The following is a 56,328-nucleotide window of genomic DNA, read 5'->3' on the forward strand; positions in this document are numbered from 1 at the left end:
CTGCACAGCGACCTCCTTGGTCCGGGCCGGCGGCCCACAGGACGACCATGACCTGCCGCCGGGCTGCGCAGATGAGGACTTGATGAGAATCGGGCTTCCGTCGTCAGGTCTCGTCGTCCTGGACAACAGCAACGGTTCCCGGTCGGCGAACGCGTGTCAATCAACCTGTCGAGCAACCTGTCGAGCGATGCGCGCTGGTCGGTCACCGTCGACGATCTGCCGGGTGATCGCGAGGCCCAGGCCGTGCCCGCCGCCGAGGTCGCCCGCGGAGCCGTTGTCCGGCTCGTGGCCAGCTCGTCGTCGGTGCCGCTGGGGCGGTGGGCGAGTCCAGTCGCTCTCTGCTTCCGGCGAGGGATGACTCCCTCCGGTGAAACTCGGTCAGACCCACTCTTGCCTGCGACTCGGCCGCAACGGCGGTCTTCCACTTCTCAGGGTCCGCGTCGCGACCGGCGGCGCCAATGCGCTGGTTGGGCCATTGACGCAGCCCACCGTCGGGGGGATCGCCGATGCCGTCGCGAACGCGATGACGCACCATGGGGTAGCTCCCCTCCCACGAAGGGGACCGAACCCGAGAGGCAGTGCGTATGTCGAGGGTGCAGCTGTACGACACCATCGGGGCCACCTACACCGTCACCCGGCGGACCGAGCCGCGCATCGCGTCGCGGATCTGGGCTGCGCTCGACGACGCCCGGACCGTCCTGAACGTCGGGGCGGGCACCGGCTCCTACGAGCCTCCCGACCGCGACGTACTCGCGCTGGAACCGTCGGCACTCATGCGTTCCCGGCGCCCGGCGCACGCCGCGCCGTGCGTGGCCGGATCTGCCGAGAACCTGCCGTTCGACGACCAGTCCTTCGACGCGGCGATGGCCGTGTGCACGGTCCACCACTGGCAGGACCCGATCGCCGGCCTGCGCGAGATGCGGCGCGTCGCTCGCCGCGTGGTGGTGTTCCTGTTCGACACCAGAGACCCCGGCCAGTTCTGGCTGACCCGCGACTACCTCCCCGAGTTCGCCGGCCTGAGGAGCTGCAGGATCCTGGCGTCGCTGACCGAGCTGGCCGGTGCCATCGACGCCCGGACCGAGCCGGTGCCCGTCCCGTGGGACTGCGCGGACGGCTTCTTCGAGGCCTACTGGCGCCGGCCCGAGGCGCACCTGGACGAGCACGTCCGTCGCGGAGTGTCGGTCTGGACGGAAGTCGGGCCGGACGTCGAGCGGAGAGTCGTGCACAGCCTCCGCGACGACCTCGCCTCAGGACGGTGGGCCGACCGCAACCGCGACCTCGTGGGGCTCGACGCAGCCGAGCTCGGCGCTCGCCTCCTGATCGCCTGACCCCGCCACGGCCCCGGACCACTCCGCGGCCTCGAAGATCGCCATGCGCGGGCGTGCGGTCGCCATGGCGGCCCCCCGAAACGGTCGTCGTCTGGCCGTGAACCGGACCGGCCGCTCAGGCGTACGCCGGCTGCGACGGTGGAGGTGTGCGCTCCAACGTCGTCGCCGTCGTCGCGGAGCAGTCGTAGGGTTGCTGCATGCCCGAACCGCAGGACCACCCCATCGCCTACACCGCGCTCCAGCCGGGCACGCCGGTGCAGACGAGTGGGGGGCACCAGTTCGCCACGGTGCAGGCCGTGCTGGTCGACGAGAAGGTCTCGGTGTTCGACGGCATCGTCGTCCTGACGGCGGAAGGTACGCGGTTCGTCGACGCCGATCAGATCGGCACGATCTACCGCACCTACGTCCGCACGACCCTCTCCGTGGAGCAGGTGGCCGACCTTCCCCAGCCCGACGGGTCGAACCTGATCGACGTCAAGCCGCCGAGGTCGATGGGCCACCGGTTGGGTCGCATGTTCGGTCGAGGCAAGCGTTAGCACCTGCGCGCCCGCAACCGGCGGCGGTGCCAGGGCCTGGCAGTCCTCGCCGGCGTTCATCCGATCTCGCCGGACCGACTCGGGAGGCAGGGCTGAGACTGGATGAGCAGGAGTGCCAGGTCATCAGTGAGCTCGTCGCCGTGGAAGGCGCGGACCGCAGCGACCAGGTGGCCGGCCTGGTCGTCGAGGGGTTCCCCGGAATGTTCGAGCAGCACCGAGGAGACGCGATCGACGCCGAACATCTCGCCGGCGTGCCGTGCCTCGACCAGGCCGTCGGTGAACATGCACAGGGTCTGGCCCGGTGCGAGCAGGATGGCGCTGTCGTAGAGGTCCACCGAGTCGAGGAGCCCCAGCGCGGAGCCGAGGCGACCCACCGGCTCGACGGTGCCCCCGCGGTCGAGGACCAGCGGCTGGTGGTGCCCGGCCAGGGACAGGGTCACGGCCAGACCTTCCGTCGTCGGTCGGCCGTATCCGTAGACCAGGGTGCAGTGGCGCTCGTCCTCGGTTGCCACCAGCAGGCGGCTGTTGACCTCGCGCAGGGTGTCGCTCGGGGAGCGAGCGGGATCGGCCAGAGCACGCAGGGTGTACCGCGCGGCTGCGCTGACGGCCGCCGCCTCGGCTCCCTTGCCGCTCACGTCTCCGAGCACGAATCCCCACGTTCTGCTGTTCAGTGCGAAGACGTCGAAGAAGTCGCCCCCGACCTCGGTGCCGTCTCCGGCGGGTTCGTATCGACTGGCCAGCCGGCAGCCGGGCAGGTCGGGCAGGTTGCTGGGGACCATGCTGGCCTGCAGGGCCGCGGCCACCCGGGACTGCTCGTCGAGAAGTCGCTGCAGCTCCTGCCGGTCCTTGACTCGCTGGGTGATCTCGCGCAGGACCACCAGGTCGCCGGCCGGTCTGCCGGACGGGTCGGTGAGCGGCTGGTGGAGCACGTCGAACGTGCGGGAGTCTCCGTCTGCGGAGAGGGTGAGCTCGGCACGTGCCCCGAGGATCATCGCCTGGTCCGGCAGGTCGGGCAGCAGGTCGACGAGCGGCCGTCCGATCACCGCGCCGCGCGCAGAGCGCATGACTGCGGTACCGGCCGGATTCACGTCGACGACCCGTCCGAACGCGTCGAGCACGAACACCGGGTCTGCCATGTGGTCGACGACCGCGCTGCGGGCCATGGGACTCAGGTTGACCAGGCGCTCGCGAAACAGGCCCCACACGAGCACCGCGCCGGTGACGATGAAGGCGAAAGGGGTCAGGTCGAGATGCGCGAACCAGCCGACCCCGAAGTTGTGGAGGAGGTTGGCTGCCCAGGGCAGCAGGGCCGCCACCACCAGGACGGCGGCCATCCTCCGGTAGTTGCGTGCCAGCCTGGCCATACGTGTGAGGAACAACGCCGTGGCACCGAGCAGCACGAGATTGTTGTAGACGAGGTTGACCCAGAAGACCGGTCCCACGGCGATGATGGGCAGGTCCTCTCCAGCGCTCGAGGACGGGTAGTGGCGCACCAGATCGTGGGTGGCCGGGACCGCGAGCACGGTGAGAACGAGGGCGGGTTCCACGGCCAGGAGGCCCAGGAGGCGGTTGGTCACGAGGTCACCGCGACCGATGTACTGCAGCACGAAGGTCAACCACACCGGCGCAACCAGGCACACACCGACGTACTTGAGGTCACCCCAGTGGCTCTTGGTCGCGATCTCCTCGGTGGACAGCTCCGCGGCGTACGCGAGCCCCCACCAGGCGACTGCGATCAGGAGCATGGCGAGGCTCCACCCCGTGGACGTCCGCCGCCGCCGCGCGACGTACCCGGCCAGCACGGCCAGGATCAGTCCTGCCGCGGCCATCAGCAGCGCGAACAGCGTCAACACGCCCGAGCGTCCCTCCTGCGACGTCGTCGATCCTCCAACGAGCGTCGACACCCATCACGCTAGCCGCGCGAGCACACCCGGTCCGGTGTTTTCGCCGGATTGTGACGGGGGCGACGCCGCCTGCTCGGTGGCTCGTGATGCTCCGTGCGGCTTCTCGGCGATCACCTAGTGACGGCGCTCCTTGCCCCTCAGGTCGCGTCCGCCAGGTATCGCCGTGGTCGGCCGAGATGACCAGCCGGAGGTCTCGGGCCACGTCGCTGTCGTCGAACTGCTCTTCGGCGCAGGAAGCCTGTCGGCGCGATCTTCAGGGCGCGGTACCGCCCGACGGGTAGCCGCCAGCTCTTGGTCCTCCCAGAGGAGTCGATCCAGACGGCGGCGCCCTCGCCGAACCCCGCGTCGACGTACCACGTCGCGAGGACGTCGCCCGAGGGAAGGACCGCGTAGGACTCGAGGGCGGCCGCGGGGGAGTGCAGAACCGCCTCGGCGCCGCTCTCCTCCAACCCTCGGATCGACGTCGGCGTGGACGACGCGGCCGACGGGTCGGGGTCCGCGCCGTCGTTTCCGGTGCAGGCGGCCAGGACGAGCACGACGCTGGTTGCCACGGTCCTCCATGCGGACTTCCAGGCTGCGGGTTCGACCCGTCCTGGGCCTGCTCCGCTCGCCTGCCGACGTGGCGGAGTCAGCTGACAGTGGTGTATCCCGACCGAGCACCGCGCCCACCTCAGTTGATCCGCGGGACGGGGAGGGAGCATCCGGGCGCGCCGCCCTCCCGTAGCGGCGAGACGAAGACCGTCGGCCGGATGTCGAAGAGCTCCCCGCCGCGCAGGAGGTGCACCTTGTAGCCCGCCCCGATGCCCACGAAGGTGCGGATCCGCCGGCCGGGCGGGGCGTAGACCTCGTCGGCGCTCGACCCACCCCAGGTGTACTGGTCCGCCACCCGTCCCCAGTGGCGGTCGGGTCCGTAGGGGTCGCGGTACCGGGTGGGGACACCGTCGGCCCACAGCGACCCGCCGAGGCTGACGTCCAGCAGGTCGTCGGTGTTGTTGTCCACGGTGATCTGGACCCACCAGTCCCGGCCTGCCGCGGTGGGCTCCCACCACACGGCGTACCCCGCGCTGACCTTGCCGCGGTAGCGACGGCACGCTTCGAGCGAACGGCGCAGCCACCCGTCGCGTCTCGAGCTCGTGGGGCCGCTGGCCCACGCCTCGTAGCGGTCCACGAGCTGTGCGTACTCCGCCTGGCTCAGTGGGGTGCGAGTCATCCGTAGCCCGGCCCGGAGGAACTGTCGCGCGGGCTGGGGGATCGTTCCGCAGCCGCCGCGGAGGTTCTCGCGCACCGTCCGGAGGTGGTACGCCAGCGATCGCGTGGCTCCGGGTGCCTCGCCGGACAGGGAGGCAGTGACCCGGTCTGCGGTCTGCCTCATCCGCCACTCCAGGTTCTCGAGCGCCCGATCCTGACGTTCCCGGCACCGCCGGTCCTGGGGCGTGGGTTCCGACGGGCTCGTGTCGGGGACGGTGCTGGTCGCACGCGGGGATGTGATCGAGGCGGTTGGCGTGACGGTCTTCTCAGCGGCCTTGTCAGCCGTCCGGTCCGCGTCGCTGCAGGCCGCGGTGAGAAGCAGGGCCGCGACGATGGCCCCTCCTGCCCTGTGGCGTACTCCGTGATTCACAGTCGCCCCCTCGAGATCGGGCGTTCAACGTCAGCGTGGCAGCCGCACGCGCGCCCTGCCATGCCCCGTTCGGGCCTGTGGCCTCACCGGGCGTCCGGCGGTCGATACCGAACGGGTGACCGGGCCCGCCATGGAGGGGCGCCAGCGCGGCGGGCGGCGGCGCGGAGGGTGCGGCGTGGGCGCGCGCCACGACGGTGTTGAGCAGGTGGGATCGAGCGCCGATGGGAATGCCGCCGGCAGTCGTGTGGGTACGGTCCGGTGAAGACGCTCTGCGCGCATCAAGGGAGAGCAACGAGATGAGATCACTTCGATACTCGATCAACGTCACACTCGACGGCTGCTGCCATCACGAGGCAGGGCTCCCCCCGGACGAGCAGTCGATGCGCTACTGGACCGCTGAGCTGGAACGAGCCGATGCCCTGCTGTTCGGTCGGGTCACCGACGAGATGATGGAGTCGGCGTGGCGGCAGCCGGCCACGGGCACGTGGCCCGACTGGATGGGTGAGTGGGATATCCCGTTCGCCGAGACCATCGACCGGGCGAAGAAGTACGTCGTGTCGAGCACGCTGAGCGGGGTCGATTGGAATGCCGAGCTGGTGCGGGGCGACGTGGGACAAGCGGTTCAGCGGCTCAAGCAGGAGCCTGGCGAGGGCCTGTTCGTGGGTGGCGTGACGCTCCCCCTGGCGTTGGCAGATCTGGGACTGATCGACGAGTACGTGTTCCTCGTGCAGCCGGTCCTTGCCGGACACGGGCCGACGTTGCTCGCCGGTCTGCGCGAGCGCATCCAGCTCGAGCTCGTGGATCGCCGTGAGTTCCGGTCGGGGGCGATCGCGCTGCGATACCGGCCCGCGCGAGCAACGGCTTGACGTGGTACGTCCTGGCACGTGGGCCGTCGACGCCTCTCACGCGTCGTCGAACCAACCGTCCGCGTTCAACCGGCTCCCCAGCTCGATCCGAGGGCACGTAGTGCCGGAAGAACAGGTCAGCCGCCAGCTCCCGTCGCGACCGCACGCCGGTCTTGTCGAACACCGACTTCAGGTGGTCCTGCACGGTGTACGGCGAGAGGTAGAGCTGTCTGGCTATCTGCGCGGTGGAGAACCCGAGCAGCACGAGCTCCACCACCTGCCGCTCGCGTTCGGACAGCGAGTACGCATCCAGCGCCAGCGCAGTCAGGTCATGCGGGGCGGCGGGCTCGATGGACACCGCGACCCGATCCCCAAGCGCCCACCCGGTGAGGTTCACCCAGGTTCCGGAGTCTCCTGACCCGTGGTTGGCACCGCCATCGGGGTGACCTCGTCGAGTCGGAGCAGTCGAGCCAGGTGCACCGCGTCCCGCGCGTCGGTCTTGACCCGTTGGGCCGCGCTGGGGTCGCACGTGGAGCCAGATCAAACGAAGAACGACCCCTGACCGTGGCAGACGTTGAACGGTGTCTTCGCTGGTCAGGCCTGGCCTTCTCCGCGCATGGGCGGCACAGCGAGTCGCGGGTCGACCCGCACGGAATCGCCACCTGCTGCGTCTCACCGGTCTCCCGGTCCCGACCACGCGCAGCACAGGCCGAACGCAGACGCCATTCTTCTCCGCGTACTCGGCTGCAAAGCCCGGCGACAGCACTGGGTGTGAAGGCCGGTCGAAAGAGGCTTCCCGAGGTGCCATGAAGCAACCGTGCCACGTATCGCAGACGGCCGAGATCAGAGGAAGGGAAGGCCCTTTCAGTGCACCTGGACGCAGGTGAGTGCAAGGCGGTGCAGGGGCGTTGCCGTCAGTGACGGATGCGCGTTCGAAGTCGTTGCCGAAACGTTATCGATGCTCGGCTGGGCTCCCGGGCGCTCAGCGCTGCGGGCAACCTATTCCTTCTCAGCCCGATCAGCGCTCCTGCCAGGCACACCTGACCGCTCGAACTCCCCGGCACCCAGCAGTCGTACTCCGAGCAGTGGCCGGTTTCGGGAATCACGGTGCCCAGGGCTTGGGGATGGAGCCACCGTCCCCCGACCGTGGTCACAGGCGACGCAGGTTGCTCCCGCAAAGAGCTCGCAGCAGCTGGATCTCAAGTCTCATCTTGGGTGGCAGCGGCCACCCGTGCCGATCAAGGGCGCTCGCGTATGCCTCCAGTGCGTTCAGCGATGCCTTGCGGGCCTTGAGCAAGTAGTCGGCCCTGCCCGGCACGAGGCGTTGCGCCTCGTGTTGTGCCGCGCGCGTGCGCCGAACCTCCGCGAGGAGGGCCGGGAACTCGTCCTGACCGCGCAACTCGATGTTCTCCGGCACCGGATCGCCCACAGCGACCGCCTCTCCCCACCGGTGAGGTCAGCCCAGGCTGGGAGCGGCGTCGGCACGTGGTGAATAGCTGCACCCTACTCCGCCCAGCTTGATTCCGGGCTGGATCCGGATCGGGGTGGGGCAGGGATCGAAGGCGTTGGGCGGTCCCCGTTTCCCTGCAGGACCTGGGCCTGAGCGCCCCTCACGTAACGGCAGCACCGTCAGAACCCGACGCCACCAGCACCCAGCACTTCCGTGGAGCGATCGGCTACGTCCGGCCCTCTGTGCGGCCCTCGTGTTGCTGGATTCGCCTCTAAGAGATCAAGGCGCCGGCTCCGCCGGCTCACGGCCTGCGGGCGGCGCTGGCGCGCCGTCCTCGGCATGACAGCACCTCCGGCGCGATCTCGTAGACCCGGGCACGAGGGCCGCGGGAAGTGCGACCAGCGGTCATGGCAGGCGTAGTCTCTTCCCAGGCCGAGAGTTCCTCGTGACCCGCCGCCCAAGGCGAATCCGTTCCCGGTTGAAGTCACAACGAGCGTAGGACCGGCCATGGCCTGCTCATCACCGTGCTCGTCGGGGGCGACGGAAGGTTCCATCGCGCGATGGCGCTGCGCGAGACCGCGAGGACGAAATAGGTCCTGATGGATAAGGGCTGGTCACATAGGGGCGAGTTCGTCGCCGCGCTGAGCAGTGTCGCCGGGGCCCGCGCCTTCGTCGGCACGCACCTGATCACCCACGAGCTCGCGAACCTGCTCGACGACGTACAGCTCGTCGTCAGCGAGCTCACCACCAACGCGCTGCTCCACGCAGACTCACGTTTCACCGTGACCCTCGAGGGCAGCACCGGGCTGGTCCGTCTCCGGGTGTTCGATCGGACAACTGCCAGGCCGGTCCCCGGAATCGCCCGGGCCACCGACACCGGCGGCCGTGGGCTGGCCATCGTCGCGGCCGTCTCGAGGTCGTGGGGCGTGCTGTACGACGACGAGGGCGGGAAATCGATCTGGGCTGAGTTCTCGACACGAGGGCAGGGCCGGGCGCACGTCGGCCCGGGCTGAGGTAGCTGGGACTGATGCGGCTCTGCGGGCAGGGACCCGGCGAGTCGGCGGCGCGGGGGGACACCGCCGCCTCGGGTCCGGGCTGCGGCGACGGTCAGGTGGGTGGGCCGGTCGATCCGTTGGTCGTTTGGTAGATGAGTGCCCTGGCCACGTCACGCAGCGGGACGTTGGTGTCCTGGGAGAACCTGCGCAACACCTGGAATGCTTCGTCGGCATCGCACTGTCGCTCGGCCATGATCATGCCCTTGGCCTGTTCGATGACCGCCCGTGAGGACAGGGCCGTCCGCAGTTGTGAGACTTCGAGCCGCAGCGCATGGGTGTCCGGCTCGGTCCCGTTGACCGGGGTGCCGTTCGACGGCGATCCAGGCGTCGGTGTCATGCTGCCCACCTCCTGAGATTCAAGAATCCTTGGACGCTCAAACCACAGCCGCCAACCCTCGTGCCGTGACGGTGAGCGGGCCGGCAGAGGCAAGGTACAACCGGATCCGGCTACCCGACAAGGAGTTGTCCAGTCCGTTCCAGGCGTGGGGCGACCAGGCGCTCGGGTACACACTGGGTACACACGCCAACGAGTAACGGCGGCTGACGCTGCACAACCTCGAAAGGCAAAGGTGCAGGTCAGCCGCCGTTTTGGGGACCAACGAGCGGGCCGGATGGCCCCGCTCACTAGATGTCGTAGTTCTGACCGTGGACCATGTGTGACCTGCGAAGACGTCGAGTCTTCAAGGCTGTGGGCCGCACGAGGGCCGCACGTAGGTTGCTCCGTTCCGGCCCGCTCGACGCACAGGGAGGACGAGGTCGACCACCTTCGATCCCTTGGCCTCTGAGGATCTTGACGGCGCGCCACGTTGTGGCGAGGGGACTGTTCCTCGACAGGCCGATCAGGTGGACTTCGCTCGCCACTCGGTGGGTCAAGGGGGGTGACCGTCATCTCGTCCTGGGCATTCGCGCAGCCAACCCGGCGCATGGATGCGACCCGTGCCAAATGCGCGTAGTGTGGAATCCCTCCCTCGGATCCGGTGAACGGCGGCCTCCATGAACGGTCTGAGCCTCGGGATCCCCGGGGTCGGGGTTGTCACGCCAGGAACCCACTTCTGCGCGCTCTACTCGGGTCCGGCCGAGCGTGACCGGTTGTTGTACCCCTTCCTCGAGGAGGGGTTGCGCCAGGGCGACAAGTGCCTGTGCCTGATCGACGATGTCGAGCCGGCGGTGGTCCGGGACCGGGCCGTGGGACAGCCCGGCCCGGAGTACTCGCGACGGTCGGCGCAGCTCGACGTCGAACGAGCATCGGACGCCTACCTTCCCTCGGGGGAGTTCTGCGTCGACGACATGATGAGGTTCCTGGCAGAGAGCGTGGACGCGGCGACCGACGACGACTTCGACCTACTGCGGGCCGCCGGTGAGATGTCGTGGGTGCTGCCCGGGCCACCCGGCTGGGACGACCTGTTCCGCTATGAGTCGGCCCTCAACCAGGTCGTCGAGCAGATGCCTGCGATCCTCGTCTGTCTCTACGACCTGCAGAAGTTCGGCGCCGACATGCTTGTCGAGGTCCTGTACACCCACCCCAAGGTCCTGCTGGACCGCACGGTGATCGACAACCCCCACTACCTGCCCCCGAAGGAGTACCCCGCCGCCAGCATCGAGGCAGCGAACCGATATCCCATGGTCAGGGTAGGTTCGGCCGGCGAGGTGGGCACGGACCAAGCGTGGGCGTCACTCACCGACGGCGAGCTCCGCGTCGTTGCGGGTGTGGCTGAGGGGATGTCCAACCGCAGCATCGGCGAGGAGCTCTACCTCTCCCGCCATACCGTGGACGCCCATCTCAAGCACGTCTACCTCAAGCTTGACATCCACTCGCGGGTCCAGCTGACCGTGCTGGCCCTGCAGCACGGCTTCCCCACCAACTAGCCCGAGGCCGGTCCGGCCCGATGGTGAAGAAGCACCCGTTCACGGGATGCAGGTGGCCCGGGCCCGGGCGAAGCATGGCCATGACACACGCTTCCGGCGAATGGAGTGGTCATGGGCAGGGCAGTCGGCATCGACCTGGGAACGACGAACTCGGTGATCGCGGCGAACGAAGGTGGGCAGCCGCAAGTCATCCCCAACGTGGAGGGCAACCGGACGACCCCGTCCGTGGTCGCCTTCCTGGAGAACGGCGAGCGACTCGTCGGCCAGATGGCCCGGCGACAGGCGATCCTGAACCCGAAGGGGACGATCTACTCCGCGAAGCGTTTCATCGGCCACAAGTACGACGAGGTCAGCAGCGAGATGAACACCGTCTCCTTCGACGTGGTCGCCGGTCCCGAGGGCGCGGCGCGCTTCCAGGTCAACGGCAAGCTCTACGCACCCGAGGAGATCTCGGCGCAGGTACTCCGCAAGCTGGTCGACGACGCCGGGAAGTTCCTCGGCGAGCGGGTCACCGAGGCGGTCATCACCGTCCCGGCGCACTTCAACGACGCGCAGCGTCAGGCCACGAAGGACGCCGGCAAGATCGCCGGGCTCGAGGTCCTCCGGATCATCAACGAGCCGACGGCTGCCGCCCTCGCGTACGGGATGGACAAGCTCGAGAACGAGACCGTGCTGGTCTTCGACCTCGGTGGCGGCACGTTCGACGTCAGCATCCTCACGGTCGGGGACGGCGTGGTCGAGGTTCGATCCACGGCCGGGGACACGCATCTCGGCGGCGACGACTTCGATCGACGCATCGTCGACTACCTGGCCGACGAGTTCAAGAAGTCCAACGGCATCGATCTTCGCGAGGACTCCCAGGCTCTCCAGCGCCTGTTCGAGGCTGCCGAGAAGGCCAAGGTGGAGCTGTCGGCGGTCACCCAGACCGCCGTCAACCTCCCCTTCGTCACCGCTGACGCCTCCGGGCCCAAGCACCTCAACGTCAACCTGATGAGGTCCACCTTCGAGCAGCTCACGGCCGACCTCGTCGACCGCTGTCTCGGCCCGGTCAAGCAGGCCATGGAGGACGCCAAGGTCACCGCCGACGACATCGACGAGGTCATCCTCGTGGGTGGCTCCACGCGGATCCCGGCCGTGCAGGCACTGGTACGCCGCCTGACCGGTGGCAAGGAACCCAACATGACCGTCAACCCGGACGAGGTCGTGGCCATCGGCGCGGCCGTCCAGGCGGCGATCATCAAGGGCGATGTCAAGGACGTGCTGCTGCTCGACGTCACGCCCCTGTCGCTGGGTCTGGAGACGATGGGTGGGGTGATGACCAAGGTCATCGAGCGCAACACCACCATCCCGGCCCGACGGACCGAGATCTTCAGCACCGCGGAGGACAACCAGTCCGCCGTCGACGTCGTCGTGCTCCAGGGCGAGCGGGAGAGAGCGGCCGACAACCGCGTGCTGGCCAGGTTCCGGCTGGAGAACATCCGCCCCGCGCCGCGCGGGGTGCCGCAGATCGAGGTGACCTTCGACATCGACGCCAACGGCATCCTGCACGTGTCGGCGCGCGACAAGGACACGGGCGCCGAGCAGCAGGTGACCATCAGCGAGACCTCCACGCTCAGCCAGGAGGAGGTGGAGCGGATGATCAAGGACGCCGAGACCCACCGTGGTGAGGACGCCGCCCTGCGCGAGCGGGTCGATGCCCGCAACGAGCTCGACTCCGTGGCCTACCAGGTGCGCAAGGCCCTCGACGAGGCCGGCGAGTCGGTGGCCCAGCACGACCGGGCTCGTGCCGAGATGTTGGTCGAGGAAGCCAGGCAGGCCGTCGAGGGTGACGAACCCGTGGACCGCCTCCGCGCCCTGACCGGCGAGCTCCACCAGATGAGCCAGGTGCTCAGTGCCGCAGCCCGGGGTGGCGGTGGGCCGTCGACCGGGTCGGCGAGCGCCCCCGACGAGATGTCGGACAGGGATGACGACGACGTCATCGACGCCGAGTTCACCTCCCACTGATGGCCATGTCCGACCACGAGGCACCGACGTCCGAGGCTCCCACGAACAGGACCGGAGGCGACGAGGTGCCGGCGAATGATGCCCCGAAGCAGGGCGACGAGGCACCCGAGCGCGTCGACCAGTCGCGCCAGGTCGCCGAGCTGGAGGACGCGTGGCGGCGTACGGCTGCCGAGCTGGACAACTTCCGCAAGCGTTGCGCGCGCGACGTGGTCCGCGGCCGCGAGCAGGAACGGGCGGCCGTGGCCACCAGCTGGCTGCCCGTCCTAGACAACCTGGAGCGAGCCCTCGAGCACGCGTCGTCCGATCCCGACTCCGTGGTCGAGGGCGTCCGAGCCGTGCTCGCGCAGGCGGTCGGCGTCCTGGCCGACCTCGGCTACCCGCGTCGCGACGACGACGGAAGGGCCTTCGACCCCGCCGTGCACGAGGCGGTCAGCACCGTGTCCGGTGAGGGGCTGACGCCCGGCACCGTGGCGCAGGTCGTGCGCCCCGGCTACGGGCCTGATGACAAGCTCCTGCGTCCGGCCGCGGTCGTGGTGGCCACCAGGGCATCCTGATGGCCAAAGACTTCTACGAGGTCCTCGGGGTCTCCCGCGATGCCGACCCGGCCGACATCCAACGCGCCTATCGCAGGCTGGCGCGCCAGAACCACCCGGACGTCAACAAGCACTCCGAGGCGGAGGAGCGGTTCAAGGACATCGCCGAGGCCTACGACGTGCTCTCGGATCCCGAGCTGCGTCGCCGCTACGATGCCTTCGGCGAGGACTTCCGGCGCGTCCCTCCCGACACGGATCCGGCCGCCTGGCGCCAAGCCCGAACCTACGCCGACGCCGGGGCAGGCGCGCGTGGCCGCTGGTCGTCGGGGGCCGGCCCGTCGGGCGGTTTCGGAGCCGGCGACTTCGGTGACGAGATCGACATCGAGGACCTGCTCGGCGGGATCTTCGGCGGCCGGGGGCGCGGCGGTCGGGGCCGGGACGGTTGGGGACCGGGACCGGTCCCGGGCTCCGACCACGAAGCCGAGGTGGAGGTCTCGGTCGAGGAGGCGTACCACGGCACCGAGCGCAGCTTCACGATCAGCGGTCCCGACGGCCCCCGCACGCTCGACGTCACCATCCCGGCGGGAGTGGTCGACGGGCAGCGGATCCGGCTGCGCGGTCAGGGCGGCCCTGGCAGTGGCTCGGCGGCGGCCGGAGACCTGTACCTGGTGGTCCGGATCGCCGACCACCCGCGCTACCGGGTCGAGGGTCGCGACCTGCACGCACTCCTGCCGATCACTCCCTGGGAGGCCGCCCTGGGCGCTTCGGTGTCCGTCGACACTCCCGGAGGGACCGCCACGGTGAAGGTTCCGGCAGGCTCGTCCAGCCACCGCCGCTTGCGGCTCAAGGGCCGCGGTCTTCCCCACAGACGAGGCGAGCCGGGGAACTTCTACGCCGAGCTGCAGGTCCGCGTGCCCGGGACCCTCACCGACGAGGAGCAGCGGCTCTTCGAGGAGCTCGCGAAGGTGTCCGGCTTCGACGCGAGGAGCAGACGATGACAGCGGGCACACACTTCGCCCTCGCTCGGCCCTACAGGCTCAGCCTGGACAGCTATGCACAGGTCACCGGCGTACATCCCGAGCTCGTGCGCCGCCTGGTTGCCCTCGGACTGCTGGACGTCACCCGCGACGCGCAGGGCCGCTTGTGGTTCAACCCTTCCCAGGTGAAGGAGATGGCCAGGATCCAGCGGCTGCGGATGAGCCTGAACCTCAATTACTGCGCCATCGGGCTGGTCGTCGAGCTGCTCGACAGGATCGCAGAGCTGGAGAAGGCACAACGGCGTACGTCACGACGAGGAGGCGCTCCATGGACATGAACAGACTGACCCAGAAGTCGCAGGAGGCCCTGCACGACGCCCAGACCAAGGCGCTGCGCTTCGGTCACGTGGAGGTGGACGGGGAGCACCTGCTGCTCGCACTGCTCGACCAGGCGGAGGGCCTGGTCGCGCCACTGCTCGCCCGGGCGGGGGCAGACCCGGGCCGGCTGCGCGAGGAGCTCGAAGCCGAGCTCGGCCGGCGCCCGCGGGTCACCGGGCCGGGCGTGACGCCCGGACAGGTGCACATCACCCAGCGGCTCTCGCGGCTGCTCGACACGGCCGACCGCGAGGCCCGGAGGCTCAAGGACGAGTACGTCTCGGTCGAGCACCTCGTGATCGCCCTGGTGGAGGAGGGCTCGGGATCAGCCGCCGGGCGGCTCCTCCACGCTCAGGGACTGACCCGGGACACGTTCCTGGCCGCACTGACAGAAGTGCGCGGTCACCAGAGGGTGACCTCGGCGACCCCCGAGGGAACCTACGAGGCACTGGAGAAGTACGGCCGCGACCTCGTCGCGGCGGCGGAGGCAGGCAAGCTCGAGCCGGTGATCGGCCGGGATTCCGAGATCCGCCGGACCGTCCAGATCTTGTCTCGCAAGAGCAAGAACAACCCAGTCCTCATCGGCGAACCCGGGGTTGGCAAGACGGCAATCGTCGAAGGTCTGGCCCAGCGGATCGCCGACGGCGACGTGCCCGAGGGCCTGCGGGACAAGACCGTGTTCGCCCTGGACCTGGGGGCGCTCATCGCCGGGGCGAAGTACCGCGGCGAGTTCGAGGAGAGGCTCAAGGCCGTGCTCAACGAGGTGCAGAGCGCCGAGGGACACATCCTGCTGTTCGTCGACGAGCTGCACACCGTTGTGGGTGCCGGTGCCGCCGAAGGTGCGATGGATGCCGGCAACATGCTCAAGCCCCTGCTCGCCCGCGGCGAGCTGCACATGATCGGCGCGACCACCCTGGACGAGTACCGCACGCACATCGAGAAGGACGCAGCCCTCGAGCGCAGGTTCCAGCCGGTCCTGGTCGACGAGCCCGACGAAGAGGACGCGCTCTCGATCCTGCGTGGGCTGCGCGAGCGGCTCGAGGTCTTCCACGGCGTGAAGATCCACGACGGCGCCCTGGTGGCAGCGGTGACCTTGAGCCACCGCTACATCTCCGACCGCTTCCTGCCCGACAAGGCCATCGACCTCGTCGACGAGGCCTGCGCGATGCTGCGCACCGAGATCGACTCGATGCCGGCCGAGCTCGACGAGCTCACCAGGCGGGTGACCCGGATGGAGATCGAGGAGGCGGCACTCTCCGAAGAGGAGGACGCCGCGAGCAGGGCCCGCCTCGAGGAGCTGCGCAAGGAGCTGGCGGACGCGCGGGCCGAAACCGATGCCTTGCGCGCGCAGTGGGAGGCCGAGCGGTCGGCGCTTCGCGAGGTGCAGTCCCTACGCCAGGAGCTGGAACAGGTCCGGCTGGAGAGCGAGCGGGCTGAGCGCGAGTACGACCTCAATCGAGCGGCGTCCCTGCGACACGGCCAGCTGCCGGAGATCCAGCGGCGGCTGGAGGCGGCCGAGTCCCGACTCGCCGGCAAGCAGGGCGGCCGCCGGCTGCTGCGCGAGGTCGTGACCGCCGACGAGATCGCCGACATCGTGTCGCGCTGGACCGGCATCCCGGTCACGCGCCTGCAGGAAGGGGAGCGCGACAAGCTGCTCCGCCTCGACGAGGTGCTCCACGAGCGTGTCATCGGCCAGGACGAGGCGGTCCAGCTGGTGGCCGACGCCGTCGTCCGCGCACGCTCAGGCATCAAGAACCCCCAGCGGCCCATCGGGTCGTTCATCTTCCTGGGCCCCACGGGCGTCGGCAAGACGGAGCTGGCCAAGACGCTGGCCGCCGCACTGTTCGACACCGAGGAGAACATGGTCCGGATCGACATGAGCGAGTACCAGGAGCGGCACACCGTCAGCCGGCTGGTCGGAGCGCCCCCCGGCTACGTCGGCTTCGAGGAGGGCGGCCAGCTCACCGAGGCCGTGCGTCGCAAGCCCTACTCGGTGGTCCTGCTCGACGAGATCGAGAAGGCCCACGTCGACGTCTTCAACACGCTGCTCCAGGTGCTCGACGACGGCCGCCTGACCGACTCCCACGGCCGGACCGTCGACTTCCGCAACACCGTGCTGATCATGACCTCCAACATCGGCTCGGAGTACCTGCTGGAGGGTGTCACCGCGGGCGGCGAGGTCAAGGACGACGCGCGCTCGATGGTGATGCGCACCTTGCAGTCGCACTTCCGCCCGGAGTTCCTCAACCGTGTCGACGAGATCGTGATGTTCAAGCCGCTGACGCTCGCCGAGATCGAGCGCATCGTCGACCTCCAGCTCGAGGAGCTGCACGAGCGGCTTGCCGACATGCGGATCACCCTCGAGGTCACGGCCGCGGCGCGTCGCTTCATCGCCGACCAGGGCTTCGACCCGGCGTACGGCGCCCGCCCGCTGCGACGGCTCATCTCCCGCGAGGTGGAGACCCAGGTCGGCCGGGCGCTGCTGCGCGGCGACGCGGCCGACGGAGGCGCGATCTCGGTCGACGTCGCCGACGGGAAGATCATGGTGACTGCGGCCGGCAACCCGTCAGAAGGGCGGGCTGTGGCATGACCGCGACCACCCAGAGGTCGACGAAGGTCGAGTGCATCAACTGCGGGGCCAGGAACCGCGTTCCGGCGGTTGCCGAGGGCACGCCACGCTGCGGGAAGTGCAGTACTCCGCTGCGTTGGGTGGTGGACGCGAACGACGACGAGTTCCACGCCGTCGTGGACGAGTCGAGCTTGCCCGTGCTGGTCGACGTGTGGGCTCCGTGGTGCGGCCCCTGCCGGATGGTCAGCCCAGCCCTGGAGAGGCTGGCCGGGGAGCTGGCCGGCAACCTCAAGCTGGTCAAGGTCAACGCCGACGACAACCCAGAGGTGAGCCGGAGGTTCGAGGTCCGGTCGATCCCGACGCTGGTCCTCCTCGACCACGGCACGGTCGTCGACAAACAGATCGGCGCCCTTCCGGAGCACCAGCTGCGCTCGTGGCTCGAGTCCAAGCTGCCGACGGGGGCGTCATGACTGCCAACCCGACGCGCGTCGGGGCCGACCCGCACCTCGGAATCATCCGGTCCGTGCCGCCACCCGCCCGGCGCGCGTGCGCGGAGTGCATGCGGCTCGGTACCCCGTGGGTGCACCTGCGCCAGTGCCTGACCTGTGGCCAGGTCGGCTGCTGCGACTCGTCACCGATGCGACACGCGCGCGCTCACGCTGCCACGACGGGTCACGTGGTCGTGCGTTCGATCGAGCCGGGGGAGAACTGGAGATGGTGCTATGTCGACGAGCAGTTCGTCTGAGCTCGAGCTCGAGAGCCTTCGCGAGACCCCCGACACGACCGGCGCCTATCCCCGCCTCACGGACGAGCAGATCATGCTGCTCTCGCAGTACGGCGAGCGGAAGACGCTGACCAAGGGCACCATGCTGTTCTGTGCGGGGGACCGCGACTGCGCCCTGTTCGTCGTCCTGGACGGCAGGGTCCGGGTCGTCCAGGAGGAGGGCCCCGGGGGAGCGGCGCGAGTGCTCGCCGTCCACGGGCGGGGTCGCTTCGTGGGTGATCTGTCGATCCTGACCGGCCAGGCCGTCTACGTCACCGCCGTCGCCCAGACCGACGTGGAGGTCCTCGAGGTTCTCTACGACCGGCTCAAGGAGGCGGTGACCCAGGATCAGGCGCTGGGAGACTTGATCCTGCGCGCCTTCATCCTCCGACGCAACATCCACGCCGACCTCGGCGCCGGCCTCCGGATCATCGGCTCCCGCTACTCGGCCGACAGCCGACGGCTGAGGGACTTCGCGAGCCGCAATCGCATCCCGTGCCGCTGGGAGGACGTGGAGGAGGATCCCGAGGCAGAGGTCACCCTGCGGGCGTTCGACATCCCACCCGACCAGACCCCCGTCGTGATATGGAAGGGGCAGACGGTCCTGCGAAACCCCAGCACCACCGAGCTCGCCGACCTCATCGGGCTACGAGCGGCGCCGAGCCGGGCGGCGTACGACCTCGTCGTGGTCGGCGCAGGCCCGGGCGGACTGGCCGCGGCGGTCTACGCCGCATCCGAGGGACTCTCGACGGTCGTCCTGGACGCGCTCGCCACCGGCGGGCAGGCGGCCACCTCGTCCCAGATAGAGAACTACCTGGGCTTCCCGGCCGGTATCACCGGGGCCGAGCTGGCCGACCGCGCCGTGGTGCAGGCCCGAAAGTTCGGCGCCGTCTTCAGCATCCCCGGCGAGGCGACCTCTCTCACACAGGCCGACGGCTATCACGTGGTGGGGCTGGCGGAGGGGGACTCCCTCGTCGCACACGCCGTGCTCGTGGCCACGGGTGTGCGCTACCGACGGCTCGACATCCCGGGGATGGACCGCCTCGAGGGCAGCAGCGTCTACTACGCCGCCACGGAGTTCGAGGCCCGGTTGTGCCGACAGGACCCCGTCACCGTCGTGGGCGGCGGCAACTCTGCGGGCCAGGCGGCCTGCTTCCTGGCCCGTCGTTCGCCGATGGTCAACCTGGTCATCCGACACGACGACCTGGCGAGGGACATGTCACGCTACCTGGCCGACCGCGTCGAGCAGTCGCCACGCATCAAGATCTGGCGCCACAGCGAGGTGTGCGAGCTCATCGGGGAGGAAGCACTCCAAGAGGTGCTGGTGCACCACCTCCAGTCGGACGAGGAGCACCGCGTCGCGACGACAGCCCTGTTCGTGATGATCGGTGCGGCCCCCCACACCAGCTGGCTCCAGGGAGAGATCCCGCTGGACGCGAAGGGGTTCATCCTCACCGGGCCCGCGGCCGACGGCTCCGACGGCGTGTTCGAGACCCGCCGCCAGGGCGTGTTCGCCGTGGGCGACGTACGCAGTGGCTCGGTCAAGCGCGTCGCCTCCGCCGTCGGCGAGGGCTCGGTCGCGATTCGCCACGTCCACCAGTTCCTGGAAGCCGAGGGACGTCGGTGAGGGGTCGGCGCCCGCCACGAAGCCACGAAACCAGGAGGACTACATGACCACCTACAAGGTCGGCTACTTCGTCGGAAGCCTGTCGTCGACGTCGATCAACCGCATCCTGTCCAAGGCCCTCATCCGGGTGGCCCCGGACGACCTGGAGTTCAGCGAGATTCCCATTGGCAACCTGCCGCTGTACAGCCCGGACTTCGACGACGACTACCCGCCTGAAGCCCGAGCGCTCAAGGAGTCGATCGCTGCCGTCGACGCCATACTCTTCGTCACCCCCGAGTACAACCGTTCCATCCCCGGAGCGTTGAAGAACGCGATCGACTGGGCGTCCCGACCCTGGGGACGAAACTCCTTCGACCACATCCCCGCCGCAGTGATCGGAGCCTCCATCGGCCAGATCGGCACCGCCATGGGTCAACAAAGCCTGCGCGGTGTGCTCAGCTTCTGCAACGCTCGCCAGATGACCTCACCCGAGGCCTACATCCAGTACTCCCCAGATGTCTTCCAGGACGACGGCGAGGTCACCAACGACTCCACCAGAGAGTTCCTCCGCGCCTTCATGGCCGAGTTCCGCATCTACATCGGCATGGTCCTGACCGTCCTGCCGCGCCGACAAGAGACGGGCGACGACGCGCAAGGCGAGCCCAATGGCAAGGATGACGGCAGCTAGGAACGATGACCGACGGATCGAGCTCACTCCCGGGAACCAGGTGCGGTCCCCGGTCGCCCCTTCCGCACGTCCTGACGCGATTCCTGTCGGTACGTGTAGGCGGCGGCCCGGACCACGTCGTCGCTCTCCAGACCCGCCCCGAGAGCGCCGCCCAGTGTTGCGAGAGAGCTGGTGAGCCACGCCAGCTTCAGGTAGTCGCCAATTCGCACGGCATGCCCGATCCCCTCCTCGAGCAGCTGTCCAGGCACCAGGACCGGTGAGGTCACGAGTGCGAGCAGGAGCAGTGCGACGTAGAGGAAGAGCACACCCAGGACGACCGTTGCCGCGGTAGCCAGGTTGAAGAGGGTTACCTGCTTGCGACCGACCGGATGCGACGTGTGCTCCCACAGACCGGCGCCCGCGATCAACGCGACCGTGATCCCGGCGAGAGACCCCATCGCGATCGCCGAGAGTCGGATCCAGCCGAGCGAGGCGCTCAGCTGCCAGATGTCGGGGGTGACGAGGGCCAACACCGCCGTTGCCAGAGCGGCCGTCAGCGCTCTCGAGAGTCCGATCGCAAGTCGCCACGGCTGGTTGGCCCGGATCATCCCGATCAGTAGTCGCAGGTTCCCACTGAGGACTCTCGCGGTGAACATCACGCTGCCGTCCCTGCCCGGCTGCTGGCTCCTTCCGAGCTCGCTGGCGCGGCGCCCGAGACCAGCGGCACGGCCCGAGAGGGCGTGGTCCGCCGTGTCCCCCAGCAAGGTGCGCACGAGCCCGACGACCGTGTCACGGGTGCGTCTACGCAGTCCGATGGCGCCGAGCGCCGGTAGACACACGACAGCCACGCCGTGCAGAGGACTCGCGTGAGCCACCACCGGTCGCCGGTGAGCCTTCAGCGGCAAATCGGTGAGACAGACGACCAGATCCCATTCTTCCGTCAAGAGCCGGTCCCGTGCCGCGGCGACGATGGCTGCGTCGTCGGAAGGTGGATACACGAGGGCGTCAACCACGGTGGATACTCGCCACTGGACGGTGGGTAAGTGGTAACTCAGCTCGGCGTGCAGGTCGTCGGCGAGCATCGATGCAATCTCGGTGGCCGACCCCGGAGCCGAGACGATTCCGATCGTCACCTCATTCGTGCTCATGGGGAAGCGGCCGGGCTGCGCCGATGGTGTCGACCTTCGTGCGTCATGGTGCGAGTGTCGGATCAACGCGCTGCGTGAAGCAAGAGACGGCTCCCTTCTCGCGATCGCTACGCTCACCGACGGTCTGACCGACCCCGGTCCGAGTTTCGTTGCCGCGCGAGACGGTGGCGACGCTCCTCCTCGCTCTTTGAGTACGCGGCCGCGCGGATCGCCTCGTCCGATTCCAGGCCGCTGCCGAGGCCCCCGCCGACGGTCGCCGCCGACGCCACGAACCAGGCGAGCACGAAAAGATCGCCATAGCCGAGGGAGGTCTGGAGGTAGCCGCCCATCACGGCGGGGTCGAGGACGAACAACGCCCAGACCAGGTTCACGACGTAGAGCGCCAGGTAGCAGATGAGCACACCAGCGGTGAGAGTCACCAAGGTCGAGATGTTGTAGAGGCGCGATCTCTCCCGAGCCTCGGGGGAGCTGTCGTAGGGGTGGTCCCACAGGTCGCCGTCGATGACGAGCCAGGCGACGACGACACGACGGAGGCGATCGTCGCGACCAGAAGGCGCCACGAGGACAAGGACCCTGCCAGTAGCCAGACCGTGGAGTTGATGGTGGCGATGGCTCCGGTTGCCAGTGCCGCGACGAGTGCGGACTTGAGTCCGGGCACGAGGAGCCATGGTCGGTTGGCGAGGACCATCCCCGCAAGCAGTCGCCAGCGGCCTCCGAGGCGGGGGAGTGGGACTCGGTGCTCGTCCTCGGAGGCAGGGTCGGCCATGCCGCCGACGAGCGTGCGCACTGCGCGGCGAGTGCGTGCGTGCATCCGCAGTCCGCCGAGCGCAGGCAGTGACAGCACGGCTGTCCGCTGTTGGGGGTCAGCTTCGATGAGGAGATACCGACCGTCGTCGTCGCGAATGGGAAGCTCGGTAAGCCCGACCACGAGGTCCCACTCATGGTGGTGAGCCTGGTCGCCCAGACGCGCCAACGCGGCGTCGACATCCTCGGAACCGGTGGTGAACGGCTCGCTGACTACCTGGATGTCCCAGGCGCCGTGATGCTCGCCCTTCGGTGGGTCGAGGTCCTTGATCCGGTGCGCCATCTGGGTGGGCGAGGCCGGGTCAGCCACGAGACCGACATGTAGGGGCTTCATGGTGCACATGTACCCACGGCGCTCGCGCAGACGCGTGAGCCCACGACCTGAGGTCTGCTCGTCTGGCGGTAGCTGCTCAAGCCAAGTGTTTCGCGGGCAGTGCCGACGGACCAGGTACGACTCAGATGTGCCACATCTGATTTTCCAAGCCGCCGTCTGGGCCGCGCTGGGGCCGCACGTGGAGTCAGACCAAACGAAGAACGACCCCTGACCGTGGAAGACGTTGAACGGTGTCTTCGCTGGTCAGGGGCCGTTTCTTCACCCTCTGCGCGGCTTGGGCCGCAGGTACATCTATGCGAACTCAGATGTCGTAGTTCTGGCCGCACATGGGCCTGAACTGGACAAACACATGACGTGAGGCGCCTCGGGCCGCATCGGGGCCGCGGACCGCCGCTGGCGCGCCACCCCTGTCGAGGGGGTAACCGGGGAGCCGTGAACTCATCGCGTCTGCGGATGTCGCCGTACTCGATGACGCGGTGGACGTAGGTCGGGATCACCCACGGTGCACCTCGTGCACCGCCTGCCGGGCCAAGAAGCGGCGCCAAGGAGCGAGCTCGGCAGGGGGCAGGATCAGCCTCGTGAATGCTCCGTTGTGGCTTTGCCGACTACGTGGAAACGCAGGTCAGCCCCGGGTTTCCACTCGGCTGGCCTGCGTTTCCAGGGCGTCTCGTCCCCGTGTGCGACGTGGAGCTCAGACGCCGGTCGCGCTACCTGTCGTAGGCCGACGGCGACGATCCAGCGTTGACGCCAGCCGTTGCCACTTCCTTCCACCAGGCCGCGCCCGCGATCATCTCCCTGATCTGGCTGTCAGTGAGTTGTGGGTGGGCCTGGGTGGTGTGCGCCTTGATGTCGCGGAACAGCTCGTCGTCATCAGCGCCGGTGAACTCGATCCTGTCGTGAGACGGATCTACGCAGTGGAATCCTCGCATGGCTCCTCCTTCAGATCTACGCCCGATCGATGCGGCTACCGCATCCATGGCTATCAAGATAGGAAGCCGTCGGGGCGTCATCATGAGGGAACTCCCTCGGATCGGACCTGCCTGTAAAATCAGGGGAGTGACCGGGTTCTTCGGGCGCACACATGAGCTCGAGCTGGTCCGCGCTGCGGTTGCCTGGGCTCCCGGCGTACGGCGTCTGACCGCAGTCCTCGTGGACGGTGAACCTGGCGTCGGCAAGACCAGGCTGGTCGACGAGGCCTTGAGAAACATCCGGGTCGATCGGGTTGCGGTGTCTGCGTATGAGCCGGAGATGCGCCTGCCCTTCTCCCTCGGCCACGACCTGACTCGCGCACTGGCGCGCTCCTCGCCCGCGGCCGGGCAGATCCTGGACCCGATCCTCGCGCCGGAGCCCGGCGGCCCGCCCCCCGACTGGACCTCCGTCTTCGAAGCGGCCCACCGCGCGGCCGGTGTCCACGACTCGCTCGTCATCGCGATCGATGACTTCCAGTGGTCGGACGAGCGATCCACGGCGCTGATGCACTACCTGGTGCGCGGGGCCGAGGCCGACGGCGATCCACTGGCGCTCGTCGTCGCTGGTCGACGTTCCCTCGCCCTCGGCGCGCTGGCCTCGTCCCTGGACCGTCTGCTCGGCGACAGGCTGACGCGGGTGAAGCTCGGACCACTCGACCAGCGCTCGACGATCGCACTGGCGCGCGCCGTGAACCCAGCCCTGGATCCTCGCGACGCCGCGGCGGTGGCCGACCGGTCCGGCGGTTCCCCCTTCTGGACCGGGCTGCTGGCCGCAGCCCGGAACGACGAAGCCGAGGTCGCGCCCATCGTCGCCGACCGTCTCTCGGCGGCGGGCACCGACGCAGCGGTGCTCCTGGAGACGATCACCGTGCTGGGACGGCAGGCGGCCCGCGAGGATCTCATCGCGATCCGAGGATGGCCGGAGGATCGGCTCACGGCTGCCGCGGCCGAGCTGATGGCAGCCGGACTGCTGCTCGAGGAGGGGGGCGCGTTCCGCATCGTCCACGACCTCGTCAGAGCAGCCGTCGACACCCAGCTCCCGGACGAACGACGACGCGAGATCCAGTCACGGGTTGCGACACGGCTGGAGAACATCGCCGGCGACAACGTCACGCTGTTGCTGAGGGCTTCGGAAGCCAGGAACCGAGCAGGGCTCGACCACCTGGCGCTGACCCTCCGGATCCTGCGGTCGCCGATGCGTCGACTGGTCGGCATCGTGGGGCTGCGGTCGATCGTGTCCCTCATCGACTCGGTGCCGGCTGGCGCGTCACAGGAGCTCGAGCTGCAAGCCGAGCTCGCGTCGCTAGCCGCTGAACTGGGTCAGCACGGGCTTGCGATGGAACGATGGGCGCGCATCGCGGACCGACAGGTTACGCCGAGTGATCGAGCGCGCGCCTGGCTGGGTGCCTCGGAGTCGGCGCAGCAGCTCGAGCGGACCGAGGACGCGCGCACTCACCTCGAGCGCGCGCGCCGCGCGGGCAGCGACGATCCGATACTTCACCTCGAGCTCCAGGCCACGGACGCGGCGATCACACGCTGGCGCGAGAACCGCCCGCAGGAAGCAGGGCAGCTCACGATCGCCGCTCTCGAGAGCGCGCGTGCCCTGGCCGCTGCGATCCGTTCGGAGGAGACGCTCGAGCCACGCCTCCAAAGCGCCTACGAACGCACCCTCGTGCTCGCCTGCGTGGACGCCATGCAGGCGAACGATCCGGAGGCCATCCTTCCCCTGACAGATGAGATGGCACGGATTTCCGCCGGAGCCGGCATCGAGGCATGGCTGCAGGCGAGCCTTCGGCGGGGCTCGGCCCTCACACTTCTGGCCCGCTTCGCCGAAGCCGAGGATCAGCTCGGACCGGCGTGGCTGGAGGCGCGCCGAGCGTCCCTTCCGGGGATCGCTCTGGACATCGGGGCATGGCTCGCACACACGAGGTACGACGCCGGCCGCCTCATCGAGGCTCAGGAGGTGGCCGACGAATGTGAGGCCCTCGCGGAGCGCATCGGCGAATTCTCTCGTCCGGCCCTGGGCGCGCGGATGTGGCGACTTGTCAGCACGATCTCCGCCGGCGACCACCAAGCCGGCCTCGCCGGCCTTCGGGCAATGTGCGAGGACGAACGGGATCCGCATCACCGCATCCCCCTTCACCTTGCCATCGCTCGTTGGCGGTCACGGCTCGACGGGGCCGCGAGCGCCGACGAGGTGCACGAGCGGATCGCCCGCGGCCGGCACGACATGGAGGACGCTCGGTGCGCCCGCTGCAGCCTCGACTTCATCAGAGCTGCCACTGAGTCGCTGGCCCGCGTCGGATACGTCGACGAGGCTGTGCGATGGTTCGAGGAGGCGGATCTGTCGCCGCCGCGCGGGGACCTTCAGGAGTGGGACCATCTGCGGGCCCGATCGGCCCTTGCCGCAGCGGGGCGAGGGGATCGCGCCTTGCTTCAGGACGCCATCGACGAAGCGGACAAGCTGGGGATGGGCATCGAATCGATCTGGGCGCGCACGTCTCTCGCGCTCGTGAAAGCGGGCGAGGGTGACACGTCAGGAGCGGAGATGATCCTGCGGGACGCGGCTGCGATCGCCGAGGCGAGCGGGGCCACAACGGAGCGCGGGCATGTCGACCAGCTCCTGCGCCAGCTCGGCATCCGCACTTGGCGACGCGGAGCGCGGGCGAAGACCACCGGTGATCTCTCCGTCCTGAGCGATCGTGAGCGCGAGGTCGCGAACCTCATCGCGGGCGGTGCCAGCAACCCGGATGTCGCCAGCGCCCTGTTCCTGTCACGCAAGACGGTGGAGCGCCATGTCTCGAGCATCCTGTCGAAGCTCGAGGTCAAGAATCGTGCGCAGCTTGCGGCCAAGGTGGCAGCCGGCGACGGAGCCAGCTAGGTGCCTTCGTTGACCCACACGATGAGAGGAGCCGCTTCGTCTCCTGGACGCCCAGGAGCATTTGGCGCGATGGCCTCCCGAGCTCGATCGTTTCCTTGACGTCAGTGCCGGAGGCACGACGCGGGAACGAGCCCGAGCTCCAGGGCCTGACGCACATCGGCGAGCGGTCGCCCATCGCAATAGGCGTGAGTTGATCTCTAGTGCTGCATCTGATTTTCGGCTGGCTGGCCGGGGCCGCGCTCGAGCCGCACGTGGAGTCAGATCACACGAAGAACGACCCCTGACCGTGGACGACGTTGAACGGTGTCTTCGCTGGTCAGGGGCCGTTTCTTCACTCTCTGCGCGGCTTGGGCCGCAGGTACATCTATGCGAACTCAGATGTCGTAGTTGTGACTGACTGACCCATGCTGACCTGCGCAAACGTCGTTGATTTTCAACCATTTGTACCACGCTTGTAACGAACGCATCCCCGGCCGCTGCGGGACGAGCCGTGGGAGGTCAAGCTCAGCGGTTGTCGTGCTTGTTCGAGTGCGGGGGGTGAAGTAGCTGCTCGACTCGATCCGACCGCTGATGGCAGCAGATGTTGGTTGGTCGACCGGGCGCGTCCAGGCGGAGTCGCACCCCTGCCGCTGTTCGCGCCGAGATCAGCGGATGTCTCGGGAGCGCCCTTCCCCTGAAAGCGTATGAGAGCGGGGGATCAATCGCCGCGAGACTTGTTCGGAAGCCGGGCACGGTCCTAGATCCACCTAGATTGTGCCTGTTTTCTAGGTCGGCCTAGGGCCAGGCGTTGCGCCTTGTCGAAGTCGCGCTGGCCCACGGTTCGAGGAGATGCGTGTCGGGCTGCTGCGCGGCCATGACCAAGAGCAGGGTGCGGGTCGCCGCCGGGAGGGCCGCTATCTGCCGCCTGAAGTGGGCCCCAGTCTCCGGTCGACCGCCAGCGGGCTTGGGAGCGGCGCGACGCCTTCTCGCGCTGCGGCGGGAGGTGCAGGCGTACTCGGACGCGTTCCTGGCGGGGGATGTGCCCGCGTCGTGGGCGATGCTGTCGAACCGTTGCCGCGACCGTATGCCGATGGCTGACTGGGAGCCAATTCTGCGCTGGGCGCGGGGGTCGGCTCGTGTATAAGTGTAGACCTCTACAGTAGCGAGGGCTTTCGAGTGGGGCGTATGCCTGACACGCCTCGACCGCGCCCTACGAAGGGGCGAGGACGTGGTGTCGTGTCGCCTCGGATATTGTCTTCGCCTTCCACGTTTCGATGAAGTGCGGTGTTTCGCGCTCCGAAGCGAAGCGCCCGGAGCGCCTTCTCGGCGGTGGGTGGCCCGCGTCCGATGGGGGCCGGGCCGCCCAGTTCGAGCACATCCTGCGGGTTTCGGGCCCCAAGGCCCCGCGTCGTACCGGCGTTGCGGCAAGGGCTTACGTTTCGCGGCCGAGCGGGCGCGGCGGGTCGCCGAGGACATTCCCGTGAACCATTGCGCCACGTTATGGCCGGTCATCCAGCTCACGCTGGACACCGGTACCAAAGCGCTCGTGGTGGCCGCGCGCTCGCCTGGCTCGGCAGGTGACGCCGCGCCAGGATGTGGCGCCGGCGGTCGCGAGGCCACCCGGTGAGCATCGGCGGCCTCGCGGCCGGTTCCAGTCGTGACGGAACGATTCCCTGGTTACCAGTTCGCGGGCGGGTCGCTGGCCGGGAAGGATCCGTGGCCCCAGACCTCTGGGAGGTCCAAGGCCGATGGTTCCCCGGTCTTCTCATCTGTCGTCTCGCGGGTGGGCTCCGGGGGCGGCTCTGGGGTCGGCCTGGGTTGAGAGACCCCCGCCGGCCGCGTCGCGGCCTCCGGGCGCGGACCCGGGCGCGGCTCAGGGTGGTGGGGCCGGCGGGTCAGGACTGCTGTGCGTCGAAGAGCCATCGCTGCTTCTCCAAGTCGTGGGCCACGGTGATGAGGAGGTCCTGACTGACCGGGTCCAGCTGCTCGAGGTGCTGCACACGCATGCTCACGCGCTTCGCCACGACGTCGAGCGCTCGCACCATGATCTTCACGACCCCTTGGTCGGTCAGCGCGCCTGCTGGTATCACGAGCAGTGGACTCTCCCTGGCGACCGTGTCCGATCGGCCGTCGGGCGCGTAGCCGAGGGCCGCGGCCCGTTCGGCCACCTCGTCTGCGGCGGTCCTGAGCCCGGTCGCGAGCTTGTCCAGCTGTGCGTGCAGCGGCAGGAACCGGGGGCCGGTCACGTTCCAGTGCGCCTGCTTGGCCTGCATTGCCAGGTCGGTGAGCTCGACCAGCGTGTCTTGCAGGTCAGCTTCGACTCGGTGGATGTCGGGGCGAGTGTCGAGTCGAGTTGTCATGGGTCTTCCTTCCGTTGTGGTGTCTCGTCGATGGCGCGGTCGCCGGATGCGGGGGAGATCGGCCTCGAAGCCGAGGGCCGTTGTGACGCGACCACGCTGCTCGCGATTGCGCGCGCTCACGACCGGGGGACTCCGGTCAGGGCCGAGGCCCTGGTGGCGGTTCGTGCGGGGTCGAGGTGCTGAGTGCGGTGGGGGTCGTTGAGTCCTCGCCACTGGCCTCGTCCCTGGCCTCGTCCCTGGCCTCGTCGGTTCGGGCGGGGTGGGGGACGGGCTCGGGCTCGGCGCCGTCGGTCTTCTCGTCGCGGCCGGGGAAGAGGTCGGCGGCCTTCATAGTGCCGACGACCAGCACGACGATGACCATGAGGCCGGTCGCGAGGAACCAGATCATGTAGCCGAGGTCGGACATCTTGCAGCTCCTTTCGCTGTTACTTAGGAAACGAGTTACGTAGCGTTTTTGATCCCATTTCTGCCCGGATGCGGGGAGACCTGTCTCACTATCCCGAAATGGAACAGATACGCTACGCGACCCGTTGCTAAGTGAAAGGACAACGAAACCGACGGCACGGCGGCCCCCTGTCCCCACCGAAGCCGACCGTCGAGCTCCTTGCGCAGCTCGGAGAGGCGGTCCGTCAGGGGCGTGGCGCAGCCCATCGCGAGTGCTCCTTGCCAACGCGGCCGGAATGCGGCAGGCGCACTGGTCGTGGGGCCCGAGACTGTGCGCCGGCAGCCGTCGCGTACGCACACACCGCGACTGCGGCCAACGAGGCGATGGCCCAGGCGACCGCCACCCGGGTGACTGCGCTGGCGTTCTCGAGCGAGGCGCCCACGACCGCCGCGATCGGGAGGAGGGTGGCGCACAGCGCGGCCGTTGCGCGGTAGGCACATCGGGTTCGGCGTTCGTGACGCGCCCGAGCGCTGTCGTTGCGCGTGGGCGGCCGATTGTCGGGGCGAACGGGAGAGAGAAGGTGTGGCGGTGCCGTGCGCATGGTCAAGCCCTTTCGTCGGGTGGATGCGGTCGACTGAGGTCCCGTCGTGCGGGTCCCGGTTCACCGCAGAGGGTCGAACGGCACGAGTTCGGCGGGGGTGGTGCCAGTCGCGATGCGCTGCGCGAGCAGCTTCCCGGTGAGCGGGCCAAGCGCGACTCCCCACATGCCGTGACCGCCCGCGACAAACACGCCCGGTGCGTTCGTCGCGCCGATCAGGGGAAGCCCGTCGGCGGTGCAGGGGCGGGAGCCGACCCATTCGTCGTGGCGGCGGTCGAGGTCGACGCCGGTGAACAACGGGCGGGCGGCCTCCACGATCGCGGTGATGCGGCGGCGGTCGAGGGCCGCGTCTGGCGCCCGGAACTCCATCATGCCGGCGACTCGGAGCCGCGCGCCGGCAGTTGTTGTGAGCGGGGTGCAGGCCACCCGCTGGGCCGGGAAGTACACCGGACCGGCAGGAACCCGGTCGCAAGCGACGCTGAAGGAGTAGCCGCGGCCGGCCTGCACCGGTTGGCGGACACCGACGTTGCGGGCCAGGCTGGACAGCCAGGCGCCGTTGGCGAGCACCACGGCGTCGAAACGGCCGAGGGTCTCCCAGGCGCCGGTCGTCACGTTGTGGGCGGCGACGCGTACTCCGTCACGATGGTGCTCGACGTCGGCGATGTTGGCGCCTTCGACGATATGCCCGCCGCGCTCGCGTACCGCGGTGGCGAGAGCGCTTAGGAACACCGGTGGGTTGAGGTAGCGCTGGTCGTGCAGCCGCACCGCGGAACCGATTGCGGGGGACAGGGTCGGTTCTGCGGCGCGGGCCTCGTAGCCGGTGAGGACGTCGTACTTGACGTCCAAGCCGGCGGCCTGGATCTGCTCGAGCTCCTCGAGCAGCGCCGCCCGCTCCTGCGGTGTCCGGAAGCACGCCAGGAACGGGTCGGCTGGGTGGGTGTGCTCGTCGACGTGTGCGTCGGTGAGCTCGTCGAACGCGTCGAGCGCGAGCCGGTTCAGCGGCGCGTACGCCCGCATCCCGAGCCCCCAGTGGCGGGCGGTGCTGTGGCGGGCGAACCCGGTGAGGAACCGCAGCAACCGGGGCTCGGGGCGCAGGGGGACGTAGACCGGCGAGGAGGGGCTGAGCACCGCCTTCACCCCGTAGCGGAGCACCGCGGGTTCGGGCAGCGGGGCGGTCAGGGCGGGGGTGAGCCAGCCGGCGTTGCCCCAGGAGGACCCGGCCGCGACGTGGCGGCGGTCGTAGACGGTGACACTGAAGCCTTCTCGTTGCAGGAACCAGGCGGTGGAGAGCCCGACCATGCCGGCTCCGATGACGGCGACGCGCTGAGACATGAGTTCGACCTTCGGGTGAGTGCTGGGGCGGGTCAGTGGGCGGCGCAGCGGGCGCACATCGCCGCCCAGGGCCGCAGCTCGAGCCGCGGGAGCGGGATCTCGGTGTCGCAGCGGGTGCAGATGCCGTAGCGCCCGGCCGCCACCCGATCGCGGGCGGCGCGGACCTCGTGCAGGATCCGCTCGACGGTGGCCCGGTAGGTGGCGGCGACCTGGTCGAGATGGCTCGTCGAGGGCAGCGTGTCGAGCTGGCGCTGCCTGACGGCCTCGAGCTGGCTGAGGTACGCGTCGACTTCGACCGGGTCGGTGAACGGGACCCCGGCCGGGTCGGGTAGCTCGATGAGGGTCGCGGAGGATCCCGCGGCAGGGGAACGGTCTCGGGTCGTTCCGGCCGATCGGTTGTGGCTGGCGCCTGCAGACGAGGTGTGGTGCTTCTGGGGTGCGACGGGGTGGGTGTGTGCGGTCATGCTCAGTCCTTTGTGCGCATCGCGACGCTCAGCGACCCTTCGGGGGTCGAGTCGGGGCGTACGCGAAGGAGAGGCGACGCCACACGGGCGTCACCGGGGGATGCGAGGTCAGGACTGGGTCGGCGGGGCCCGGTCGACGCTGCGACGCAGGACGTCGAGCCCCTTGATGCCGCGGGCCTCTTCGCTGAGGCGAAGGGCAAGCAGGGCCGCGCCGGACGGCACGTGTGAGGGCACGTGGCAGGACTCGGCCGGAGCCGAGTGCAGTGCTGCCAGCGGGACCGTCATGCCCGGACCATAGCCCACGGCCCGGCGGGTCCCAAGGATGTCGTCCCGTGAGCCAGCGGGATGCCGGTGTCGCGGCCTCGGTCTCAGGGCGGGGATCGGTCGCCGCGCGCGAACGATCGCGTAGCCCTGCTCGTCGACGGACGAGGGGCAGGGCCTCACCGACTGTCGCGGTAGGTGGCGAGTCTCGTTGGACCCGGCGGCGGTCGAAGGCGAGCGTGGCGAATGCGAGTGCTGCAACGAGGAGGCCGAAGTCGCGCAGAGCGACGTCGTAGGAGTCGCCCATCGTGACGGGTTTCGCGATGATGCCCGCCCGACCAGCCGGCAACCAGTGGGGCGCCGTAGCGGGCGCGAGAGCGACAGCGGTGCGCGGGCCACGATCTCGATCACGCACCAGGCGCATGGTGATTCGGGCGGAGCGTCGAGACGGCCGCCGTAGGGCACCTTCTCGGGTCGCCGGCCAGCTTCCTCCTCAGCGCGGTGACGCCGCCGGTCGGGAGTGTTCGGTGCGGTGCTCTGCTCGCCCTCCAACCATCGGCACTCCTTCTCCGGGCGCTTGCGACTCGTCGAGGAACTTGCGGAGCGCGGTCCACATCGCGGGCGGGTTGGAATACATCGGCCAGTGGCCGCTGTGCTCGACCTCGACCACCGTCACGCTGCGTCGCCGCCGCTCGGGCAGGTAGTACACATGCGCGTTCTGCTCCCCGTACATGAAAATCCTGGGCATCGGCAGGCCGACGAAGCGGTGGAGGAGGCATCCGTTGTCGGACAGGTCTACCAACGACTCGAACACCGGACGTACGGCGTGGGGGTCGACGGTGGTCAGCACTCGAGAGCTGTACAGGGCACTGGAGAACTCATCTGCTGCCAGGGTGCGGGCGGCAAAGTCGGTCAGGAAGGTCACGGGGTCGTCCGAGTGGTGGGTGACGATCTCGCGGCTGAGGAAGCAGTCCTCTGCTGTCAGGTTGCCTTCGATGTCGTTGAAGCTGAGCACGCGGTCCGGGATGCGGCCGGAGAGCAGCAACGCGGTGAGACCACCCATCGAGTGACCCACGACGTGAAAGCGGTCGATAGCGAGCTGCTCGAGGACGGCGACGGCGACGTCGACCAAGAACGGGACGGAGACAAGGTCGAGACGACTGCTGGTGGGGGCGCCGAAGCCGGGCGCGTCACGGGCGAGAAAGCCGCGGCCGGCCAGACCGGGGAGCCTGGTGAAGTCGGCGTACTCCTCCTTCGTGGAGCCGAAGCCGTGGAGGAAGACCACCGGCTCCGGGCCCGGCACCATCTGGGCGGCGATGCGAAGGTCGGCGTCGCCCTCACGCAGGCTCAAGGTCTGTTCGGACCACGAGGGTGGTCGTCAGTGTCTGCTGTCGCCGTGTCACAGCCACTGGCGGCCTCCCTGAAGTGAGGTGTAACGGTTGCGGGCTTCGGTGGGGCACGATTGGTCGACCGTCCGGTGCTGGGCGAGGCACTCGAGGACGCGCACGACGATGGCGGGCGGGTCGACTCTGAAGTATTGACGCAGGGCTGTGCGGGTGTCGGAGGGCCCGAAGCCGTCGGTACCCAGGGACGACCAGTCTGCGTGAACGAAGGGGGCGATCTGGTCCGGCACCGCTCGCATCCAGTCCGACACCGCCACGACCGGACCGTTGTCCGGGTCCAGCCGGGTTGCGACGTGCGCGGTCCTTTGCGGTTCGTCGGGGTGGCGGTGGTTCCAGGCGTCGACGGCGAGCGCTTCCCGGCGGAGCTCGGTCCACGAGGTCACCGACCAGACGTCGGCATGCACGCCCCAGTGGGCCTCCAGCATGCTGTGTGCCTTCAGCGCACACTGGACGGCGATACCTGAGGCCAGGATCTGCGCTCGAGGCTCCGGCCCCGGCTGGGCTTCGGACTAGCGGTGCATCCCGGCCAAGATTCCCGCGACGTCGGCGGTCGGGGGTTCTGGGGGCTGCAGGACCGGCTCGTTGTAAGGGGTGAGGTAGTAGAAGACTTCGGGGTCCTCGCCGGGTTCGCGGTTGCTGTACATCCTTCTCAGACCGTCCCGGACGGGCGCGTGACCGTGGGCGCCATCTGCCGGGGACCGGCAAGAAGGTGCATCCCATCCTACGCGAGCAGCGGTGCTGGCTTGGGGTCGTGACGCTGGTGCCCGTACGGCATCCGTCGGTCGCCCTCGCGTCGGCAGGCGCCTTGGACAGTCACCGGCGATTGCCGACTCTCGGCAACAAAGAACATCGAACTCGACCGAACTGTGACGGCGACTCGGACGCGACCTTCGAGAGACCGTTGGATCAGAGCAACCATCTTCGGCTCAGGCCATGCATCCCCGCACGACGGTCGGGGGTCGGACAGAGGCGGCAGCGACGGCCTTCACCTCGTCCCGCGACTGGCAGCAGGTACGCGAGTCCTGGACCGGGGATGCCGATCCAAGGGAAGGGGCGAGTTCGGTGACCACGACCCGACCGCGAGATGCCGGCGGCGTGTCCGGCGGCCCTAGAACCGTCGAGCCACGGTGGGGCTGGCCCGCCCCGTGGCCTCTCGCGCCCCCTCCTCCGCCACGCTCCGGGGACCCCCGCCTCGCTGCGCCCCGGGGCACGCCCGCCGGGCTCGGGCTCGGCGGGTTGTCGCGGCTGTATCGCGAGTCCGCGCAAAGTCCCTGGCGCGACGCCCTGGTGCGCGAGGACCTGGAGGACGGGTCGTTGGCCCGCCACGTGGCCGCAGGGGTTCGGGGCCTGTGCGCGAGCCCCGCCGTCTTCGCGCGTAGGCTCGGGAGCTCCGCGCGGTACCGCGAGCAGCTGTCCTGGTTGACCTCGACCGGCTGCAGTGCCGCCCAGGTCTACCGCGAGGTGGCAGCCGCCGACGTTCAGGCAGCGTGCGCGGTGCTGGGCCCGACATTCGAGGGCTCGCCGGAACCCGACGGACTCGTATCCCTCGACGTGGCTCCGCCTTTCGTGGCCAGCACGCGGACCGCCGTCGCCGCAGCGCATCGTCTGCACCACCGGATCGACCGGCCAAACTTCATCGTCGGGATCCGGGCGACTGCGCAAGGCGTGCCGGCGATTCAGGCGCTGGTCACCGCGGGCCGAAGCGTCAACGCCACGTCGATCTGCTCTCTGCGGCGCTACCGAACAGTCCTCGAGGCGTACGTCGCCGGGATGGAGGCATTCGTCGCTCGTGGCGGCAACCCGGCGAACGTCTACGGCGTGGCCACGTTCGCCGTGGCACTCGTGGACACATCGGTGGACAGCCGGCTCGCCGTTTCGACGGACAGTCGCGCAGCGGGGCTGCTCGGCGCCGCTGGTGTCGCTCAAGCGACCCTCGCTCACCGACTGTTCACCGACTGCTTCTCCACCTCCCGGTGGCGGCGCCTCGCCGACCTCGGCGCACGACCTCAGCGCCTGGCCTTCTCAACCGCCGGGACCGACGTCACCTCGCCGCAAGTGCGCAGGTATGTCCGGGAGCTGGTCCTGCCCAACACCGTGCATGCACTGTCGAAGGCCGGAATTGCGGCCCTCGACGGGAACCCAGCCCCGGTCAGCACCCTACCCGCGAAGACGCAGCGCGCCGACGCCGTCCTGGCGGATCTCGCCCACCTGGGAATCGACCTGGACGTCATCGGCTTGGCGCTCGAGGACAAAGCCGCCGCACAGGTACAAGGCTCGTTCGCCCGCGCGCTGGCTCGGATCGGGAGCAGCGAGCCCCGATGATGACGGCGTACCGAGCCCTATGGTGGGTCTGCTCCGCCGCACTCGTCCTGATCGGAGCCGGCGCTGCGCTGACCCTCGCCCCGGCGGCCTTCGTGTTCCTGTTCCTGGCGTTCGCCACCGTCGGCGGCGTGGTGCGGCTCTGCCTGATCCCTGACCCAGACGCACGTTCGCTTCGCGAGCAGGCACGCCTCATCGGCAGTGGTGCGCTGATCGCAGGTGCAACGGCCTGCGCGTTCGTCGGGTACGCAGCGCTGCTGGGAACCGGAGTGTTCCTGCTCGCCCTCCCCGTCCTGGGAACCTCGCCCTACGTCGTGGCCATCTGCGGCCGATGGCTGAGAGCGTGGCCCCCACCGCCGTCTGCCCCAATGGGCCCGGTGATGCGCTCCCTCGCCTACGCCAGTCCGGAGTACCTGGGACCGCCGCCCCTGAGGGAGTTCGGCGACCTCACCGTCGAGGAACTGTGCCACGCCTGGCGGACCAGCTACATCGAGCTGCAGCGGCAGACGAGACCAGCCCGCGTCCTTGCCCTCGTCATGCAACGGCAGCGGTATCTCGACGAACTCGAGCAACGCAACGCGCGCGGTTTCACGCAGTGGCTGGCCTCGGGCGCGCGACCGCCCGGCAACCCGCTGCCCTACATCGCGGGCGAACGCCTGGGCCATCCGACGATCGACTGGGACGAGCTCACCCGTGGCCAGGACTGCTGACCACGAGCATGCTGCTGCCGCACCTAGCCGAGGGTGAGCCACAGGCCGGCGATGCCGGGCAGGATGCCCAGGAGCAGCCACGGCGAAAGCAGCTTGCGGCCGCGGATCACGAGAGCGGCGGCCACCGCCATGACACCGAAGGCAGCGGCGATCACATTCAGCCCGATCTGGGAGTCGAGCCGGTCCTCGGGAACGAACATGGCCGCCAGGACCAGCCCGACGGACATGTGCAGGATCGTGGTGACCGCAAGGCTGGAGGCCACCCAGCGCTGCACCCGGGTCAGGCTCCGTTCCGCCGCGACAGCGCTGTCCACGAGACGCGGCGCGGCCGGGTCGATCAGGTGCTTGCGCCGCTTGGGCCGCGACCCGGGTTCCGGCTGCGACGCGTAAGCGGGCAGGCCCGGGGCTGCGTTGGGTGTGGGGCGGGCTTCGTCGGAGGAGGTGTTCATCAGGACTCCATTTCAGGCCAATGCAGTCATCGGGGGCGGGACCGCGGGTCGGCGCGCAGCGCACCGGACCACTTGCGTGTAAGGACTCGCTGGCTGCACCGGAACGCGAGCTGACCGAGGGTCACGCCGCACGGTCGGTCCTGGCGCGCCCGCGGCAGGCACCACGCGAGGGCTCCGGGCGTGGACTGCCTCACGCGGTCGGCGCTTTCGCTGCCCAATCGGCAGGCGGCGGAGGACGCGTGGACGGGCGCCGAGGCTCGTGCGCATCATCGCGCCGACGCTCAGCACCGTGGCAGTCATGACGCTTGCCGCCAGGGCTCCGAGAGCGAGCAGCCCGGACATGCCGTCAACGTCGGTCATCGGGACACGCCTCCTTCGGGCTGGGGCGCGTGGTCGTGGGTCGGGCCCGGCGGACTCTCAGTTGCCGCGCCCGGGGGAGGCGTTCCCTGCCTGGGCTCACCCAGGGGCTGCGGCGGCGCACCCCAAGCAGCCGGCCAGGTGGCCCGCGCGATGCGCCGCCAACTTGGGGCAACGCCTCGGGCCGCGCGGCCGTCGCCTGGGCTTGGGCCCAAGGCCTCGCGGATCCCGACGACCAGGACGCCGGCGGTGAGGGCGGTGGTCACCAGGAGCAGGATCAGGGCTTGCAGATCGGACATGATGGGGAACTCCTCCCAGCTCAAGCAGCGTGCTGTCGGTGTCGGTGACGGTGGTCCTCGGGACGCTCGTCGGGGGCCGCGGGCCGCTCGTCGCGGGCCGCTCGTCGCGGCTGGTGGGCGCCGGCGCCGCGGCGGACTTGCGTGTGCGGCTGGGCAGCAGGTCGGCGGCCTTGAGGGTGCCGAAGGCCAGGACCGTCACGGTCATGACAGCCGTGGCGATCAGCCAGATGATCTGGTAGTCGAACTCGGTCATCGGGAAATGAACTCCTTTCGCCATCAGTTACAAAACAAGCGGCGTAGCGTATTCTATTCCTGAGACTCGAGGAGGCACCGTGCCGAAGACCAGGCAGGCGAAGCAGGAGACCGAACTCCCCGGGCCGGGGGAGACCGGGCAGGGCGAGAAGCCGCGGCCCGGGCGACCGCGTCAGGCCGACCTCGACCAGCGTCTCGAGAGCGCGGTGCTCGCGCTCCTGCACGACGGCGGGCCTTCCGTCGTGACCGTGGAGGCCGTGGCCAACAAGGCCGGGGTCGCCAAGACCTCCATCTACCGCAGGTACGCCAACCGTCGGGAGCTGCTCACCGCCGCGCTGCACAACGCGATCGGAGCCCCGCAGCTCCCGGCGGAGGGGACGGTCCGGGACAAGGTCCGGTTCTCGCTGCGGCAGGCGTGGCGGCAGATGGCCGACGTCCTCGGGCCCGGCGGGCTGGCGGCCATCGTCGGTGACTCCGACCCGGAGTTCACCGAGTTGTTCCGCGCCGCGCTGCGTCCCTACGACGAGATGCTGGTGGCCCGGATCCGTGAGGACGTGGCCGCGGGGCTGCTGCGCCCGGACGTGGACCCGGACGGACTGGTGAGCCTGCTGCTGGGCGCCTACCTGGGCGAGCTGGTCCGCCACGGCCGCGTCGATGACGACTGGCTGGATCGGAGCCTGGAGATGATCTGGGCCGCGCTAGTACCACCCCGCACCCGGCGGCGAACCTCCTAGCCCGGCGCCGTCCGGGGCCGGACTAGAACCCCGGGGTCGGCCGGGTGTGGAACCCGCCGCGGTGGTCACCGGGACCGGAGTGGCCCGCACCCGGACCACGCCCCATCGCCCCGCCTTCCATGCTCGGGTCGGCCCCGCGGGCTGGATCGCGGTTGCGCTGTGCGGGCTGGGCCTCGCACTACTGACCGGGGGTGGCGGCAGTTCCTTCTCACTCGGAGCCCTGGTGACCCTGTGCGGTGCAGCGTGCTTTGCCGGCCACATCGCCGGGCTCAGCGAGTGGGCGACATCGGCGAACGCCTACGGATTGACTGCCTGGTCGGTGGGGGTGGCAGCGACCGTCTCTGGTGCCGTGTCGGTGCTGACCGGTCAAGTGGGTGTCCCCGTCACCGCTTCGGCCTGGCAGGCGCTTCTGTACGTTGCGCTCGCGGCCACGTGCCTGGGATTCGCCGTCTAGGCCTAGGCCCAAAGCGCTCTCTCCGCTACCACCGCGGCGGTCGTGATGACGATGGAGCCGGTGTTCGCCGCTGTGATCGCCGTCGTCCTTGGCGGCGAGCAACTCTCGGTGGCTGCCTGGCTCGGCGGGTTCCTCGTTGTTTCGTCCATGTTCGTCGCCGAACTCGGGCCCCGCGAATGCTGCGATGCGGTCGCTCCGCGAATCGAATGCTGCTGATGGGCCCAACCGGAATGACCGAGCAGACGACGGCCGTCCGTTCACCCCCGGCCGGCCACTCCCGGGTCGCAACCTATTGGCCACATATGTCGCTAGGAACTCCAAGACGGGCCGAGCCGACGCCGTAGCATGGGGAGGACAAGTCGTCGTCGACGGCGGCGATCAGCCCAGCAGCGTTGCTGGTGGATTCGTCGAAACTCCTCCGAGGAGTGGGGACCTTCCGCCGCAATGACAAGGCATGGGGTTCGAATCACTCGATCGCCAGCTCGATCGCCAGGGCGTCGTGTCGCGGATATTCCCCAAGTATTGGGTCAGAACGCCGCTTGCGACGCCCAACCCGAGCAAACCTTGGAGCTACCGATTCGACGTTCGTGCAGGTCAGAGCGGCAATGAGTACACGTCCACAAACACCATGAGCGCAACGTAGGAGATCAAGGGGTCGCAGGTTCAAATCCTGCCCCAGCTACCAATGTGCGATGTCCCGCGACACCGTTGACAGGTGTCTCGGGACATCGTTGGACATCGTTGCTTTTCAGGCCGGTTTGGGGCCGGGGCCTGGGGGGCGGTCGAGGGGCTGGTAGTCCTTGGCCGGGTCCAGGGTGAGGTCGCGGAGGAGCTGGCTGGTTTCGGCGTCGATGGCCCACTCCTTCTGGGTCTGGTGGAACCTCTCCACCTTTTCCGCAGGTCTGCGGGTGTCGGGGCCGGGAGTGGTCCAGCTTGACGCCGAGCAGGTCGAGCTCGAGTGCGACGCGGCCGCCCCGGCGGGCTTGCCGGTGAAGTCCAGAACCACGCGCCGAATGCCCAGCCCGGCGAGGCAGCTAGCCCGGCGAGCGCGATCATGTCAGAAGCGAATGCTCGACCAGCGAGGTCAGGCACTGGCTCCGGGCTCGGTTCGAGGAGACCTTCGTGACGGCTCAGCCGGCGCAGATGGTCTGGAAGGCGGTGACGAGGAGGTCGATGTCGTCCTCGGAGGCGACCAGAGGCGGGGCCAGACGGACGGTCTGGCCGTGCGCATCCTTGGCGAGGATGCCGTGGTCGAGAAGCTGCTCGCAGACGTGCCGGCCGGTGCTCAGCTCAGGGCTGACGTCGACGCCCGCCCACAGCCCACGGGCCCTCACCGCGTCGACGCCCTGGCCGACGAGCGATCCGAGGCCGGCGGCCAGCCGGTCACCGAGGGTTTCGGCGCGCTCCTGGAACTCACCCGTGTGCAGTATCGCGATCACTTCGCGGCCGATCGCAGCGGCCAGAGGGTTGCCGCCGAAGGTCGAGCCATGGGAGCCGGGGGTGATCACTTCGAGCACGTCGCTGTCCGCCGTGATCGCCGAGACCGGGTAGAGGCCGCCGCCGAGAGCCTTGCCCAGGACGTAGACGTCGGGCACGACGTCCTCGTGGTCGCAGGCGAAGGTCCGCCCGGTCCGGGCGAGGCCGGACTGGATCTCGTCGGCCATCATCAGGACGTCGACGGAGTTGCACAGCGTGCGTACCTGCTGGAGGTAGCCGTCCGGCGGGATGATCACGCCGGCTTCGCCCTGGATGGGTTCGAGCAGCACGGCGACCGTGGTCTCGTCGATGGCGGCCTCGAGGGCGGCGAGGTCGCCGTACGGAACGACTCGGAAGCCCGGGGTGTATGGCGCGTAGTGGGCGGTTGCGGTTGGGTCGGTGGAAAACGACACGATGGTTGTGGTCCGGCCGTGGAAGTTGCCCTCCATCGCCACGATCGTCGCCTGGTTCTCCGCGACGCCCTTGACGAGGTAGCCCCACTTGCGAGCCAGCTTGATCGCGGTCTCGACGGCCTCGGCGCCCGAGTTCATCGGCAGGACCATCTCCTTGCCGGTCAGCCGTGCGAGGTCCCGGGCGAACGGGCCGAGCTGGTCGTCATAGAAGGCCCGCGAGGTCAGCGTGAGCCGACCCAGTTGCTCCTGCGCCCGCGCGACGAGGCGCGGGTGCGCGTGGCCGAAGTTCAGTGCGCTGTAGCCGGCCAGGCAGTCGAGGTAGCGACGCCCCTCGACGTCGGTCACCCAGGCGCCCTCTCCGGCGGACAGCACCACGCGGAGCGGGTGGTAGTTGTGGGCGGCGTACGCCTCGTTGAGCTCGATGTGTGCCTCGGTGTCGCTGAGCGGCAGGCTGCTCGTCTCCGGGGTGCCGGTGCTGCTCGTCATGCTCGGCATCGTCTCTCACCCCGATCGCCGCGATCCCCACTTTGTCCGACAATCTCAAGCCGCATATCCAGCGCAACCACCTCCCCGACGCAGCCGCCATGCTTGCTCGGGCGGCTGGCCGCCATGACGACGTCGGTGGCGAGGCTAAAGATCCGCTGCACACGGTCGGGGTCCTCCCAGCGGTGGCTCTCGACGAACGTCATCCAGCGATCGGGACGAATCGTGGATGTCTCGGAGTATTCGAGCTCCGGCCACGTGACCGCCAGCTCCATGAGTTCCAGGAACGCATCTTGGTCATACTCGATCGCTACCAGCCTGTCGTGGTGCCGTTCTGTCGCGCCGTTGAAAGCACATGTAACGCGACACCCCGGGTGGCGGACCGCCACTAGGGTCGATCCGCGGCTCGGCGGCCCGGACGGTGCCTGGTCGCCTGGGCGGTAGTCGTTCTGCGGTTCACTCATAAGGCTTGCCACGTCCCCTTGGTGACTGACCGCCAAGGCGAGCGGAACCGTTTCTGGAGTCGAGGTCCGACGTCCAGACGTCCGCCTCCCGGGCCAGGGACTGGAGCCCGGCGAGTGCCCGGCCGTGGCAGGTTTGCCGAGTGGCATGTTGGCCTCTCCTATCTCCGGCGCCGGCGAACCTCCTTCGCCCGGCTCTGGTGCGACCGTAGGAAGATCCGACATGGGAAACCATGGCGGTTGACGGCAGGTCTGTTGGCCGTTGTGTTGCCGGTCGCAAGCAAAGTGGCGATGCTTCGACTCAAGACGGTGGTGGCGCAGGGGAGTCATGTCCATTGACCTGGTGTACGGCGAGTGATCCTGCGTCGTTGTGGTTAAAGCCGTGATGCCTCGCAGGGGCACTTCGGCTGGCACCTCCCTCGTCGTTGGTGGTGACGGCCTTCTGAGCGGACGGACCAGGACACCGGGGCCGAGGTAGCTTCGGCCTTCGGCCCATTTCGTCGTGTTGTTCGGTCAGGACGGCGCCCACGCGGCGGATGATGCAGGCTCGGTCGGGAAAGGTCTCGACCACGTCGGTGCGGCGTCGGGCCTCGTGGATGAGGCGCTCGTTGGGATTGTTGGGCCAGAATGGCGCCAGGCCTCCTTGGGGAACGTGGTGAACGCCAGGCTGTCGGCGGGTGCACCCTTCCGGGTGCACGGCAACCTTGGGCAGCTTTTCAGTCAGGCGTTCGACGACGCGGTCGAGCTGGGCGTGCCCCCGCGGGCTGGTCGTCGATCGAGTGCAATAGTGGCCTTACCCAGCCCCACGACTTCTTCGGGTCGCGGCCATCAGTTGTGCCGGCCCGACTTCCGCGGGTAGTTGACGTGGAGGTCGAGGATCTGCCGATGCCCCGTCGGTGTTGACACCGGTCGCGACAGGCCATGCGTCGTCCGACGCCGCGGCTACCCTCGCGGACATTGAGCACCAGCGCGTCGGCGGCTACGAATTGGAAAGGGCCCGCGTCGTCGGGGCGTCGGGGAACTCCTCCACATGGGCGTCGAGCTCCTTGGGCAAATCTCGCCGACCTGGGACTTGGACAGGCTGGTGATGCCCAGGCTCTGCACGGGCTTGTCCATCCTCCGGGTCGAGACGCGAGCGGGTAGCAGGTCGCCACCACGCTGGTGAGCGCCCGCTCGGCCCGCTTGCCGCGCTCCGGCGGCCACTCCGGGAAGGACGACCCTTGCCGCGGCTTGGGGATCGCGACGTCGACCCGTTCCGGCGCGGGTGTCAAAGTCGCGGTGACGGCATCCGTTACGCAGGCTTACCCACTCCGGGTGAAGCTTCTGAAGCATCTTGCACAACAGGTCAGGGCGGGCCCGGGCGAGCTGATCCCCGAGCACCAGGGGCAGGTCGATACCGGACCGGACGGTCATCGTTGTGTCCTTCTTCGAGTCGGCTGTGAGAGATCGCACCACGGATCACCCGCCGGCCGTCGCCTACTTCAGCCGCGGCACGCACGCTTCACCGGGATCCGTACGCCAGTCTGTTCAGTCACTACAGGGCTGGATGCCTGGAGGGATGAGCGAGCGCCCGACGAGGAGGAGATGCCACCGGAGCAAATCGCCCTGGATCCTGGCCGGATCAGCCGTAGAGGGTTGTGAAGTTGTCACGAAGGATCAAGTTTGCGAGCTCTCCGTCGCCGGCCGCCGCGCGAAGGCGAGCAAGTTCGCCGACGTGATCGCCCCACGGCTCATCGCTGGCGAATAGCAGTCGGTCATGGCCGATCCCGCGCCGTTCGATCTCCTTCACCAGCCAACGCGGAGCGAATCCGACAGCCCAACTTGTGTCGGTGTAGACCTGTTTGCCCGCCTCGATCCAGTCGAAGAAGCGACTCCCGATCAGCTTGATGTGTGCACTCACACCGCCCCCCAGATGTACCAAGTGGATTTTGACGTCGTCGCCGTAGCGCTCGACCAGGGAACCGATCTCGTCGATGTCAGATGCCCCACCGGACGACGTGTGCACGTGTACTACGAGGTCTGACGAGCGTGCGGCGTTGAAGATCTGGTCCAGCTGCGGCGCGCACTCGGGGTCATCGACTCGTCCACCCAACAGGAAACTCGTCTTAAGGACCCTCACGCCCTTCTCGCCGGTGTGCGCCAGGGCGCTTGTATTCAGTTCGGCGTCCTGAGGTCGCGGCGACACCCACAAGCCACAACTGACTCTGTCATCTGCGGCGGCTGCCTCCAATGCGAGCTCATTGAACGAGAACGACACAGCCGCGTCAGGAACCCCGTAGTTGGGCATGACCATGGCTCGCTCGGTGCCTTCGACATCGAGGTCGGCGAGGAATTCCTTGACGGTGCCGCGAGCCGAACTGTCGGGGTGGACCGCCGGGCCGCCGTAGAACGGAAACGCCGGCAGGAGGCCGATGTGGCGGTGGGCGTCATTGACGAGTTTGGAAGCCATGCCTCCCAACTATACTACAAGATCATATCGGATAGTAGAGACCGGAAGCAGGCGAGCGGGCGCCCGCGGTCTCCCGCGTGGCCCCCGGCGCTCGCTGCTCCGTCCGTCGACACCGAGTCTTAGGGCATCCAGAAGCGTCCAGCCGCCGGAAAGGTTCAGTCGCCGGCCAAGTGCGGGTTGACGACGCTCCGATGTGTCCAACTGCCGTCACGAGTCCCGCAGCGCCACCCACAGCGCGCGCGCCGCGCGATCACCCTCATTGACCCAGTGATGGGGTTGATCGCCCATGAAATGGAGCGCGTCGCCGGTCCCGACCTCGTGCCGTGTCCCTGCGATTTCGAAGATCAACGAGCCCTCGAGCGTGAAGACCAGTTCTTCCCCGGCGTGGACAAGTGGCTTGTCGCCACTGTTCGCGCCGGGATCGACGGTGGCGAGCGCCGCTGCACTCCGGAAGGGGGCGTAGGGGCCGGACACGCCGGCGAGGGTCAGGCCAACATGTGGGGTGAACAAGGCTGGGCGGTCCGACGCCGGCGTGAATGCGACGGGCTCGGGCTGGCCCTCATCCTGTTCGACAAAGTACGTCACCGGGCGGTCGAGAGCCTTCGCGACCTTCAGCAGCGTGGTGATCGTCGGCACCATGTCGTTTCGCTCAATCTTGTGGATTGCCGCGGCAGACACCTCCGCCTTGACCGCCAGTTGCTGCAGCGAAAGCCGCTGTTCCTGGCGGAGCTTCTTCACCTTCGGGCCGATGGAGCTGACGATTTCGTCGACGTGCTCGTCGAGGCGGACCGAAGCCGCAGAGGTGCTCTTGGTCTTGGTCATGTCCTCTATCCCCTTGACGCGTAGGCATCATGCAATATAGTAAACGAAAGTCAACCATGGTGAGCGGCAGTTGCTTGACGCCCACCTTCAGACGGAGGCCTGGAGTGACGCGCAAGATCGTAGTCGTCGGTGGTGGAGCGGCCGGGATGGGCGCGGCGGGCGGCGCCAAGGCTGTCGATCCTCAGTGTGCGGTGACGGTTTACACCGGCTTCGACGATGTTGCCTACAGCCCGTGCGGTATCCCCTACGTGCACGGCAAGGAGATCGACAGCTTCGAGCGGCTTTTCCTCGCGTCCAAGCAGGCCTATGTCGATGCCGGGATCGACGTCCGATACAACGCCGACGTCACCAGGGTCGACGTGAATCGCAAGGTGGTCGAGGTTGCCGGTCAGGGCGAAGTTCCGTGGGACACCCTTGTGCTGGCGACCGGGTTCAATTACGCCGACCCGGGTGTTCCCGGTGGAGATCTCGGGGGTCTCTATTACGTGAAGAACATCCGCGAGGCCATGGAATGGGACAAGGTCCTGGACACGGTCAGGTCGGCGGTGGTGGTCGAGGCTTCGCCACTCGGCGTGGAGATGGTGACTGCGCTCGCTCACCGCGGCATCGAGACCCACCTGGTAGACCCGAGTCCCTGGCCGATGTCGGAGATCGCCGATCCCGACATCATGGCGCCGGTCGAGGAGTCCTGGAGCGAACTCGGTGTCACGACGCACTTCAACACTACGCTGAAGGCTTTCCGCGGCGACGGGCAGGTGCGGGCCGTGCAGACGTCCGACGGCGAGATCAACGCTGATCTTGCGGTGATCTGCACCCACAAGGAACCGAACAACGCGCTAGGCGTCGCTGCTGGCCTCAACATCGGCTCCACCGGCGGCTTCATCGTCGACGAGCGGATGGCGACCTCCGCCCCGGGGGTGTTCGCAGCCGGTGACTGCACTGAGATTCCGAACGGGCTGACCGGCGTGCCACTCCAGGGACTCACGGGCAGCCACGCCTACGCGCAGGGAAAGACAGCAGGTATCAACGCGGCAGGTGGCTCACGGGCCTACAGCGCCGTCTATGTGCCGTGGGGGACCGCGGCGGGTAAGTGGATCATCGGAGGCGCGTCCCTCGGTGAGACCACGGCAACGGCTCTGGGGATCCCGTACGTCGTGGGGAGCGCGGAGGGCATTTCGCGAGCTCGGTACTACCCGGGTGTCAAGCCAGTCAAGGTCAAACTGTTGGCCGAGCCGGGAAGTCTGCGACTCCTCGGGGCCCAGATGGTCGGCGGTGAGGGCATCAAGGAACGCGCTGACTTCCTCGCGGTGGCGATCAAGTTCGGACTGACCCTGCACGACCTGGCTCACATGGAGAACGTCTACTCGCCGGCAATCGGGGCGCTCAACGAGCCGATAGTCGTTGCCGCTCAAAGCGGCATCGACGGATTGCGGAAGGGCTGACGATGCCCCTTTCCCGTTGGCTACGGAGCAACGCAGAGCACTATCTGTTGATCGCGGCCCAAGGGCGGATCGCCCGCCAGTACGGAGCTCGAACGCCGCGGCCACCGCACGGACTTCGCGAGTTCGTTTGGCTCCGGGTGTTCGCACCCGTCTACCGGGTGCTGCCATGGCCTCTGCGTCACAAGATCATGCTGGCGATGCCGGGAAGTCACCGTCGACAGTGGGCTCCACCGCCCCAGGCGCATGGCTCAGCCGTGCAGTCCCACTTGTCGAACACATCAATCCAACCAAAGAAGGAGTCTCGCAATGGCACAGATCGTGGGTGAGCGCGTCAACAAGGGCGACGCAATCGTCGACTACGACGACAAGGTCTTCGAGGACATTCAGGCGGAGCCAGGAGAGAGCGCGTACATCCTGATGCACACGGTGCCCTTCGAGGGGTCGGTGGGTCTGGTGAACATGCTGACAGCGACCCGGATTAACCGAAAGGGCTTCGACACCCACCTGGTGCTCTATGGCCCGGGCTCGTTGATGGCCTCGGCTGCGCGCGGCTACCCCAAGGTCGGCGACGAAGCCTTCCCCGGCGCCCTCGGCTACAACAAGCAGCTACAGACGTTCATGGACGAAGGCGGCCACGTCTACGCATGCAGGTTTTCAGCCGCAGCTCTCTACGGCATGCGAGAAATCGACATGATGGAGGGCGTGAAGCCGATCAACCCGCTCGACGTCCTGGATGCGGTGCTGACGGCTCGACGCAACAACGCCTTGATCATGCAGACCTGGACCGTGTGAGGCGTGCATTATCTGGGGGCGCCGAAGGGAGTCGGCTTGCTTCGATGAAGACCGCACGTTGCTCGGAAGTCGCGGCCGCAGCCCGAACGGGCGGCGGCCGCGCGGTGCGTGGGTAGGCCGCTTCCTAGTCCGGCATCTGGGCATAGAGGAGGGCGTGCTCGTCGGCGGCGCGTTGCCAGCTGAAGGCTGGGACCAGATCACGACCGCCCCGGATCAACGTGTCACGTAGTGCATGGTCGGTGACGAGCCTGCGCATCCCCACTGCCAACGACTCAGGGTTGCCTGCCTGGGTCATGACGGCGGTTTGGTCCGGCGCCAGGTATTCGCGAAATACGGCAATGTTGCTGGAAACGACGGGAAGGTCGGCTGCCATCGCCTCGAGGACGGCCATACCCCAGCCCTCCTTGACTGACGGGAAGGAGAGCGCGTCGGCGCTGCGATACCAATCGTGAAGTTCGGCATCGCTGATCGAGCCGGCAAGGATGACGTCGCGGCCCAGCTGAAGGCCCAGGCCGGGCAGCGCCGCCAGCACTTCGTCGCGGTATCGGGTGTAGTCCTGGAAGGAGTGTCCACCGACCACCACGAGGGCAGGGGCGGGATCGAGTTCGTGCGCGAGAATCGACATCGCCTGGACGAGGAAGATGCTTCCCTTGCGTGGTTCGATGCCACCCACCGACAAGAACACGAAGCGCTCATCCACACCTGCATGCTGTCGCAACGCGGCGCGCTTTCCGGGATCAATCGGAGGGAAACGATTGGCATCGACGCCGTTGTGAATGACGACGGCATCGACGCCGTAGTCGGCCTTCAACCGGTCACGCCAGTCCTTGCTGACAACCACCAGCTGATCCGGTTCCTCGATGGCCTTGCGCTGACAATCGACCAGGGCAGCTGTCGTGAAGTCATCGACATGGTGCACGGTCCGCACCACACGCACTTGGGCACCCGCGTCACGCACCCGAGCGGCGGCGCGCGCCGAGATGCAATCCTGCGTATGAAAGATGTCCACCTCGTCGGCGATCTTCGACAACCCAGCCTCCAGGTCGTCGATCGAGGCGAACACCCGTTCCTCCAAGGTGTCTGCCGGTGCTGACGTCGGAACCAGCGAATACGGCGCACGCACCGGCCGGAAGAAGTTCTGGCCAGGCTTCCCAAGCGCGACAATGCGTACGGGCATCGCCCTGTCCACCATCGCTCCTGCTAGCGACAGCGTATGGACGACGCCGCCTCTGGCGCTGGTCGAATACGTGACCAGCGCCACTCGGGGCTTGTCGGCTCGGGCCGTGACGGTGTTCACAGTCTGGTCCTCACCAGGCTCGGATCGCCGGTGGCGATCGCCGCGGCGACCAGGGACGCCCTCGCCGCGGTTTCCGTGACGATGCAACCAGCCTGCACCAGGCGATCGCGCTGAGCCGTGTAGCTCTGCGGGTCCTGGTCGGTGCCCAAGACGTAAGCGACAACCTGCGGGCCACCGCCGGCCATAACAGACTCACACGCGGGCGCGAGAATCCCGGCGGGGTCGGCGTTGGCACCGTAGCCGAGGACTACATCGAGGATGATCACCGCGACGTGAGGGTCTGCTGCCTGCTCGAGGAGCAACTCAATCCGAGCCTCGGAGTCGATCATCGGGTGGGGACGTCCGCGGGTGTACTCCTCTTCACCCAGGTCCAGGCACTGGTGAGACCGGTCCGGGGCCGGCAAGCCCCACTCCTTGTTGATCGCGATGTTGGAATGGATCTCACCCACCGTCCGGCCCAGGATGACCAGGGATTCGTAGCAAAGGGTCCCGCCGGAGAACAATCCCCTGATCAGCCAGCGCCCCGGCGCCAGCCTTGCCCGAACCTCGTCCACCGAGGCACCCAGCGTCGCGGTCGTGTCAGGCGCGGTCAGCCCCAGCAGGCCGAGCGTCGCGGTCACGCCGGCCTCGAGAGTGTCAGCAAGGACGACCCCTGCAGGCGCCGCGAAGTCAGGGTCCAACCCGATCAGTGCCGCGACCAGCGGCGTCTCGCCTGCCGTCGCGAGCACCGCGGCAGCCACATCGGGCGCCGGCGGCTTGGAAATGAAGAGGATGACATCCGTCCCCGGGTCATCGCGCAGGGCCGAGATCGCCGAGCGTGCCATGCGTCCGTCGACCTCCGAGGACATGTCGCGACCGCCGACGCCGATGACGTGGCGGACGCCCACCCCCCACCGGTCCAGCAGGGCCATGGCCTCCTGAGCGCCGGTGCCCGCAGCGGCGACGACGCCGACGCGTCCAGGCATGACCGCGTTCGCGAATCCCAGGCCTACCCCGCCGAACATCGCGGTCCCGGCCCCCGGACCCATCACCAGCCGGCCACGGGAGAGCGCGTAGTCCTTGAGCGCCACCTCCTTGTCGAGCGGCACGTTGTCGCTGAACAGCAGGACGTGCAGGTCCGACGACAACGCCTGGTGTGCTGCCAGTGCGGCGTAGTCGCCGGGCACGGAGATCACCGCCACGTTGGACAGAGGTTGGGCAACCATCGCGTCGCGCAGCGAGCGCGGTGCGTCGGGTTGGCCGCCCCCGTCGTGGGGATGGCCGGAGGACATGACTGCGGCTTCGCCAGCGGCTAGAGCCTCGGCCGCGATCGAGTCCGTGGTAGCCCTGACGACGAGGAAGAAATCGTTGGAACCGGCGTGGGCCACTCGCCCCTGTTCGACTCCTTCGGCACGAAGTGCGTCAACATTCGCTGGAGTGGCCATCGCGGCACTGGCCCACTCAATGCCATCGATCTCCCGCATCGCCCGCATTCCACGAAGCTGCACGACCGAGTCGACGTAAGTGTCGGGGAAGAACTTAATGGCCATGGTCATGCAATGGCTCCCTGTCGGCTGTCTTCATGGATGATTCGCGTCCCGACGGACTGGTCCGTCGGGTCGGCACTGCCAAGTGTGTCAACTACGAGTTGATGCGATGTGATCACCGCAACGCGCCCGCCGCGCCGGACGAACTGGATGGCAGCGCGAACCTTGGGTCCCATGCTGCCGGCCGGGAACTGCCCAGCCGCCAGATGCCTTTCTGCCTCGGCGGAGTCGAGCCACGTCAATCGACGTTGGGTTCCCTTGCCGAAGTCGAGCTGGACGGCGTCCACCCCGGTGATGAGGACGAGCGCTTCCGCACCCAGCTGATGGGCGAGCTCGGCGGCGGCGTAGTCCTTGTCGATGACGGCGTCGACGCCGTCCCAACCGCCCTCTCGACGACCCACGGGGATCCCGCCGCCTCCGCCGGTGACCACGACATGACCGGCATCGAGCAGGCATCCAATCGCGTCGATCTCGACAAAGCTCTTCGGCTCGGGTGATGCGACAACACGGCGGAAACCGCGGCCGGAGTCCTCGATGATGTCCCAACCTTGGGTTTCAGCCAGTCTCCTTGCTGCAACCTCGGAGAAGAATGGCCCGATCGGCTTCGTCGGCCGGTCGAACGCAGGATCATCCAGATCCACAATCACGTGGCTCAGAAGGGCCGCAACACGGTGGCGTCGCCCGCACACGCCGTACAGCGCAATCGCAATCAGTGAGCCCAGTTGTCCCTCGGTCATGGCTCCCAGGCTGAACAACGGCATCTCGGGAACTTGGCCGCGACCCATCTCCTGCTGGATCGCGAGATTGCCGACCTGCGGGCCGTTGCCATGTACGACGACCACGCGCCAACCGGCGTCAAGCATCGCGCAAATGGGCGTCGCCATGGCCGTGGCATTTGCGCGCTGATCGCCGTACGTCCCCTGCTGGCCCTCGCCGGCGAGAGCATTTCCGCCGAGCGCGACGACCGCGGTCCTGGCCACAATCCCTCGATTCCATGGACAAAATCAGCTGACACGCACACGCTCGGAGAGGATGCATACGTGCGTGTAATATACTAGGTGTTCATGAACAATAGTGAACGTCGCAGGTAGGCACAAGGGAGTGTCTGTTGAGGTGAGGGACATGGATCAGCCCAGGGGCGAGATCCCTCTCGATGTAATGGCACGATTCACGGCTGCCGAGGCCCGCCTCTACCCCATGGTCATGATGGATCCCGTCGGCTACCAGCTCGCAACCGTACTCGTCGGGCTCGTCGCAAACGAGCTCCGTCGGAACTGCATGGACATCACAACAGTGCTGGAGCGACGCCGCGAGCTGATTGGCCGCTTGCCGGAGCTCGCCGCTGACGCAGGACTCACGATGGGGGCGCTGCCTGCCGATGCCGTCGTCGATGCGGCGTCGGCGCTGCGATGCCGTGAGCTTGTGTGCGCCGACAAAGTGCGGCCGGGCGCGGCAGCCCTTGACATCGCAGCACCATCGACCTTAACTAAAGGTTACGAATCGTGTCGTGAAGTAAACAGGCCGGGAGAATGCAAATGAACGTGAGTCGTGGGTCCTCCGCTGTGGCGTCACCCGAATCGCCCCCGCCCCCGGCCCAGGTCCCGGGCCCGGCCGCAGCCGCCGCGGCGTTGTCGACACTTGTCGTGGATCTGCAGGCTCGTGGCCTCAGGGTCGAAGTCCCCCTAGAGCGACGAAGCGGCGGCGCTGGACCCTCAGACTCCGGCATGCTCTGGGTCGGTGGCTTCCCGATCACAGTCCCGACCGATAACGCCGCTGCCGCCGACTCGCCGTATGTCCTGAAGGCGGAGGACGACGGCTATGCCATCTTCGAGGGCAGCCAGAGGCTGGCCAGCGCCTCGACCCAGCAACGCCCACGCTTCTACGACCTCCGCACGGACGACGGAATCCCCTATTGGAAGATTGGCCTGCTGCACCTGGATTCGTTTGCCAGCACGGTGGTGCAGACGTGCTCCTATTGGGGCAACGACGATCAGTGCAAGTTCTGCGGCATCGGAGTCTCGCTGGATTCGGGTCGCACGATCGTCAAGAAGAGCCCAGAGCAGCTCGCCGAGGTGGCAATGGCTGCCAAAGAGCTCGACGGCGCCGTGGACGCAACGCTCACCACTGGAAGTTCCAACGGCGTGGATCGTGGCGCTCGCTACGTGGCGCGATGCGGACACGCCGTCCGGGAGGCCACCGGGCTGCCTGTCGAAGTCCAGTTCGAGCCACCACTGAACCTCGACGTCATCGACGAGGTCGCCGACTTGGGGATCGACTCGGTGGGTATCCATGTCGAGTCGTTCGACCCGAAGGTACTCGCGCATGTCGCGCCCGCAAAGGCCCGAACCGGCATCGAACATTACTTCCGCGCCTGGGAACGCGCCGTCGCCCGTTTCGGTGAGGGCCAGGTCTCCACCTATGTCATCTTGGGGATGGGTGAGGATCCGGAGATCACCGTGGAGGGCTGCCGGCGGGCCATCGACATGGGTGTGTTCCCGTTCGTCGTCCCGATCCGACCCGTCGCCGGCAGCCTGATGGAAGACGTCGTACCACCGGAGCGTGACTACACCGAGCGCATCTATCGCCGGGTGGCCAGCTACATGAGCGAGCGGGGGATGGACTCCAGCGTTCCCAAGGCTGGCTGTGCTCGATGCCAGGCGTGTTCCGGACTGCAAAGTGTCCAAGCTGTCCTGCAAATCGGTCCGCGGCCTGGTCAGATTCCCCATGCAGTCTGAGTTGAGGCTCGCAGGACTCGCCGTTCCGGCCCCCCGCCCGGCGAACTCCAGGATTGTGTGCCGGCGCGTTCGGTCGGCGAGCGAACGCGCCGATCACCTCGCCATTCGCCATCGGATCTTCGTCGACGAACAGGGAGTGTTCAGCCAATCAGACCTGGATGCTCACGATCGTGAAGACTCCACGATCGCGCTCCTCGGCTACAGCGACGGGTCCGTCGCGGGAACCGTCCGGTTGTTCCTGCTCGACCCGGAGACCGGCCACTGGCAGGGCGACCGGCTCGCCGTGCTCGCGCCGTACCGCACCCTCGGCGTTGGTGGTCCCTTGGTCCGATGCGCGGTGGCCACCGCGGCCGCGCTCGGCGGACGAACCATGACAGCGCACATCCAGCCCGCAAACGTCACATTTTTTCGGCGCCTCGGCTGGACCACTGTGGGCACGACGGAGATCTACGCGGGGCTTGCTCACCAGCCCATGGGCATCGTCCTGCCAAGCCAGAGCAAGGGCATGGCAACCGTACTGAGGCTCGAGGACGGGATCAATGCGCGAGGCCCGTGACCTCGCTTGCGACGAGGTCGATCACGGTGGCCCGGCGTCCTCCGGAGCGCAACTTCAACAGCCCGGACTCGTCGATCAGACCAACGACCGCCGCCTCGAGTCCGCGTGCATGAAAGGCCGAAAGGCAGTCGGCCTCGCGTCCTGGGGGCGAGCACAGCAAGAACGCATACGCCGGAAAACAGGTCAACCATGCCTGCATCGGTTGGCCGACTGGGCAGGGGAGCCTGTCGAGTTCCAATGTCACGCCGAGCTGGCTCCACTCGAGCAGCATGGCCAACGAGCCGACGAGTCCGGCAATGCTGACGTCTTTGGCAGCAACACACGCACCGGACGCAGCCACTGAGGCGAGGACGCGGACATCGTCGGCCATCCGGGTGCCACGTGCCTCAAGCGAGCTGAAGAACGGAAAGTCGGAGCGCATCGTTCCCGTCGTGCACGCGGCCACGATCAGCGACTGACCTGCGGCGGCGTTGGTCGTGGAAAGCACGGCTGCGGCGCGCCCTACGCCGAACGCCGAGATCGCAGGTGCACCGTCGTGCAACGTGAGGTGGCCGCCGACCAGCGCCACGTCATACAACCCGCACGCATCCCTCATTCCGCGCAGCGCCTCCCGGGCGAGCTCAGACGTGCCGACGATCGTGTCGACGATTGCCAGGGGAGTGGCGCCCATGGCGGCAAGGTCATTGACATTGGTCAGGACTGCTGCAACGCCAGCGCCGTACGGGTCTGACGCGACGAATGCCGGAAGCAACGCCTCACCGCACGCGATGACCTGGTCGGCGTCCGAAGCGCCCTGCTCCCGGCCGGGCCGGGCGGTCACCACGGCGCCATCATCGCCCGGACCATGAACCCAACTCCCGGCTCCCAGGACATCGCTGACGAGCTTGATCTCGTTCTTCGCCCCGAGGGCCGGATTGGATCGCAGGAAGTCGGCCAGCTCGCCGAGCTCAACCGCGTGATTCGAACCGTTATTCATGACGCCCCTCACAATTGATCGGGTGGCGAGGCTCTTAGCCGACCTGTCGGAAAGTGGACAACACATGTAGTATAGGCAACGTGACTCTTCCTACGTTCCTCAGCCTGCCAGAGCGCAGCACCAAGCCCAGGACGGTAGGTCTCACCCATGTGCTCGACAAGGGAATGACGCCGGAGTCGGCTCAGTCAGCGCTAGCCACCGCAGCGCGTTTCATAGACGTATGGAAGTTCGGCTGGGGCACGGCCTACATCGACACCGCATTGCCCGACAAACTGGCAATGCTGAAGGACTACGGGATTCACGCCTGCCTGGGTGGGACGCTACTCGAGATCTCCTGGGCTCAAGGCAAGGCACAGGACTGTCTGGACTGGGCAGCCGACGTCGGATTCGACACCGTCGAGGTCTCCCGCGGCGTCGCGCCGATGACTCTTGGTGACAAACACGACCTGCTCCGCCGGGCCGCAGCGGCTTTTGTCGTCTTGTCGGAGGTGGGCAACAAGGACCCCGAAAAGGTTCTCACCCCGGAGCAGTGGACGGCCGAGGTGGCCAGCGACCTCACGGCCGGAGCCAACTGGGTCATCACGGAAGGTCGAGAAAGTGGGACCGTCGGGATCTATCGCGCTGACGGATCAATCCGTGAGGACGTCGTAGCCGCCGCGGTGCTTGGCGGTGGGATCGAGAGGGTTCTCTTCGAGGCGCCTCGAAAGGACCAACAGGCTTGGCTTATCCGCGAGTTTGGATGCGACGTCAACCTGGCCAACATCCCAGCAGACGAGGTGCCGGCGCTCGAGACGCTGCGTCTGGGACTTCGCGCCGACACGTGCGACCTCACGCGGCAGTGGCAGCCCGCGTGACCGGGCCGACGGAAAGCACCCGACGCAATGTCGTGCCGGGCGCTTATCGCGGAGTGGCAGTGGCCTCGGTCGACTGCGAACTCGACGAGGCTTCGCTGAGGGGGTACTTCATCGGCCTCGAGGCATATCGTCGCACCCGGTTCATCGTCGTCCGGAACGGCATTCGGACGGCCATCGTCGCGGCGCAAAAGGAATCCGAGGACCCGCTGTTCTCACCCATTACGGCGCTACAGCTCCTGGTCGCGGCTGCCGACTGCGTCTACCTCGACGAACCCGAGGTCGACACCGCCATACCCACCGCGCTGGCACAGGCTGCGTCGACCCGGGCGCAGGGAAAGCGCGGTGTCGTCGTTCAGGGCAGATACAGCCATGTCAACTTCATCATCGACCCGGACCCACTTCGAATAACGGTTCGGGAGGTGGTGCCACCCTACCCAGCGAAACTCGTCGATCAGGCCCGGCGCGTAGTCGACTGCGCGGAGCACCTGCCACCCATCGAGCTGGTTCCTGACGTCGTGGAGCTCGGCCAGTTGGCGCGCTCCCGGATGACGGCGAGCTATCTCCTTCCGTGCCGTGGTGGTGGGGTATCCATCGAAGGTGCCTCCACCGACTACCTGGACGAACATCCCGACCCCCGACCATGGACGCTGATCGGCTGTGAGAGGTCACAGCAGATCCACGAGTGGTTCTACGGGAACCGTGCCGAGCAGGTCGACATCTGCCCGCGGAAGCGAACCGGCGGCACCGGCGCACTCCTGGCCAAGTGCTGCCTGCTCGAGACACACATCGAGGCCGGCGACGGTCGAGTCGTCGTGCCGTGGGGGGCTTCCCTGGCCCAGATATCCGAGGCACTGACGACCGTGGCCGAACAGTGGGAGCCGACGTGGGCACCCGCCTGAGCGACTCCGAGCAATATGCGCACCTGTGGGGGACGCCCGAGCTGGCGCTGATATTCGAGGAACGCGCGCGATTGCAGACCTGGCTGGACATCCTCACCGCGCTGGCCGTTGCACAAGCGCGACTGGGTATCATCCCGGCCGAGGCGGCGACACAGATCGCGCACCATGCCCGCGCACAGGGGCTCGACCTCGACTTCGTGGGCAGCGAGACCCGCCGGACATCGCACTCGATGCTGGGGCTGATCAATGGGCTCCAGAAGGTACTTCCGGATGAGGCTCGTGAGTACGTCTACTACGGTGCCACGGTCCAGGACATCACCGACACCTGGTTTGCCCTCGTCATGCGCGATGTCGGGGCAGTGATGTGGAGAGACCTCCGCACGATCGAGGACACGCTGCTGGTGATGGCCGTCGAGCATCGTGACACGCTCATGCCTGGGCGAACCCACGGTCAACCTGGCTCGCCGATCACCTTCGGCTTCAAGGTGGCTTCGTGGGCCGACGAGGTTCGACGCCATCTTCAACGACTGTCGGAGGGACGTTCGCGATGGCTCGTCGGC

53 protein-coding genes and 4 pseudogenes (1 of these 57 only partly in view) are annotated in these 56,328 nt (G+C 68.0%); 29 read left to right on the forward strand and 28 right to left on the reverse strand.

The features are described from left to right. Positions 1 to 584 precede the first annotated feature (584 nt). Positions 585 to 1,328 (forward strand): class I SAM-dependent methyltransferase, encoded by a 744-nt coding sequence (locus EKO23_RS15475; protein WP_134718880.1) that lies wholly within the window; start codon positions 585 to 587, stop codon positions 1,326 to 1,328. Between the two features lie 197 nt (positions 1,329 to 1,525). After that, the gene (locus EKO23_RS15480; RefSeq protein ID WP_134718882.1) at positions 1,526 to 1,864 is read left to right on the forward strand and encodes a hypothetical protein; all 339 of its coding nucleotides are present in this window, start codon (positions 1,526 to 1,528) and stop codon (positions 1,862 to 1,864) included. Positions 1,865 to 1,920: 56 nt separating this feature from the next. On the opposite strand, the gene EKO23_RS15485 is transcribed toward EKO23_RS15480, so the two are convergent. From EKO23_RS15485 to EKO23_RS15495, 3 genes are all read right to left on the reverse strand, one after another. Then, entirely contained in the window at positions 1,921 to 3,717 is a 1,797-nt protein-coding gene (locus tag EKO23_RS15485; protein WP_134718884.1) for a histidine kinase N-terminal 7TM domain-containing protein, read from the reverse strand. Positions 3,718 to 3,905: 188 nt separating this feature from the next. After that, complete coding sequence (locus EKO23_RS15490; RefSeq protein WP_134718886.1) at positions 3,906 to 4,319, reverse strand: hypothetical protein; 414 nt, start codon at positions 4,317 to 4,319, stop codon at positions 3,906 to 3,908. 119 nt (positions 4,320 to 4,438) lie between these two features. Beyond that, entirely contained in the window at positions 4,439 to 5,140 is a 702-nt protein-coding gene (locus tag EKO23_RS15495) for a hypothetical protein (protein WP_134718888.1), read from the reverse strand. Between the two features lie 542 nt (positions 5,141 to 5,682). Between EKO23_RS15495 and EKO23_RS15500 the strand changes: the two genes are divergently transcribed. Continuing rightward, positions 5,683 to 6,252, forward strand: a complete 570-nt coding sequence (locus EKO23_RS15500; RefSeq protein WP_134719014.1) for a dihydrofolate reductase family protein — start codon at positions 5,683 to 5,685, stop codon at positions 6,250 to 6,252. A gap of 133 nt (positions 6,253 to 6,385) precedes the next feature. Here EKO23_RS15500 and EKO23_RS26710 read toward each other — a convergent pair. Both EKO23_RS26710 and EKO23_RS15510 read right to left on the reverse strand, forming a co-directional pair. Next, positions 6,386 to 7,039: pseudogene (locus EKO23_RS26710) on the reverse strand (helix-turn-helix transcriptional regulator); the annotation flags it as partial. Positions 7,040 to 7,381: 342 nt separating this feature from the next. Beyond that, on the reverse strand, positions 7,382 to 7,660 hold the full coding sequence (locus tag EKO23_RS15510) for a hypothetical protein (RefSeq protein WP_134718890.1): 279 nt from the start codon (positions 7,658 to 7,660) through the stop codon (positions 7,382 to 7,384). A 620-nt stretch (positions 7,661 to 8,280) separates the two neighbouring features. Here EKO23_RS15510 and EKO23_RS15515 point away from each other — a divergent pair. Beyond that, the gene (locus EKO23_RS15515) at positions 8,281 to 8,694 is read left to right on the forward strand and encodes an ATP-binding protein (RefSeq protein WP_134718892.1); all 414 of its coding nucleotides are present in this window, start codon (positions 8,281 to 8,283) and stop codon (positions 8,692 to 8,694) included. A gap of 94 nt (positions 8,695 to 8,788) precedes the next feature. Here the strand turns inward: EKO23_RS15515 and EKO23_RS15520 are convergent, their stop codons facing one another. After that, entirely contained in the window at positions 8,789 to 9,073 is a 285-nt protein-coding gene (locus EKO23_RS15520) for an ANTAR domain-containing protein (RefSeq protein ID WP_134718894.1), read from the reverse strand. A 656-nt stretch (positions 9,074 to 9,729) separates the two neighbouring features. Here EKO23_RS15520 and EKO23_RS25865 point away from each other — a divergent pair. The 10 genes from EKO23_RS25865 (at position 9,730) to EKO23_RS15570 (ending at position 20,117) form a co-directional block, all read left to right on the forward strand. Further along, positions 9,730 to 10,602 (forward strand): MEDS domain-containing protein, encoded by an 873-nt coding sequence (locus tag EKO23_RS25865; protein WP_134718896.1) that lies wholly within the window; start codon positions 9,730 to 9,732, stop codon positions 10,600 to 10,602. A 111-nt stretch (positions 10,603 to 10,713) separates the two neighbouring features. Beyond that, on the forward strand, positions 10,714 to 12,606 hold the full coding sequence (gene dnaK / locus EKO23_RS15530) for a molecular chaperone DnaK (RefSeq protein WP_134718898.1): 1,893 nt from the start codon (positions 10,714 to 10,716) through the stop codon (positions 12,604 to 12,606). A 5-nt stretch (positions 12,607 to 12,611) separates the two neighbouring features. Further along, positions 12,612 to 13,160, forward strand: a complete 549-nt coding sequence (locus EKO23_RS15535) for a nucleotide exchange factor GrpE (RefSeq protein WP_175582703.1) — start codon at positions 12,612 to 12,614, stop codon at positions 13,158 to 13,160. Continuing rightward, the gene (locus EKO23_RS15540) at positions 13,160 to 14,137 is read left to right on the forward strand and encodes a DnaJ C-terminal domain-containing protein (protein WP_134718902.1); all 978 of its coding nucleotides are present in this window, start codon (positions 13,160 to 13,162) and stop codon (positions 14,135 to 14,137) included. Before EKO23_RS15535 ends, EKO23_RS15540 begins: the two co-directional genes overlap by 1 nt. Then, positions 14,134 to 14,454 (forward strand): chaperone modulator CbpM, encoded by a 321-nt coding sequence (locus tag EKO23_RS15545; RefSeq protein ID WP_134718904.1) that lies wholly within the window; start codon positions 14,134 to 14,136, stop codon positions 14,452 to 14,454. The genes EKO23_RS15540 and EKO23_RS15545 overlap by 4 nt, the downstream gene beginning before the upstream one ends. Then, entirely contained in the window at positions 14,445 to 17,081 is a 2,637-nt protein-coding gene (gene clpB, locus EKO23_RS15550; RefSeq protein ID WP_134718906.1) for an ATP-dependent chaperone ClpB, read from the forward strand. Before EKO23_RS15545 ends, clpB begins: the two co-directional genes overlap by 10 nt. Further along, positions 17,078 to 17,530, forward strand: coding sequence for a thioredoxin (gene trxA, locus EKO23_RS15555; RefSeq protein ID WP_134718908.1), 453 nt, complete (start codon positions 17,078 to 17,080; stop codon positions 17,528 to 17,530). Before clpB ends, trxA begins: the two co-directional genes overlap by 4 nt. A gap of 89 nt (positions 17,531 to 17,619) precedes the next feature. Next, positions 17,620 to 17,805, forward strand: coding sequence for a UBP-type zinc finger domain-containing protein (locus tag EKO23_RS15560; RefSeq protein ID WP_246051119.1), 186 nt, complete (start codon positions 17,620 to 17,622; stop codon positions 17,803 to 17,805). Continuing rightward, the gene (locus EKO23_RS15565; protein ID WP_134718912.1) at positions 17,783 to 19,450 is read left to right on the forward strand and encodes an FAD-dependent oxidoreductase; all 1,668 of its coding nucleotides are present in this window, start codon (positions 17,783 to 17,785) and stop codon (positions 19,448 to 19,450) included. The genes EKO23_RS15560 and EKO23_RS15565 overlap by 23 nt, the downstream gene beginning before the upstream one ends. Positions 19,451 to 19,493: 43 nt before the next feature. Then, complete coding sequence (locus EKO23_RS15570; protein ID WP_134718914.1) at positions 19,494 to 20,117, forward strand: NADPH-dependent FMN reductase; 624 nt, start codon at positions 19,494 to 19,496, stop codon at positions 20,115 to 20,117. Between the two features lie 23 nt (positions 20,118 to 20,140). On the opposite strand, the gene EKO23_RS15575 is transcribed toward EKO23_RS15570, so the two are convergent. Both EKO23_RS15575 and EKO23_RS25870 read right to left on the reverse strand, forming a co-directional pair. Then, a complete protein-coding gene (locus EKO23_RS15575) occupies positions 20,141 to 21,244 on the reverse strand; it encodes a hypothetical protein (protein WP_134718916.1) in 1,104 nt (367 codons plus the stop codon). Between the two features lie 113 nt (positions 21,245 to 21,357). Then, complete coding sequence (locus EKO23_RS25870) at positions 21,358 to 21,804, reverse strand: hypothetical protein (RefSeq protein ID WP_217702647.1); 447 nt, start codon at positions 21,802 to 21,804, stop codon at positions 21,358 to 21,360. A gap of 296 nt (positions 21,805 to 22,100) precedes the next feature. Between EKO23_RS25870 and EKO23_RS25875 the strand changes: the two genes are divergently transcribed. After that, positions 22,101 to 22,373: a hypothetical protein gene (locus tag EKO23_RS25875; RefSeq protein WP_217702648.1), complete on the forward strand. Its 273-nt coding sequence runs from the start codon at positions 22,101 to 22,103 to the stop codon at positions 22,371 to 22,373. A gap of 716 nt (positions 22,374 to 23,089) precedes the next feature. Here EKO23_RS25875 and EKO23_RS15585 read toward each other — a convergent pair. Continuing rightward, positions 23,090 to 23,311, reverse strand: a complete 222-nt coding sequence (locus EKO23_RS15585; RefSeq protein WP_134718918.1) for a hypothetical protein — start codon at positions 23,309 to 23,311, stop codon at positions 23,090 to 23,092. A 127-nt stretch (positions 23,312 to 23,438) separates the two neighbouring features. Here EKO23_RS15585 and EKO23_RS15590 point away from each other — a divergent pair, with 127 nt between their 5' ends. Beyond that, on the forward strand, positions 23,439 to 26,231 hold the full coding sequence (locus EKO23_RS15590) for a helix-turn-helix transcriptional regulator (protein WP_167880505.1): 2,793 nt from the start codon (positions 23,439 to 23,441) through the stop codon (positions 26,229 to 26,231). A gap of 1,874 nt (positions 26,232 to 28,105) precedes the next feature. Here EKO23_RS15590 and EKO23_RS15600 read toward each other — a convergent pair. The 7 genes and pseudogenes from EKO23_RS15600 to EKO23_RS15630 all read right to left on the reverse strand — a co-directional run. Then, the gene (locus EKO23_RS15600) at positions 28,106 to 28,570 is read right to left on the reverse strand and encodes a Dps family protein (protein ID WP_134718922.1); all 465 of its coding nucleotides are present in this window, start codon (positions 28,568 to 28,570) and stop codon (positions 28,106 to 28,108) included. Between the two features lie 136 nt (positions 28,571 to 28,706). Beyond that, entirely contained in the window at positions 28,707 to 28,976 is a 270-nt protein-coding gene (locus tag EKO23_RS15605) for a hypothetical protein (protein ID WP_134718924.1), read from the reverse strand. Between the two features lie 640 nt (positions 28,977 to 29,616). After that, positions 29,617 to 30,885: an NAD(P)/FAD-dependent oxidoreductase gene (locus EKO23_RS15610; protein WP_134718926.1), complete on the reverse strand. Its 1,269-nt coding sequence runs from the start codon at positions 30,883 to 30,885 to the stop codon at positions 29,617 to 29,619. A 32-nt stretch (positions 30,886 to 30,917) separates the two neighbouring features. Next, positions 30,918 to 31,349 carry a TraR/DksA family transcriptional regulator gene (locus EKO23_RS15615; protein WP_134718928.1) on the reverse strand — a complete coding sequence of 144 codons (432 nt, stop codon included), beginning with the start codon at positions 31,347 to 31,349 and terminating at the stop codon, positions 30,918 to 30,920. Positions 31,350 to 31,457: 108 nt separating this feature from the next. Continuing rightward, positions 31,458 to 31,634: a hypothetical protein gene (locus tag EKO23_RS25355; RefSeq protein ID WP_167880506.1), complete on the reverse strand. Its 177-nt coding sequence runs from the start codon at positions 31,632 to 31,634 to the stop codon at positions 31,458 to 31,460. A 469-nt stretch (positions 31,635 to 32,103) separates the two neighbouring features. Continuing rightward, positions 32,104 to 32,961 carry an alpha/beta hydrolase gene (locus EKO23_RS15625; RefSeq protein ID WP_217702649.1) on the reverse strand — a complete coding sequence of 286 codons (858 nt, stop codon included), beginning with the start codon at positions 32,959 to 32,961 and terminating at the stop codon, positions 32,104 to 32,106. Positions 32,962 to 33,009: 48 nt separating this feature from the next. After that, positions 33,010 to 33,492 (reverse strand): annotated as a pseudogene (locus EKO23_RS15630) (transketolase-like TK C-terminal-containing protein); the annotation flags it as partial. A 454-nt stretch (positions 33,493 to 33,946) separates the two neighbouring features. On the opposite strand from EKO23_RS15630, the gene EKO23_RS15635 reads away from it, so the two are divergent. Further along, the gene (locus EKO23_RS15635) at positions 33,947 to 35,335 is read left to right on the forward strand and encodes a transaldolase family protein (RefSeq protein WP_134718934.1); all 1,389 of its coding nucleotides are present in this window, start codon (positions 33,947 to 33,949) and stop codon (positions 35,333 to 35,335) included. Beyond that, complete coding sequence (locus EKO23_RS15640) at positions 35,332 to 36,042, forward strand: hypothetical protein (protein WP_134718936.1); 711 nt, start codon at positions 35,332 to 35,334, stop codon at positions 36,040 to 36,042. Before EKO23_RS15635 ends, EKO23_RS15640 begins: the two co-directional genes overlap by 4 nt. Before the next feature lie 23 nt (positions 36,043 to 36,065). Here the strand turns inward: EKO23_RS15640 and EKO23_RS15645 are convergent, their stop codons facing one another. Beyond that, complete coding sequence (locus EKO23_RS15645) at positions 36,066 to 36,491, reverse strand: hypothetical protein (RefSeq protein ID WP_246051111.1); 426 nt, start codon at positions 36,489 to 36,491, stop codon at positions 36,066 to 36,068. 694 nt (positions 36,492 to 37,185) lie between these two features. Between EKO23_RS15645 and EKO23_RS15650 the strand changes: the two genes are divergently transcribed. From EKO23_RS15650 to EKO23_RS15660, 3 genes and pseudogenes are all read left to right on the forward strand, one after another. Next, complete coding sequence (locus EKO23_RS15650) at positions 37,186 to 37,386, forward strand: hypothetical protein (protein WP_134718938.1); 201 nt, start codon at positions 37,186 to 37,188, stop codon at positions 37,384 to 37,386. Positions 37,387 to 37,479: 93 nt separating this feature from the next. Next, positions 37,480 to 38,133 (forward strand): TetR/AcrR family transcriptional regulator, encoded by a 654-nt coding sequence (locus EKO23_RS15655; protein ID WP_134718940.1) that lies wholly within the window; start codon positions 37,480 to 37,482, stop codon positions 38,131 to 38,133. 475 nt (positions 38,134 to 38,608) lie between these two features. After that, positions 38,609 to 38,803 (forward strand): annotated as a pseudogene (locus EKO23_RS15660) (EamA family transporter); the annotation flags it as partial. Positions 38,804 to 39,335: 532 nt separating this feature from the next. Here the strand turns inward: EKO23_RS15660 and EKO23_RS15665 are convergent. From EKO23_RS15665 to EKO23_RS15690, 7 genes and pseudogenes are all read right to left on the reverse strand, one after another. After that, a complete protein-coding gene (locus EKO23_RS15665) occupies positions 39,336 to 39,593 on the reverse strand; it encodes a hypothetical protein (protein WP_134718944.1) in 258 nt (85 codons plus the stop codon). A gap of 124 nt (positions 39,594 to 39,717) precedes the next feature. Further along, the gene (gene rocD / locus EKO23_RS15670; protein ID WP_134718946.1) at positions 39,718 to 40,962 is read right to left on the reverse strand and encodes an ornithine--oxo-acid transaminase; all 1,245 of its coding nucleotides are present in this window, start codon (positions 40,960 to 40,962) and stop codon (positions 39,718 to 39,720) included. After that, the gene (locus EKO23_RS15675; protein ID WP_134718948.1) at positions 40,959 to 41,234 is read right to left on the reverse strand and encodes a hypothetical protein; all 276 of its coding nucleotides are present in this window, start codon (positions 41,232 to 41,234) and stop codon (positions 40,959 to 40,961) included. The genes rocD and EKO23_RS15675 overlap by 4 nt, the downstream gene beginning before the upstream one ends. A 487-nt stretch (positions 41,235 to 41,721) precedes the next feature. Then, positions 41,722 to 42,117: a transposase gene (locus tag EKO23_RS26715; protein ID WP_425464402.1), complete on the reverse strand. Its 396-nt coding sequence runs from the start codon at positions 42,115 to 42,117 to the stop codon at positions 41,722 to 41,724. Positions 42,118 to 42,358: 241 nt separating this feature from the next. Continuing rightward, positions 42,359 to 42,725, reverse strand: a pseudogene (locus EKO23_RS26225) (transposase); the annotation flags it as partial. Between the two features lie 316 nt (positions 42,726 to 43,041). Continuing rightward, positions 43,042 to 43,869, reverse strand: a complete 828-nt coding sequence (locus tag EKO23_RS15685; RefSeq protein WP_134718950.1) for an amidohydrolase family protein — start codon at positions 43,867 to 43,869, stop codon at positions 43,042 to 43,044. A gap of 207 nt (positions 43,870 to 44,076) precedes the next feature. Further along, entirely contained in the window at positions 44,077 to 44,691 is a 615-nt protein-coding gene (locus EKO23_RS15690) for a helix-turn-helix domain-containing protein (RefSeq protein ID WP_134718952.1), read from the reverse strand. A gap of 104 nt (positions 44,692 to 44,795) precedes the next feature. Here EKO23_RS15690 and EKO23_RS15695 point away from each other — a divergent pair, with 104 nt between their 5' ends. Then, positions 44,796 to 46,133: an FAD-dependent oxidoreductase gene (locus EKO23_RS15695; RefSeq protein ID WP_134718955.1), complete on the forward strand. Its 1,338-nt coding sequence runs from the start codon at positions 44,796 to 44,798 to the stop codon at positions 46,131 to 46,133. Positions 46,134 to 46,439: 306 nt separating this feature from the next. Then, positions 46,440 to 46,925, forward strand: a complete 486-nt coding sequence (locus tag EKO23_RS15700; RefSeq protein ID WP_134718957.1) for an MSMEG_0572/Sll0783 family nitrogen starvation response protein — start codon at positions 46,440 to 46,442, stop codon at positions 46,923 to 46,925. A gap of 124 nt (positions 46,926 to 47,049) precedes the next feature. Here the strand turns inward: EKO23_RS15700 and EKO23_RS15705 are convergent, their stop codons facing one another. From EKO23_RS15705 to EKO23_RS15715, 3 genes are read right to left on the reverse strand one after another with little or no spacing between them, the layout of a single operon-like run. After that, the gene (locus tag EKO23_RS15705) at positions 47,050 to 48,222 is read right to left on the reverse strand and encodes an MSMEG_0565 family glycosyltransferase (protein WP_167880508.1); all 1,173 of its coding nucleotides are present in this window, start codon (positions 48,220 to 48,222) and stop codon (positions 47,050 to 47,052) included. Next, positions 48,219 to 49,757, reverse strand: a complete 1,539-nt coding sequence (locus EKO23_RS15710) for an AllF/FdrA family protein (RefSeq protein ID WP_134718960.1) — start codon at positions 49,755 to 49,757, stop codon at positions 48,219 to 48,221. The genes EKO23_RS15705 and EKO23_RS15710 overlap by 4 nt, the downstream gene beginning before the upstream one ends. Then, positions 49,754 to 50,728 (reverse strand): carbamate kinase, encoded by a 975-nt coding sequence (locus tag EKO23_RS15715; protein ID WP_134718962.1) that lies wholly within the window; start codon positions 50,726 to 50,728, stop codon positions 49,754 to 49,756. The genes EKO23_RS15710 and EKO23_RS15715 overlap by 4 nt, the downstream gene beginning before the upstream one ends. Before the next feature lie 142 nt (positions 50,729 to 50,870). On the opposite strand from EKO23_RS15715, the gene EKO23_RS15720 reads away from it, so the two are divergent. Genes EKO23_RS15720 through EKO23_RS15730 form a run of 3 tightly spaced genes read left to right on the forward strand, consistent with a single transcriptional unit; the run spans position 50,871 to position 53,039 of the window. Further along, positions 50,871 to 51,287: a hypothetical protein gene (locus EKO23_RS15720; protein ID WP_134718964.1), complete on the forward strand. Its 417-nt coding sequence runs from the start codon at positions 50,871 to 50,873 to the stop codon at positions 51,285 to 51,287. Further along, complete coding sequence (locus EKO23_RS15725; RefSeq protein ID WP_134718966.1) at positions 51,284 to 52,483, forward strand: MSMEG_0568 family radical SAM protein; 1,200 nt, start codon at positions 51,284 to 51,286, stop codon at positions 52,481 to 52,483. Before EKO23_RS15720 ends, EKO23_RS15725 begins: the two co-directional genes overlap by 4 nt. Beyond that, entirely contained in the window at positions 52,473 to 53,039 is a 567-nt protein-coding gene (locus EKO23_RS15730; RefSeq protein WP_134718968.1) for an MSMEG_0567/Sll0786 family nitrogen starvation N-acetyltransferase, read from the forward strand. Before EKO23_RS15725 ends, EKO23_RS15730 begins: the two co-directional genes overlap by 11 nt. On the opposite strand, the gene EKO23_RS15735 is transcribed toward EKO23_RS15730, so the two are convergent. Next, positions 53,020 to 54,015 carry an AIR synthase related protein gene (locus EKO23_RS15735; RefSeq protein ID WP_167880509.1) on the reverse strand — a complete coding sequence of 332 codons (996 nt, stop codon included), beginning with the start codon at positions 54,013 to 54,015 and terminating at the stop codon, positions 53,020 to 53,022. The genes EKO23_RS15730 and EKO23_RS15735 overlap by 20 nt on opposite strands. Positions 54,016 to 54,095: 80 nt before the next feature. Between EKO23_RS15735 and EKO23_RS15740 the strand changes: the two genes are divergently transcribed. The 3 genes in view from EKO23_RS15740 to EKO23_RS15750 are tightly spaced (each overlapping or abutting the next) and all read left to right on the forward strand, a layout consistent with a single transcriptional unit that may run on beyond the window. After that, the gene (locus EKO23_RS15740) at positions 54,096 to 54,869 is read left to right on the forward strand and encodes a phosphosulfolactate synthase (protein WP_134718972.1); all 774 of its coding nucleotides are present in this window, start codon (positions 54,096 to 54,098) and stop codon (positions 54,867 to 54,869) included. After that, positions 54,755 to 55,768, forward strand: coding sequence for an XcbA family protein (locus EKO23_RS15745; RefSeq protein ID WP_425464403.1), 1,014 nt, complete (start codon positions 54,755 to 54,757; stop codon positions 55,766 to 55,768). The genes EKO23_RS15740 and EKO23_RS15745 overlap by 115 nt, the downstream gene beginning before the upstream one ends. Further along, positions 55,753 to 56,328: the beginning of a class-II fumarase/aspartase family protein gene (locus EKO23_RS15750; protein WP_134718976.1), read on the forward strand. Its footprint extends 786 nt past the window's final position; the window shows 576 of its 1,362 coding nt (coding positions 1-576); its start codon is at positions 55,753 to 55,755; its stop codon lies beyond the right edge, outside the window. The genes EKO23_RS15745 and EKO23_RS15750 overlap by 16 nt, the downstream gene beginning before the upstream one ends.

The organism is Nocardioides guangzhouensis (assembly GCF_004519545.1).
Taxonomy (GTDB): Bacteria; Actinomycetota; Actinomycetes; order Propionibacteriales; family Nocardioidaceae; genus Nocardioides; species Nocardioides guangzhouensis.

Bases quoted from the DNA above. Each gene is read 5' to 3' on its own strand.
- EKO23_RS15500 (WP_134719014.1), top strand. From the start codon at position 5,683: ATGAGATCACTTCGATACTCGATCAACGTCACACTCGACGGCTGCTGC.
- EKO23_RS15710 (WP_134718960.1), bottom strand. From the start codon at position 49,757: ATGACCATGGCCATTAAGTTCTTCCCCGACACTTACGTCGACTCGGTC.
- EKO23_RS15585 (WP_134718918.1), bottom strand. From the start codon at position 23,311: ATGCGAGGATTCCACTGCGTAGATCCGTCTCACGACAGGATCGAGTTC.
- EKO23_RS15495 (WP_134718888.1), bottom strand. From the start codon at position 5,140: ATGAGGCAGACCGCAGACCGGGTCACTGCCTCCCTGTCCGGCGAGGCA.
- EKO23_RS15565 (WP_134718912.1), top strand. From the start codon at position 17,783: ATGTCGACGAGCAGTTCGTCTGAGCTCGAGCTCGAGAGCCTTCGCGAG.
- EKO23_RS15545 (WP_134718904.1), top strand. From the start codon at position 14,134: ATGACAGCGGGCACACACTTCGCCCTCGCTCGGCCCTACAGGCTCAGC.
- EKO23_RS25355 (WP_167880506.1), bottom strand. From the start codon at position 31,634: ATGACGGTCCCGCTGGCAGCACTGCACTCGGCTCCGGCCGAGTCCTGC.
- EKO23_RS15540 (WP_134718902.1), top strand. From the start codon at position 13,160: ATGGCCAAAGACTTCTACGAGGTCCTCGGGGTCTCCCGCGATGCCGAC.
- EKO23_RS15560 (WP_246051119.1), top strand. From the start codon at position 17,620: ATGCGGCTCGGTACCCCGTGGGTGCACCTGCGCCAGTGCCTGACCTGT.
- clpB (WP_134718906.1), top strand. From the start codon at position 14,445: ATGGACATGAACAGACTGACCCAGAAGTCGCAGGAGGCCCTGCACGAC.
- EKO23_RS15575 (WP_134718916.1), bottom strand. From the start codon at position 21,244: ATGAGCACGAATGAGGTGACGATCGGAATCGTCTCGGCTCCGGGGTCG.
- EKO23_RS15635 (WP_134718934.1), top strand. From the start codon at position 33,947: ATGCATCCCCGCACGACGGTCGGGGGTCGGACAGAGGCGGCAGCGACG.
- EKO23_RS15535 (WP_175582703.1), top strand. From the start codon at position 12,612: ATGTCCGACCACGAGGCACCGACGTCCGAGGCTCCCACGAACAGGACC.
- EKO23_RS15730 (WP_134718968.1), top strand. From the start codon at position 52,473: ATGCAGTCTGAGTTGAGGCTCGCAGGACTCGCCGTTCCGGCCCCCCGC.
- EKO23_RS25865 (WP_134718896.1), top strand. From the start codon at position 9,730: ATGAACGGTCTGAGCCTCGGGATCCCCGGGGTCGGGGTTGTCACGCCA.
- EKO23_RS15725 (WP_134718966.1), top strand. From the start codon at position 51,284: ATGAACGTGAGTCGTGGGTCCTCCGCTGTGGCGTCACCCGAATCGCCC.
- EKO23_RS15675 (WP_134718948.1), bottom strand. From the start codon at position 41,234: ATGGAGCTGGCGGTCACGTGGCCGGAGCTCGAATACTCCGAGACATCC.
- EKO23_RS15735 (WP_167880509.1), bottom strand. From the start codon at position 54,015: ATGAATAACGGTTCGAATCACGCGGTTGAGCTCGGCGAGCTGGCCGAC.
- EKO23_RS15570 (WP_134718914.1), top strand. From the start codon at position 19,494: ATGACCACCTACAAGGTCGGCTACTTCGTCGGAAGCCTGTCGTCGACG.
- EKO23_RS15640 (WP_134718936.1), top strand. From the start codon at position 35,332: ATGATGACGGCGTACCGAGCCCTATGGTGGGTCTGCTCCGCCGCACTC.
- EKO23_RS15520 (WP_134718894.1), bottom strand. From the start codon at position 9,073: ATGACACCGACGCCTGGATCGCCGTCGAACGGCACCCCGGTCAACGGG.
- EKO23_RS15700 (WP_134718957.1), top strand. From the start codon at position 46,440: ATGGCACAGATCGTGGGTGAGCGCGTCAACAAGGGCGACGCAATCGTC.
- rocD (WP_134718946.1), bottom strand. From the start codon at position 40,962: ATGACGAGCAGCACCGGCACCCCGGAGACGAGCAGCCTGCCGCTCAGC.
- EKO23_RS15690 (WP_134718952.1), bottom strand. From the start codon at position 44,691: ATGACCAAGACCAAGAGCACCTCTGCGGCTTCGGTCCGCCTCGACGAG.
- EKO23_RS15610 (WP_134718926.1), bottom strand. From the start codon at position 30,885: ATGTCTCAGCGCGTCGCCGTCATCGGAGCCGGCATGGTCGGGCTCTCC.
- EKO23_RS15480 (WP_134718882.1), top strand. From the start codon at position 1,526: ATGCCCGAACCGCAGGACCACCCCATCGCCTACACCGCGCTCCAGCCG.
- EKO23_RS15515 (WP_134718892.1), top strand. From the start codon at position 8,281: ATGGATAAGGGCTGGTCACATAGGGGCGAGTTCGTCGCCGCGCTGAGC.
- EKO23_RS15685 (WP_134718950.1), bottom strand. From the start codon at position 43,869: ATGGCTTCCAAACTCGTCAATGACGCCCACCGCCACATCGGCCTCCTG.
- EKO23_RS15605 (WP_134718924.1), bottom strand. From the start codon at position 28,976: ATGTCCGACCTCGGCTACATGATCTGGTTCCTCGCGACCGGCCTCATG.
- EKO23_RS15615 (WP_134718928.1), bottom strand. From the start codon at position 31,349: ATGACCGCACACACCCACCCCGTCGCACCCCAGAAGCACCACACCTCG.
- trxA (WP_134718908.1), top strand. From the start codon at position 17,078: ATGACCGCGACCACCCAGAGGTCGACGAAGGTCGAGTGCATCAACTGC.
- EKO23_RS15745 (WP_425464403.1), top strand. From the start codon at position 54,755: ATGCGACGTCAACCTGGCCAACATCCCAGCAGACGAGGTGCCGGCGCT.
- EKO23_RS15600 (WP_134718922.1), bottom strand. From the start codon at position 28,570: ATGACAACTCGACTCGACACTCGCCCCGACATCCACCGAGTCGAAGCT.
- EKO23_RS15720 (WP_134718964.1), top strand. From the start codon at position 50,871: ATGGATCAGCCCAGGGGCGAGATCCCTCTCGATGTAATGGCACGATTC.
- EKO23_RS15475 (WP_134718880.1), top strand. From the start codon at position 585: ATGTCGAGGGTGCAGCTGTACGACACCATCGGGGCCACCTACACCGTC.
- dnaK (WP_134718898.1), top strand. From the start codon at position 10,714: ATGGGCAGGGCAGTCGGCATCGACCTGGGAACGACGAACTCGGTGATC.
- EKO23_RS15645 (WP_246051111.1), bottom strand. From the start codon at position 36,491: ATGAACACCTCCTCCGACGAAGCCCGCCCCACACCCAACGCAGCCCCG.